The sequence below is a fragment of the Rhizobium sp. 22-785-1 genome (assembly GCF_053521965.1).
Genome location: NZ_JBNWDI010000003.1, coordinates 57079 through 114749, shown reverse-complemented (window position 1 = coordinate 114749; position 57671 = coordinate 57079). Strand labels below are relative to the sequence as shown.

46 protein-coding genes (2 of these 46 only partly in view) are annotated in these 57671 nt (G+C 57.2%); 27 read left to right on the top strand and 19 right to left on the bottom strand.

The window, feature by feature from the left end:
- Window positions 1–343 carry the start of a sensor histidine kinase gene (locus ACQZ5M_RS08185; RefSeq protein WP_449079433.1) on the bottom strand. 1766 nt of this gene lie to the left of the window's left edge, so the window shows 343 of its 2109 coding nt (coding positions 1–343); it begins with the start codon at window positions 341–343; the stop codon falls past the left edge of the window.
- Window positions 340–1086 (bottom strand): response regulator transcription factor, encoded by a 747-nt coding sequence (locus ACQZ5M_RS08180; protein WP_296084017.1) that lies wholly within the window; start codon window positions 1084–1086, stop codon window positions 340–342. The genes ACQZ5M_RS08185 and ACQZ5M_RS08180 overlap by 4 nt, the downstream gene beginning before the upstream one ends.
- 216 nt (window positions 1087–1302) lie before the next feature.
- On the opposite strand from ACQZ5M_RS08180, the gene ACQZ5M_RS08175 reads away from it, so the two are divergent.
- From ACQZ5M_RS08175 to ACQZ5M_RS08120, 12 genes are all read left to right on the top strand, one after another.
- Window positions 1303–2331: an ABC transporter substrate-binding protein gene (locus ACQZ5M_RS08175; RefSeq protein WP_449079432.1), complete on the top strand. Its 1029-nt coding sequence runs from the start codon at window positions 1303–1305 to the stop codon at window positions 2329–2331.
- Window positions 2332–2435: 104 nt separating this feature from the next.
- Entirely contained in the window at window positions 2436–3461 is a 1026-nt protein-coding gene (locus tag ACQZ5M_RS08170; RefSeq protein ID WP_296084012.1) for an ABC transporter substrate-binding protein, read from the top strand.
- Window positions 3462–3554: 93 nt separating this feature from the next.
- Complete coding sequence (locus ACQZ5M_RS08165; RefSeq protein WP_449079431.1) at window positions 3555–5786, top strand: ABC transporter permease; 2232 nt, start codon at window positions 3555–3557, stop codon at window positions 5784–5786.
- Window positions 5783–6844, top strand: coding sequence for an ABC transporter ATP-binding protein (locus tag ACQZ5M_RS08160; protein WP_449079430.1), 1062 nt, complete (start codon window positions 5783–5785; stop codon window positions 6842–6844). Before ACQZ5M_RS08165 ends, ACQZ5M_RS08160 begins: the two co-directional genes overlap by 4 nt.
- A 30-nt stretch (window positions 6845–6874) precedes the next feature.
- Window positions 6875–7684: an inositol monophosphatase family protein gene (locus ACQZ5M_RS08155; protein WP_296084006.1), complete on the top strand. Its 810-nt coding sequence runs from the start codon at window positions 6875–6877 to the stop codon at window positions 7682–7684.
- Window positions 7685–7886: 202 nt separating this feature from the next.
- Window positions 7887–8624: a FadR/GntR family transcriptional regulator gene (locus ACQZ5M_RS08150; RefSeq protein WP_296098451.1), complete on the top strand. Its 738-nt coding sequence runs from the start codon at window positions 7887–7889 to the stop codon at window positions 8622–8624.
- A gap of 64 nt (window positions 8625–8688) precedes the next feature.
- Window positions 8689–10200, top strand: coding sequence for an ABC transporter substrate-binding protein (locus ACQZ5M_RS08145; RefSeq protein ID WP_296098454.1), 1512 nt, complete (start codon window positions 8689–8691; stop codon window positions 10198–10200).
- A gap of 81 nt (window positions 10201–10281) precedes the next feature.
- The gene (locus ACQZ5M_RS08140; protein WP_296022085.1) at window positions 10282–11229 is read left to right on the top strand and encodes an ABC transporter permease; all 948 of its coding nucleotides are present in this window, start codon (window positions 10282–10284) and stop codon (window positions 11227–11229) included.
- Window positions 11226–12098, top strand: a complete 873-nt coding sequence (locus tag ACQZ5M_RS08135) for an ABC transporter permease (RefSeq protein ID WP_296098457.1) — start codon at window positions 11226–11228, stop codon at window positions 12096–12098. Before ACQZ5M_RS08140 ends, ACQZ5M_RS08135 begins: the two co-directional genes overlap by 4 nt.
- 22 nt (window positions 12099–12120) lie before the next feature.
- Window positions 12121–13905, top strand: a complete 1785-nt coding sequence (locus tag ACQZ5M_RS08130) for a gamma-glutamyltransferase family protein (RefSeq protein WP_296098461.1) — start codon at window positions 12121–12123, stop codon at window positions 13903–13905.
- Window positions 13906–13908: 3 nt separating this feature from the next.
- Entirely contained in the window at window positions 13909–15735 is a 1827-nt protein-coding gene (locus tag ACQZ5M_RS08125) for an ABC transporter ATP-binding protein (RefSeq protein ID WP_296098463.1), read from the top strand.
- Window positions 15736–15830: 95 nt separating this feature from the next.
- Window positions 15831–17063: a M24 family metallopeptidase gene (locus ACQZ5M_RS08120; protein ID WP_449079429.1), complete on the top strand. Its 1233-nt coding sequence runs from the start codon at window positions 15831–15833 to the stop codon at window positions 17061–17063.
- A gap of 44 nt (window positions 17064–17107) precedes the next feature.
- On the opposite strand, the gene ACQZ5M_RS08115 is transcribed toward ACQZ5M_RS08120, so the two are convergent.
- The 11 genes from ACQZ5M_RS08115 to ACQZ5M_RS08065 form a co-directional block, all read right to left on the bottom strand.
- Window positions 17108–18019 (bottom strand): ABC transporter permease, encoded by a 912-nt coding sequence (locus ACQZ5M_RS08115; RefSeq protein WP_296022096.1) that lies wholly within the window; start codon window positions 18017–18019, stop codon window positions 17108–17110.
- Window positions 18016–19101: an ABC transporter permease gene (locus tag ACQZ5M_RS08110; RefSeq protein ID WP_296106257.1), complete on the bottom strand. Its 1086-nt coding sequence runs from the start codon at window positions 19099–19101 to the stop codon at window positions 18016–18018. Before ACQZ5M_RS08110 ends, ACQZ5M_RS08115 begins: the two co-directional genes overlap by 4 nt.
- On the bottom strand, window positions 19098–20684 hold the full coding sequence (locus ACQZ5M_RS08105) for an ABC transporter ATP-binding protein (RefSeq protein WP_296106255.1): 1587 nt from the start codon (window positions 20682–20684) through the stop codon (window positions 19098–19100). Before ACQZ5M_RS08105 ends, ACQZ5M_RS08110 begins: the two co-directional genes overlap by 4 nt.
- Before the next feature lie 6 nt (window positions 20685–20690).
- Window positions 20691–21788 (bottom strand): BMP family ABC transporter substrate-binding protein, encoded by a 1098-nt coding sequence (locus ACQZ5M_RS08100; protein ID WP_449079602.1) that lies wholly within the window; start codon window positions 21786–21788, stop codon window positions 20691–20693.
- 32 nt (window positions 21789–21820) lie between these two features.
- Window positions 21821–23200, bottom strand: coding sequence for an amidohydrolase (locus tag ACQZ5M_RS08095; protein ID WP_449079428.1), 1380 nt, complete (start codon window positions 23198–23200; stop codon window positions 21821–21823).
- 5 nt (window positions 23201–23205) lie between these two features.
- Complete coding sequence (locus ACQZ5M_RS08090) at window positions 23206–23880, bottom strand: glutathione S-transferase family protein (protein ID WP_449079427.1); 675 nt, start codon at window positions 23878–23880, stop codon at window positions 23206–23208.
- Window positions 23877–24722: an aromatic ring-hydroxylating dioxygenase subunit alpha gene (locus ACQZ5M_RS08085; protein WP_449079426.1), complete on the bottom strand. Its 846-nt coding sequence runs from the start codon at window positions 24720–24722 to the stop codon at window positions 23877–23879. The genes ACQZ5M_RS08090 and ACQZ5M_RS08085 overlap by 4 nt, the downstream gene beginning before the upstream one ends.
- A complete protein-coding gene (locus tag ACQZ5M_RS08080; RefSeq protein WP_449079425.1) occupies window positions 24719–25372 on the bottom strand; it encodes a Rieske 2Fe-2S domain-containing protein in 654 nt (217 codons plus the stop codon). Before ACQZ5M_RS08080 ends, ACQZ5M_RS08085 begins: the two co-directional genes overlap by 4 nt.
- Before the next feature lie 174 nt (window positions 25373–25546).
- Window positions 25547–25855: an acylphosphatase gene (locus tag ACQZ5M_RS08075; RefSeq protein ID WP_449079424.1), complete on the bottom strand. Its 309-nt coding sequence runs from the start codon at window positions 25853–25855 to the stop codon at window positions 25547–25549.
- A gap of 263 nt (window positions 25856–26118) precedes the next feature.
- Window positions 26119–28395, bottom strand: coding sequence for an FdhF/YdeP family oxidoreductase (locus tag ACQZ5M_RS08070; protein ID WP_449079423.1), 2277 nt, complete (start codon window positions 28393–28395; stop codon window positions 26119–26121).
- Window positions 28396–28467: 72 nt separating this feature from the next.
- On the bottom strand, window positions 28468–29529 hold the full coding sequence (locus ACQZ5M_RS08065) for a catalase family protein (RefSeq protein WP_449079601.1): 1062 nt from the start codon (window positions 29527–29529) through the stop codon (window positions 28468–28470).
- A 189-nt stretch (window positions 29530–29718) separates the two neighbouring features.
- On the opposite strand from ACQZ5M_RS08065, the gene recQ reads away from it, so the two are divergent.
- Entirely contained in the window at window positions 29719–31578 is a 1860-nt protein-coding gene (gene recQ / locus ACQZ5M_RS08060) for a DNA helicase RecQ (protein WP_449079422.1), read from the top strand.
- Window positions 31579–31701: 123 nt separating this feature from the next.
- Complete coding sequence (locus ACQZ5M_RS08055; protein WP_296014106.1) at window positions 31702–32424, top strand: L,D-transpeptidase; 723 nt, start codon at window positions 31702–31704, stop codon at window positions 32422–32424.
- Window positions 32425–32431: 7 nt separating this feature from the next.
- On the opposite strand, the gene ACQZ5M_RS08050 is transcribed toward ACQZ5M_RS08055, so the two are convergent.
- A complete protein-coding gene (locus ACQZ5M_RS08050; RefSeq protein WP_296014108.1) occupies window positions 32432–33049 on the bottom strand; it encodes a hypothetical protein in 618 nt (205 codons plus the stop codon).
- Between the two features lie 170 nt (window positions 33050–33219).
- Between ACQZ5M_RS08050 and ACQZ5M_RS08045 the strand changes: the two genes are divergently transcribed.
- The 5 genes from ACQZ5M_RS08045 to ACQZ5M_RS08025 all read left to right on the top strand — a co-directional run bounded on the left by ACQZ5M_RS08045 (window position 33220) and on the right by ACQZ5M_RS08025 (window position 38475).
- Complete coding sequence (locus ACQZ5M_RS08045) at window positions 33220–34749, top strand: ABC transporter substrate-binding protein (RefSeq protein WP_296098486.1); 1530 nt, start codon at window positions 33220–33222, stop codon at window positions 34747–34749.
- A gap of 141 nt (window positions 34750–34890) precedes the next feature.
- The gene (locus tag ACQZ5M_RS08040; protein ID WP_296014110.1) at window positions 34891–35832 is read left to right on the top strand and encodes an ABC transporter permease; all 942 of its coding nucleotides are present in this window, start codon (window positions 34891–34893) and stop codon (window positions 35830–35832) included.
- A gap of 15 nt (window positions 35833–35847) precedes the next feature.
- Window positions 35848–36726: an ABC transporter permease gene (locus ACQZ5M_RS08035; RefSeq protein WP_296014111.1), complete on the top strand. Its 879-nt coding sequence runs from the start codon at window positions 35848–35850 to the stop codon at window positions 36724–36726.
- A 1-nt stretch (window position 36727) separates the two neighbouring features.
- Window positions 36728–37930, top strand: a complete 1203-nt coding sequence (locus ACQZ5M_RS08030; RefSeq protein ID WP_296098488.1) for an amidohydrolase/deacetylase family metallohydrolase — start codon at window positions 36728–36730, stop codon at window positions 37928–37930.
- Window positions 37931–37962: 32 nt separating this feature from the next.
- Entirely contained in the window at window positions 37963–38475 is a 513-nt protein-coding gene (locus ACQZ5M_RS08025) for a RidA family protein (protein WP_296014114.1), read from the top strand.
- A 15-nt stretch (window positions 38476–38490) separates the two neighbouring features.
- Here ACQZ5M_RS08025 and ACQZ5M_RS08020 read toward each other — a convergent pair whose 3' ends face one another.
- Window positions 38491–39309 carry an IclR family transcriptional regulator gene (locus tag ACQZ5M_RS08020; protein ID WP_296014115.1) on the bottom strand — a complete coding sequence of 273 codons (819 nt, stop codon included), beginning with the start codon at window positions 39307–39309 and terminating at the stop codon, window positions 38491–38493.
- 110 nt (window positions 39310–39419) lie between these two features.
- Here ACQZ5M_RS08020 and ACQZ5M_RS08015 point away from each other — a divergent pair, with 110 nt between their 5' ends.
- The 8 genes from ACQZ5M_RS08015 (at window position 39420) to ACQZ5M_RS07980 (ending at window position 51709) form a co-directional block, all read left to right on the top strand.
- Window positions 39420–40616, top strand: a complete 1197-nt coding sequence (locus ACQZ5M_RS08015; RefSeq protein ID WP_296014117.1) for an aminotransferase class V-fold PLP-dependent enzyme — start codon at window positions 39420–39422, stop codon at window positions 40614–40616.
- A gap of 69 nt (window positions 40617–40685) precedes the next feature.
- On the top strand, window positions 40686–42527 hold the full coding sequence (locus ACQZ5M_RS08010) for an ABC transporter ATP-binding protein (RefSeq protein WP_449079600.1): 1842 nt from the start codon (window positions 40686–40688) through the stop codon (window positions 42525–42527).
- A 94-nt stretch (window positions 42528–42621) separates the two neighbouring features.
- Window positions 42622–43026: a gamma-glutamylcyclotransferase family protein gene (locus ACQZ5M_RS08005; RefSeq protein WP_449079421.1), complete on the top strand. Its 405-nt coding sequence runs from the start codon at window positions 42622–42624 to the stop codon at window positions 43024–43026.
- A gap of 213 nt (window positions 43027–43239) precedes the next feature.
- On the top strand, window positions 43240–43497 hold the full coding sequence (locus ACQZ5M_RS08000) for a hypothetical protein (RefSeq protein WP_296014122.1): 258 nt from the start codon (window positions 43240–43242) through the stop codon (window positions 43495–43497).
- Between the two features lie 158 nt (window positions 43498–43655).
- Window positions 43656–44429 carry an exodeoxyribonuclease III gene (gene xth, locus ACQZ5M_RS07995; protein ID WP_449079420.1) on the top strand — a complete coding sequence of 258 codons (774 nt, stop codon included), beginning with the start codon at window positions 43656–43658 and terminating at the stop codon, window positions 44427–44429.
- Window positions 44430–44574: 145 nt separating this feature from the next.
- Complete coding sequence (locus ACQZ5M_RS07990) at window positions 44575–46542, top strand: putative bifunctional diguanylate cyclase/phosphodiesterase (RefSeq protein WP_449079419.1); 1968 nt, start codon at window positions 44575–44577, stop codon at window positions 46540–46542.
- 1100 nt (window positions 46543–47642) lie between these two features.
- On the top strand, window positions 47643–49931 hold the full coding sequence (locus tag ACQZ5M_RS07985) for a hypothetical protein (RefSeq protein ID WP_449079418.1): 2289 nt from the start codon (window positions 47643–47645) through the stop codon (window positions 49929–49931).
- A gap of 572 nt (window positions 49932–50503) precedes the next feature.
- Window positions 50504–51709: an endonuclease domain-containing protein gene (locus tag ACQZ5M_RS07980; RefSeq protein ID WP_449079417.1), complete on the top strand. Its 1206-nt coding sequence runs from the start codon at window positions 50504–50506 to the stop codon at window positions 51707–51709.
- A gap of 285 nt (window positions 51710–51994) precedes the next feature.
- Here ACQZ5M_RS07980 and ACQZ5M_RS07975 read toward each other — a convergent pair whose 3' ends face one another.
- From ACQZ5M_RS07975 to ACQZ5M_RS07960, 4 genes are all read right to left on the bottom strand, one after another.
- Entirely contained in the window at window positions 51995–52663 is a 669-nt protein-coding gene (locus ACQZ5M_RS07975; protein WP_449079416.1) for a type IV toxin-antitoxin system AbiEi family antitoxin domain-containing protein, read from the bottom strand.
- 509 nt (window positions 52664–53172) lie between these two features.
- Entirely contained in the window at window positions 53173–55002 is a 1830-nt protein-coding gene (locus tag ACQZ5M_RS07970; protein ID WP_449079415.1) for a TniQ family protein, read from the bottom strand.
- A 2-nt stretch (window positions 55003–55004) separates the two neighbouring features.
- The gene (locus ACQZ5M_RS07965) at window positions 55005–56087 is read right to left on the bottom strand and encodes an ATP-binding protein (protein WP_449079414.1); all 1083 of its coding nucleotides are present in this window, start codon (window positions 56085–56087) and stop codon (window positions 55005–55007) included.
- Window positions 56088–56098: 11 nt separating this feature from the next.
- A protein-coding gene (locus ACQZ5M_RS07960; protein WP_449079413.1) for a hypothetical protein crosses the window boundary here: on the bottom strand, window positions 56099–57671 show its 3' portion. The gene runs 617 nt beyond the window's last position; the window shows 1573 of its 2190 coding nt (coding positions 618–2190); its start codon lies beyond the right edge, outside the window; the stop codon is at window positions 56099–56101.

Genomic DNA, 57671 nt, shown 5'->3' with positions numbered 1-57671 from the left:
TTGGAAGCGCGACCTGGCTTTCTGCCTGCCTGTACTGCGCAATCGTTTGCAGCAGGCTGTCGACCTGCACCACGACGGCGCGGCTCTCGCTCGAAACGCGATAGGGAGACGTTGCGTTCATCAATAACGGCGCGCTGGACACCAGATCTGCTACCCGACGCGAGATCAAAGAGGCGCGCGCGAGGCTGGAAAATGCCTGCGAACTGTAGGTCGCCATTTCCGTCTTGGCTTTTTGCAGGCCGTAGATAGCCACTGCCGATAGTATAAAGACCGATGAACAGATGAAGATGATGGCGAAAGGCAGACGGAAAGCGATGGACCGAAGGAAAGGCCGGTTGATCACAATGATTGCCCGGCATTTTCGGTATGTAAAACATATCCCTTGCCCCTGCGGGTCTGGATGTGCTGAGGCAGGTCTGGGTTACGCTCGATCTTCCGGCGCAGACGCAGAACCAGCACATCGACATTGCGATCGATGAAGCGGTCGCTCTCTGCTCCCAGGCGATCGAGGATTTGCGACCGGCTGACGGGGCGGTTCGGTGTTTCCGCAAGAATTTCCAGGAGCGCGAACTCCGCGCTGGTCAGCGTCTTGCTGCGATCGGCCAAGCACATTGCCCGGCGTGCCGACAGATCCACCGCCCAATCTCCAAGTCGCAGCGAGTGAGGCTCATGTTCGCGCTCCGGCTCCTTTTCCACCTTTAGAGATGGCGCAACACGACGAAGAACCGCTTTGATGCGCGCCGTCAACTCGATAGGCTCGAAGGGCTTGACCACGTAGTCATCGGCCGCCGTTTCCAAACCGAGCACGCGTTCGGTGGCGCTTCCCGCAGCGGTGACCATGACAATTCCGACATTCAATCCCAATACATTTCGAATGCGTTGGGCAAAAGTCCTACCGGATATGCCGGGTAAGTTGTGGTCCAGGAGAACCAGATGCATCTGTTCCCGGCCAAGTGTTGCGGTAGCCTCTTCCGCGGAGTGAACGACGAGCGGAGACCAGCCTTCGGCCTCTACGAGATCAGAAATAAGCTCCGCCATATCCGGATCGTCCTCGACGATCAGTATCTTGATCCTCTGGTTTTGCACGGTGTAGTCCTCCCACCAGCGATCATAGGCAAGAGTGAAGGAATATTCAAAAGGTGGATGATGATCAGCGTTGTTACAATTGTAATATTCGTAATCATCTCCGCCCTTTCGCCCAACGCATTGAAAAATCGGTAACCATTCTCAGATTGCACAAGCGCTGGCTTCTGGCATCCTGACGCACAAGATTGGAACGGGGAGGTTCCAGGGAGGATTGTCTTGAAGAGACTGCTTGCTGCATTCAGCGCCGGGCTGACCTTATGGGGCTGTGGCGCCGCCATTGCGCAGGATGGCGAAAAGCTTAGCGTTCTCTGCGCGGCGGACGAGGCATGGTGCGCGGCTATGCAGCGTGCCTACGAGTTGAGAACTGGCGTACAGACGATCATGGTGCGCAAGAGCACGGGCGAAGTTCTAGACCAGATCAGGAGAGAGAAGGACGCGCCGACGATTGATGTCTGGTGGGGCGGTACGGGCGATACGCATCTGCAGGCGGCTTCCGAAAATCTACTGGAGGCCTATCTGTCTCCCCATGAAGCGGAGCTTCTTCCCTGGGCGCAGAACTTCTTTTCCATGTCGGGCGGGCAGGCGGCCGGTATCTATGCTGGCGCACTCGGCTTTGCCTACAATAGGAACCTTCTTGAGACAGAGGGGCTACCAGCCCCGACATGCTGGAAAGACCTGATCAGCGATGCCTACCGCGGAAAGATCATGACCGGCAATCCGAATTATTCGGGTACTGCCTTCACTACGCTCGCAACATTGGTCCAGCTTTTTGGCGAAGACGACGCCTTTCTTTACATGAAGGCGCTTGATCGCAATGTTGCGGAATATACGAAAGCCGGTTCCGCACCTGTGAAGGCTGCCGCCCGCGGGGAGGCCCTGATCGGCATATCTTTCATGCATGATGCGGTAACGCAGAAGGAGGCAGGAGCCCCGCTGGTCATCGTCGCCCCATGTGAAGGAACGGGGTACGAGATCGGTGCGGTCAGTATCGTTCGCGGGACAAAAAACAGGGATGAGGCGCGGCGCTTTGTGAATTTTGCACTGAGCCCGGCGGGTCAGGCGACGGGGGCGGCTGCGGGGCAAAACCAGGTTCCTTCCAATGCGAAGGCTGCCTTGCCGTCTGGTGCCCCTGACCTCTCGATCATGAAAATGGTCGATTATGACTTTGCGACGTTTGGCACACCGGAGGAAAGGGGCAGGCTCCTTCTGAGATTTGACACGGAAGTTCATCCGCCCAGCCAGTAACTAAGCAAGCTTCGAATTGAAAAAAGATCGGCAGCCGACCGGATGCCGAATGGCGAAGCTTTGCCCCCAAGATCAGAATTCAGACGCAAATTATGGAGGAAAACATGCGACTGACACTTATTTCCAGCCTGCTTCTGGCAGGAACCACCCTTATGGGCGCTCCTGCCCATGCCGCCGGCGATCTCAACGTCATCTGCGCTGCGGATGTGGTGATCTGCGAGCAGATGAAGAACGACTTCGAAAAGAGCCATGACATCAAGGTGAATATGGTGCGCATGTCGTCCGGCGAGGCCTATGCGAAAATCCGCGCCGAAGCCCGCAACCCGAAAACCGATGTCTGGTGGGCCGGTACCGGCGATCCCCATCTTCAGGCAGCGTCCGAAAACCTGACGCTCGAGTATAAATCGAAGATGCTTGACCAGTTGCAGGATTGGGCGAAGAACCAGGCGGAAAGCGCCGGCTACAAGACCGTTGGGGTTTATGCCGGCGCTCTCGGATGGGGCTACAACACCGACATCTTCAAGAAGAAGGGTTACAAGGAGCCCAAGTGCTGGGCGGATCTTCTGGCGCCTGAACTGAAGGGCGAAATTCAGATCGCCAACCCGAACTCATCGGGAACGGCCTATACGGCGCTTGCTTCGCTGGTACAAATCATGGGCGAAGATCAGGCCTTCGATTACCTGAAGAAGCTGAATGCGAATATCTCTCAGTACACCAAGTCTGGATCTGCCCCGGTGAAGGCCGCAGCGCGCGGCGAAACGGCGCTCGGCATCGTATTCATGCATGATGCAGTGGCGATGACGGCGGAAGGTTTTCCGGTAAAGTCGATCGCTCCTTGCGAAGGAACGGGCTATGAGATCGGATCCATGTCGATCGTCAAGGGTGCGCGTAATATGGACAACGCCAAGATCTGGTACGACTGGGCGCTTCAACCCGACGTTCAGTCGCGCATGAAAGACGCCAAGTCCTTCCAGCTTCCATCCAACAAGAATGCCGAGATTCCGAAGGAAGCGCCGCGCTTTGAGGATATCAAGCTGATCAACTATGACTTCAAGACATATGGCGATCCTGCAAAGCGCAAGCAGTTGCTCGAACGCTGGGACAAGGATGTCGGCGCAGTCGCCAACTGATCAATGGCTCCCCGCTGCCTCTATCTCCGCGCGCCGTAATGCCGGAGATAGAGGCAGCCCTTTTCTGACGCACTCAAATTTGTGAGGTTGACCATGACCCATGGCAATCGCCGGCTGGACTTTGTTCTGGCCTTGGGACTGGCCGCGCTGGTGCTCGTTCCCTGGTACCGTATCGACAGCGGCTTTTTTGGCCTCGGCTGGCTTGCGGAATTTCCGCTGTCGAAAACAGTCGCTCCGGGCATTCTCCAGATGGTTTCGGAAGGCCGGGTCTGGCTGTTCGGTATCCTCGTGTTTTTCCTCATGGGAGCCGTGGCTCGGACGATGTCAAATGCCGACAAGCGGGCAGGCATCCTGGTAACGGCGGGCAGTCTGGGCCTTGGCTTCCTCGTGCTCCAAGGACTTGCCATCGGGTTCTCAGGATGGGCATGGCAGGCGAGCGAAGGTATTTTCGGTCCTTTGTCTGATGGTCAGCCATCCATGGGCGCTGGCGCGGTGACGATGGCCTTCGTCTTCGTTCTCTTCATCTCGTTCGGACTTGCCGAACGCGGCTTCATGAAGGGCGATGCCTTTATCGTTTCGTGTATCTCCTTACTGATCTTCCTGGTCGGGGTCTTCGTCTTTTATCCTATCGGCAGCATGATGGTAGGCGCGCTGCAGGATTTCGATGGCTCTTTCAATCCAGATGGCTTCATTCGCAACATGCAGGATCCTGGCATCTGGAGTCTTGATTGCGCCATTGGTGCCGGACGATGTGGCGTTGCGTGGCGCACACTGTTTCTGGCGCTCATGACGGCCGCAGGCTCGACAATCCTCGGACTTGCCTTTGCGCTGGTCGCAACGAGAACGCGCTTTCCCTTCAAGAAGGGCCTGCGGCTGCTCACGGTGCTGCCGATTATCACGCCGCCCTTTGTGATCGGCCTTGCGCTCACGCTGCTTTTTGGCCGCGCCGGTGTCGTGACGGAATTCATGTCCAGCGTTTTCGGTGTCGAGCCCGGTCGCTGGCTCTATGGCCTGACAGGCATATGGATCGCGCAGGTTCTGTCCTTCACGCCCATTTCCTTTCTCGTTCTCATCGGCGTGGTGGAAGGGGTTAGCCCATCCATGGAAGAGGCATCCCAGACATTGCGCGCCGACCGTTGGCGCACCTTCTGGCGCGTTTCGCTGCCACTAATGAAGCCCGGTCTCGCAAACGCCTTTCTCATAGGCTTCATTGAAAGCATGGCCGACTTCGGTAACCCACTGGTGCTGGGCGGGAGCCACGGCGTTCTTTCGACCGAGATATTCTTCGCCGTCGTCGGCTCGCAGAACGATCCCTCAAGGGCAGCAGTGCTTGCCATTGTTCTCCTCTGCTTCACACTTTCCGCTTTCCTGGCTCAGCGTTTTTGGCTGGCTGGCAAGAACTTCGCCACGGTCACGGGTAAGGGCGATAGCGGGGCGCATATCGCATTGCCGAAATCGATGTCGATCGCCGTTCACGCCCTCGTGGTGCCGTGGATGATCTTCACTGTGGTCGTGTACGGCATGATCCTGATCGGTGGCTTCGTGAAGACCTGGGGCCTGGATAATACGCTAACGATCGAACATTACGTCCGCGCCTTCTCCGTCAGTATCAGCAACGGCTCCATTGCCTGGACCGGCGTTGCATGGAACTCTTTCTGGACGACACTTGAAATTGCTCTGATCGCAGCACCGCTTACCGCCGCCGTCGGTCTATTGACCGCCTACATCATTGTCAGGCAGAAATTTGCCGGGCGCAATCTCTTCGAATTTGCGCTGATGATGAGCTTTGCCATTCCCGGTACGGTTATCGGCGTCAGCTACATCATGGCGTTCAACCTGCCACCTTTGGAGATGACGGGCTCGGCCATCATCTTGATCATGTGTTTCGTATTCCGCAATATGCCGGTTGGCGTGCGTGGCGGCATCGCGGCCATGAGCCAGTTGGACAAGAGCCTTGATGAAGCCTCGCTGACACTACGGGCCAACAGCTTCCGCACGATCAGGCTGGTGGTTCTGCCGCTGCTTCGTCCGGCCATTCGAGCGGCACTTGTCTACTCCTTCGTGCGCGCCATCACATCCATCAGCGCCGTGATCTTCCTCGTTAGCGCCCAGTACAATATGGCGACATCTTATATCGTCGGGCTTGTCGAGAATGGTGAATATGGGGTGGCGATTGCCTATTCCTCCATGCTCATCGTCGTCATGATCGCCGTTATTGCCGGGTTCCAGCTCGCAGTAGGAGAACGACGTCTGCGCCGGGAAAATCGCGTTGCCGGCGTCTCGCAAACTCCATCCATATCCAATCCTCAGGAGAAAGCCGCATGATTACCGTTAAACCCGGTTCAGTCGTTTTCCAGAATGTTCGCAAGACCTTCGGCGCATTTACTGCCATACCGGATCTATCGCTCACGATCGAGCCGGGCACACTTGTCACACTTCTCGGCCCATCCGGTTGCGGCAAGACAACGACGCTTCGAATGCTGGCTGGGCTGGAACATCCGAACTCCGGTCGCATCCTGATCGGCGGCAAAGACGTCACCATGCTGCCCGCCAATGAGCGTGATGTCTCTATGGTGTTCCAGTCCTACGCGCTGTTCCCCCATATGAGCGCACTCGACAATGTGGCCTACGGTCTTCAGTCTTCAGGGTTGAAAAAGGCCGAGGCGCGGGACAAGGCGGAAGAAGGGTTGAGGCTTGTGGGGCTTGCCGGCATGGGTCACCGTCTCCCGGCTGAACTCTCCGGCGGCCAGCAGCAGCGTGTTGCAGTCGCGCGCGCTCTCGTGCTGGAACCGCAAGTGCTTCTTCTGGATGAACCTTTGTCGAACCTCGATGCCCGACTGCGCCGGCGCGTGCGCACCGACATTCGCGAATTGCAGCAACGCATCGGCTTTACCGCGGTCTACGTGACACACGACCAGGACGAGGCATTGGCTGTGTCGGATCGCATCATCGTCATGAAAGATGGCGCTGTTGCTCAGTCAGGTGCTCCGCGCGAACTTTACGAGGCCCCGGCATCGTCTTTCATTGCAGACTTTATGGGCGAGGCGAATGTCGTACCCTGCGAAGTCGTCTCGCAGACAGGCGATGACGCGGTCGTTCGCATTGGTCAGAGCGAGCACCGAATCAAAAGTAAAGAGCCGCGATCAGGCGCTGCGAAACTTGCCGTTCGTCCAGGATCGATCCGGATCGGCGCTCCGGGTGAGGGCGGGATGCCGGGGCGTGTCCTGCATACGGCCTATCTTGGCGGCCACGTCGAATATGAAGTCGAGACGGAAGTGGGCACACTTTTTATCGTCGATCACGACATGAACCAGACTGTGAATGAAGCCAGCGACGTCACACTGAGTTTTAAAAACCGTGGCATAGCGCTCATTGACGCGTGACACTTGCGGATTGAACCAAGGATATCGGAAATGACAGAACGGAATGACGACCTCGAACAGCGCTTTGCGCTTGCAAAGGAACTGGCGGTCGAGGCCGGGGCGATGGCGCTCGACTATTTCAATAAGCGCGACAGCCTTGTGATAGAGACGAAAAGAGACCTCCAGGACGTCGTCTCGATCGCAGATCGCAACGTCGAAACCATGCTGCGGGAGCGCGTTGCGGCAGCCTTCTCCGGCGACGGTTTCCTAGGTGAGGAGCACGGCTACGACGATGGCGTGTCTGGCTACACTTGGGTCGTGGACCCGATCGATGGCACCGCTCCTTTCGTTAACGGCATGCCGAGCTGGTGCGTGTCGATCGCCGTGGTTCGTAACGGTCAGCCGGTCATCGGTGTCATCCGTGTTCCATGCGCAGACGAAACCTACGCATCTTCTGAAGGGCGGGGTGCAAGCTTGAACGGCGTGCCTTTGACGCTCGATCCCTCCAGAACCATACAGAATGCTCTGACCGGGATCGGCTGCAACAACTACGTCACCCCGGAGCGAGTCGGTCGGATTATCTGCGACGTCATGGCCCGCGGCGGCAACTTCATCCGTAATGGATCAGGTGCGTTGATGCTGGCCTATGTGGCGGCAGGTCGCCTGGTGGGCTATTACGAGCCTCATATGCGCGCCTGGGACTGCATGGCGGGTTTTTGCCTGGTGAAAGAGGCTGGTGGGCAGTTCATGCCCTTTTCACTGGAAGGTGAGAAGCTCTTCGAAGGTCAACCGGTTCTTGCCGGAAATACATCATGTTATCATGAGCTTATGGAAGTTCATCGAACAGCTTTGGCAGCTTGATATTGCCTTAGCTCGGCGATCAACCTGACGTTCTTTATCCGCAGCGGCCAGCAACATAGCCGCTGCTTTTTCGTGTCTTCTAGCCGCAATCACCCTCTTCGCTGCTGTTGTCCTGCATAAATTTTCTACTTGGATAAAATTTAGGCTTGACGAAAGGACGTGTTCGTCATTCATTGAACCAATATTGAATTGGTACGAACCAATGAACGAAAAATCCAGCATCGTCGGACCCGAAAATGCCAATTTTGCGCTTGAGCGTTTACGCGAACTTATTGCCGTAAGTGCTTTTGGACGCGATGGAAAATTGCCGACGGAACGCACGCTCAGCGAGCGACTTGGCGCCGGTCGGAGAGAGATCCGGCGCGCTTTGGAGGTGCTTGAAGCTGAGGGCTTGATCTGGCGTCGCCAAGGAGCGGGAACCTTTCTTGGCCAAAAGCCCGATAGTTGGGGTGACCATGCAGCAAGCCTGGTGCCTGGCACCGACTTCATGGAGATCATGGAGGTTCGGCTTCGTATCGAACCGCAACTGGCGCAGCTCGCTGCCATGCGGGCCAAGCCCTCGGACATTCTCCGAATGCGAGAAACATGCGCGAAGATTTATGAACGCACCGACGCAGACTGGCGTGAGCTCTGGGACGGCTCGCTTCATCGTCTGATCGCTCAGAGCGCCGGCAACCAATTGTTTCTTTCGCTTTTCGACGTTGTGAACCGAGTCCGTCAGGACCCGTCCTGGCAGGCCGTCCGGGAACGGGCGCGGCGCGTCGACGACACACTCAAGGAATCGCGCGACCAGCACGCCGAAATCATCGATGCGATTGCGGCATGCGATCCGGCTAAAGCGGGCGAGGCTATGCGAAATCACCTTCTGACGCTCCAGGAACGTCTGATCCGCCAAACATCGATGGATCATCTCGATCATGGGGCAAAGGGAGAGACCTGAAAAACGACGAACATGGCAAGAACCGGAAAACCGGCTGCCTCAAACCGATCAGAGGAAGAACGACATGAGACAAATTGCAAAACTTTCGAGTGCTCTGCTGGCAGCGGCACTGATATCGTCTTCGGCCATTGCCGCTGAAATCCGCATCGGTTTGCAGGACGATGCCGATGTACTCGATCCCGCTCAGTCACGAACCTTCGTGGGGCGCCTCGTCTACACCAGCATGTGCGACAAGCTGGTGGATCTCGACAATAACCTCGCCGTGGTGCCTCAGCTCGCAACGAAATGGGCTTGGGGCGACAATGGCAGCACGCTGACGATGGATCTGCGTGAAGGCGTACTCTTCCATGACGGCACGCCGTTCAATGCAGAAGCTGCCGTCTATACAATCGAGCGCAACATGACGATGCCGGAATCGCGCCGCAAGAGCGAGTTGGCTTCCGTTGCCAAGGTCGAGGCGACAGGTCAATACCAAATCAAGTTCACGCTGAAGAAGCCGGATGCCAGCCTGCTCGCCCAGCTCTCTGATCGCGCGGGCATGATGATTTCTCCGAAAGCGGGCAAGGAGCTTGGTGCCAACTTCGGTTCGAAGCCGGTCTGCGCCGGTCCATTCAAGTTCGCCGAACGGATCCAGCAGGACCGGATCGTGCTGGAGAAGTTTGCAGACTACTGGAACAAGGACAACATCTTTCTAGACAAGGTGACGTTCCTGCCCATTCCGGACACCACCGTGCGTCTGGCAAACTTGCGCGCGGGCGATCTCGATATGGCGGAGCGCATTTCTGCTTCCGACGCCGCTTCCGTTAAGGAAGATCCGAAGCTCACATATGGCGAGGTCGTAGGCCCCGGCTATCTGGCGCTCTATGCCAACATTGCCAACGGTCAGCGTGCCGACAACCCTTTCGGAAAAGACAAGCGTCTACGCCAGGCGTTTTCGCTAGCTATCGATCGTGAGGCAATCAACCAGGTCGTCTTCGAAGGCACCGCGATGGCCGGTAATCAGCCGTGGCCGCCGACGAGCCCCTGGTACAATAAGGATGTTCCAGTACCGGCGCGCGATGTCGAGAAGGCCAAGGCCTTGATGAAGGAAGCCGGCTTCGAGCGCTACGAAATCGAACTGCAGCACGCCAACAACACCACACAGACGCAGATGATGCAGGTCATCCAGGCCATGGCGGCGGAAGCAGGCTTCGACGTGAAGCTAAAGGCAACGGAGTTCGCGACACTCCTTTCGGAGCAGACTGCGGGCAACTACGTCCTGTCGCGCTCTGACTGGTCGGGTCGGTCCGATCCCGATGGCAATATCCATCAGTTCATTACCTGTAAGGGCGGCATCAACGATACCAAATATTGCAATCCTGAGGTGGACAAGTTGCTGGACGAAGCCCGTGCTTCCACCGACAACGCAGTGCGCAAGCAGAAGTATGATGCTGCGACCAAGATCCTCAATGACGATCTTCCGATCATTTATCTCGGCCATCAGGCCTATCTCTATGCCACGTCGAAAGCGGTGACGGGCTTTACGCCATCGACGGACGGTATGATCCGTCTGGCCGGCGTGAAGAAAGGCTCTTAAGACCTTGATAACATAGGTTCAGGCGCCGAAACGCGGCGCCTGTTCCGTCTCCTGGCGTCCAGGCTTTCAGGGATTTCCACCATGCATATTTATATTGGTAAGCGGTTGTTGGTTGCGATACCGACACTGTTGATCATTTCGATTTTTGTGTTTTCGCTGCAGAAGCTTTTGCCAGGGGATCCCATCCTGGCGATGGCGGGGGAAGAGCGTGATCCTGCGGTCATCGAACTGCTGCGGGAGCGGTATCGGATGAACGACCCGGTCGTATACCAGTATTTCTATTGGCTCGGCTCGGTCGTCCAAGGCGATTTCGGCGTATCGCTCAGGACCAATCAGCCGGTTCTCGAGCTCATCGGGCAGAAGCTCCCAGTGACGATTCAGCTTGCGGTCATGTCCATGTTTTTCGCTTTGGTTATCGGCGTTCCGATCGGCATTCTCGCCGCGGTCAAGCAGAATAGCTGGATCGATTACGTGTCGAACATCGTCGCGCTCTCGGGTCTTTCCATTCCGAATTTCTGGCTCGGCATCATGCTCATTCTTCTGGTCTCGGTTCAACTGGGGTGGCTCCCGGCATCGGGATATGAATCGATCTTTGTCGATCCTGTGCGATCTCTCCAAACAATGATCATGCCGTCCTTCGTTCTCGGCAACGCCCTGGCTGCAACGCTGATGCGCCACACGCGTTCGGCAATGCTTTCGGTGATGAAATCAGACTATATCCGCACCGCCAGAGCTAAGGGCCTGTCCAGCTGGCAGGTCGTACTTAGCCATTCCTTCAGAAATGCGCTCCTGCCCATCATCACATTGTCGGCGCTGCTGTTCGGTGAGTTGCTCGCGGGGGCGGTTCTGACCGAGCAGATTTTCACCATTCCGGGCTTTGGAAAGCTCATCGTTGATGCCGTCTTCACCCGTGACTATGCGGTCGTGCAGGGCGTGGTTCTATGTACCGCTATCGGCTTCATCCTGATGAACCTTCTGGCAGACGTTGTCACGGTTCTCCTCAATCCACGCATGAGGGCTGCGATATGAGCGCGACCGTTCAAACTGTTGCACCTGTCACCCAGCGGTCTCAAAGTCGCGCCTGGAGGAAGATGAAGCGCAATAAAAGCGCCATCGCCGGTCTTATGATTATCGTGTTCTTCGGACTTGTGGCGCTTCTTGCACCGCTTCTGCCGATCGCCGATCCCTATGCCACGAGCTGGAGCGCCATCCGCAAGGCGCCGTCTGCGGCGCACTGGCTTGGCACAGACGATATCGGTCGCGACATATTTTCACGCATGATCTGGGGCGCGCAGGCGTCGTTAATGGCAGGCGTCATCTCCGTTTTCATAGCGGTGATTACGGGTGTGCCGCTTGGTCTCATCTCCGGCTATTTCGGCGGATGGCTGGATCAGATCATCTCGCGCATCACCGAAGCCTTTCTCGCTATGCCGTTTCTGATAATGGCGATCGCGCTGGCTGCGTTCCTCGGCCCAAGCCTCACCAATGCTATGATTGCAATCGGTCTTTCAGCCATGCCGATCTTCATCCGGCTGACGCGCGCGCAGGTGCTGGCGGTCAAGACGGAGGACTACATCGAAGGTGCTCGCTCTATCGGGCTTGGTCACCACGATATCATGCTGCGCTACATCTTGCCGAACATCGTGCCGCCCATCATCGTCCAGGCAACATTGACGGTGGCCACCGCGATCATCGCCGAGGCCAGCCTTTCTTTTCTCGGACTTGGCCAGCAGGCGCCCGCTGCAAGCTGGGGCTCGATGCTCAATGTCGCGAAAAACTACCTCTCTCAGGCACCCTGGATGGCCATGTGGCCGGGGGCTGCCATCTTCCTCGTGGTGATCGGTTTCAATCTGCTAGGCGATGGCCTGCGGGATGCGCTCGATCCGCGTGAACACTGACATTCCCGAAGGACCTTTTCCCATGACCGCATTTACAACCCGCCCTGAAATCCTCGGTACGTTCGGTGTCGTGACCTCGACTCACTGGATCGCCTCATCGGTCGGTATGAGCATTCTCGAAAAGGGCGGTAACGCCTTCGATGCAGCTGTTGCCACGGGCTTCGTGCTTCAGGTTCTCGAGCCGCATCTGAACGGTCCAGGTGGCGATATGCCTGCCGTGATCTATTCGAAGAAAAAGGACAAGGTCGAGGTCATCTGCGCGCAGGGCCCGGCACCTGCTGGCGCAACCATCGAGCACTACAAGTGCGAGGGCATCGATATCATCCCTGGCGATGGCCTGCTGGCAACCGTCATTCCCGGAGCCTTTGACGGCTGGATGCTGATGCTGCGCGATTATGGCACGATGAGTGTTCGCGAGGTGCTGGAGCCTGCCATCCACTATCTGGAAAACGGTCATCCGCTTCTGTCGCGTGTCTCTGCCTCAATTGCAGGTCTGGCGCATTTCTTCCAAACTGAATGGCCAACGTCTTATGAGACATGGGTGCCTGGAGGCGCCGTGCCGCTGCCGCTCTCGAGCTTCAAGAACCCAGTGCTTGCCGAAACCTGGAAGCGGATCGTCAAGGAGTCGGAAGCCAAAGGTGACCGTGAAGCCGGTATCGAGGCGGCGCGCGATGCCTTCTATCGTGGCTTTGTTGCCGAGAAGATTGGTGATTACCTGGCTGACGCCGAGGTGATGGATGCGAGCGGATCGAGACACAAGGGAGTTTTGACTGCTGATGACATGGCAGGCTATCAGGCAACGATCGATGCGCCGACGACCTATGACTACCACGGCTGGACGATTGCCAAGACCGGCCCTTGGGGGCAGGGCCCGGTGCTGTTGCAATCGCTGGCGCTGTTGAAGGGTTTCGATATTGGCAAGATGGATCCGACTGGTCCGGATTTCGTCCACACCGTCGTTGAGGCGATGAAACTCGCTTATGCCGACCGTGAGGTTTACTACGGAGACCCGGAATTCGCGCAGGTGCCGGTGCAGACCTTGCTGTCGGACGCTTACAATGATGAGCGCCGAAAGCTCATTTCGGACAAGGCATCGATGGATTTGCGTCCCGGACTCGTGCCGGGATTTGAGAACCAGCGCGATCTGACGCTTTCGATGCTCAACTCCATGCAGGGGATCGGTGCGGTCTATGAACCGACCATGTCGCATCTGACAGAAAAGCGTGGTGATACGGTTCATATCGATGTCATCGACCGTGAGGGCAACATGGTCTCGGTTACCCCGTCCGGCGGCTGGCTGCAAAGCTCGCCTATCGTGCCAGGCCTCGGTTTCTGCCTGAATTCCCGCGCGCAGATGTTCTGGCTGAAGCCGGGTCTTCCAACATCACTGGCCCCCGGCAAGCGCCCCCGCACGACGTTGACGCCGTCGCTTGCACTCTTCGAGGGCCGCCCGACGCTCGCATTCGGAACGCCCGGTGGCGACCAGCAGGACCAGTGGCAGCTTTCCTTCTTCCTTCGTTACGCCCATTTCGGTTTGAACCTGCAGGAAGCGATCGATCTGCCGCTCTTCCACACATCGCACTTCCCGGGGTCTTTCTATCCGCGCACTCGCCAGCCGGGCAACGTGATGATCGAGACCAGCGTCGGCGAAGACGCGCTGCGCGAATTGCGCAGCCGCGGCCATGACGTGACGCCTGCCGAGCCTTGGACCGTCGGTCGTCTGACGGCAGCACGACGCGATCAGGATGGGCTGCTTCGTGCAGCAGCAACACCGCGCCTGATGCAGGCCTATGCTGTGGGGAGATGAGCCATGACGACCAAACGGCAAACCTCCAACGAAACAGTTCTGCGTGTCAAAAACCTGACGACTTCTTTCAAGGTCGATGACGAATGGAAGACCGTGGTTCGCGGTCTCTCTTTTGAGGTGAAGGCCGGAGAAACGGTCGCCATTGTCGGAGAAAGCGGTTCGGGCAAAAGTGTCACGTCGCTTTCGCTGATGCGGCTCCTTGATCCTTTGGTCAGCCGGATCAAAGGCGAGGTCGAACTGAGCGGCAAATCGATTTTGTCGCTCTCCGAAAAAGAGATGCGCCATGTGCGCGGCAACGATGTCGCTATGATCTTTCAGGAGCCGATGACGTCGCTCAATCCCGTCTTCACGGTGGGGCGTCAAATCTCTGAGGTATTGATCCGACACAAGGCGATGAGCAAAGCGGAGGCCAGGGCCGAAACCGTCAGGCTTCTGGAAAAGGTGCGCATCCCAAATGCGGCCAATCGTTTCGATGAGTATCCGCATCAGTTTTCCGGCGGCATGCGTCAGCGCGTCATGATCGCGATGGCGCTGGCTTCAAAGCCGAAGCTTCTGATCGCGGACGAACCGACGACCGCATTGGACGTTACCATCCAGGGGCAGATTCTCGACCTGATCAAGACCTTGCAGGAAGAAGACGGCATGGCGGTCCTCTTCATCACTCACGATATGGGTGTCGTCGCCGAAATTGCAGACCGTACCATTGTGATGTTCCGTGGCGACCAGGTCGAAACCGGTGATACAGCGGATATCTTTCATCGGGGCAAACATCCTTACACACGTGCGCTTCTAGCGGCAGTGCCAAAACTTGGCTCTATGGACGGGCATGGCCGCCCCTTGCGCTTTCCCAAGGTCGATATGCAAACGGGAGAGGTGGGCGAGAGCGTCGAGGTAGCGGACACCGTAGACGGTGGCCTGACGCCAGTTCTCTCCGTGAAAAACCTGGTGACCCGTTTTCAAATTCGCTCAGGCCTGTTCGGTCGGGTGACGGGCGCGGTTCATGCAGTGGAGAACATCAGCTTCGATCTGTTTCAGGGCGAGACCCTGTCGCTGGTGGGTGAGTCCGGCTGCGGCAAGTCCACCACGGGGCGTTCCATCACCCGGCTGGTAGAGCCCGAGGCGGGCAAGGTTTCGCTCGACGGTTATGACGTCCTAAGTCTAGATCCAACCGGACTTCGATCGCTTCGCAGAAGCGTGCAAATGATCTTTCAAGACCCATTCTCCAGCCTTAATCCACGCATGAGCGTCGGTTCTGCTGTGGCGGAGCCGATGATAAAGCATCGCATTGCCTCGCCGTCCGAGGCACGCCGTAAAGCTGCGGAATTGCTGGAGAGAGTGGGATTGTCGCCGGCAATGATGGAGCGCTACCCGCATGAATTTTCAGGTGGTCAACGCCAGCGCGTTGCCATTGCACGCGCACTGGCACTCAATCCAAAAGTAATCGTTGCCGACGAAAGCGTTTCGGCTCTCGATGTGTCCATCAAGGCGCAAGTTTGCAATCTGTTGATGGATTTGCAGGAGCAGTTTAAGATTGCCTTCCTCTTCATCAGTCATGACATGGCGGTGGTCGAGCGCGTCAGCCACCGGGTTGCTGTGATGTATCTCGGCGAGATCGTCGAAATCGGACCGCGCTCCGACATTTTCGCCAATCCGCAGCATCCATATACCAAGAAGCTGATGGCCGCCGTGCCTGTACCCGATCCGGCTCGTCGCGGTATCAGGCGTGGCGCCGGTACCGATGAACTCAAGAGCCCGGTTCGTCCTGTCGGATATGTGCCGCCGCCGCGTGAATATCGCGAAGTGTCGCCCGGACATCTGGTCTTGGCTTGAGCCATAGCTGGCCTGGCTCGCAAAAGGGATTCCGGCTGGTGATTTTCCTCAGCCTCGGGTAAGTCCGATGCGGGGCTTTGCGTGGGAGACGAACCGTGAGCGATTTGGACAGGAAGCGTGCCGAGCGGCTCATGCGAGAGGCCGATCTCGATGCCTTGGTTCTGTTCCAGCCGGAGGCATTCCAGTATGCGATCGGTGCTCCCGCAGGCGTTGCCACCATGTGGGGCAGGGCCGGTGCCGCCATTGCACTCGTGCCGGAAAATGCTCAGCGACCGCTTGCAGCCATCGTCAGCGACCATGCGGCTCCGATGGTTAGGCAGAGGGCGCCAGAGATCGAAATCCGCACGCATCGCATCTGGATCGACGTGGTTGATATGTCAGGCGTCAAGGCGATCTGCGATATCGACGAGGCATATAGACGGGCTGGTATAGCGGGAAAGCGACCTGAGACTTTTGACCGTGCGACGTGCTTCAATCTCCTCTCAGACCTCTTGAGGGACCACGGCCTCACAAATGCGAAGATCGGCATCGATCTCGAGTTCATGCCCGCGGCGGATTTCGAGGCGTTGAAACGCTCCATTCCTGCCGTTCACTGGGTCGATGGTTCCTTGGTGCTGCGACGGTTGCGTGTCGTCAAAACAACAAGAGAAATTGAAAGACTGACGCGGGCCGCGATTGCGGCAGAAGCTGGGTTGAAGCGCATGATGGAGGCTGTTTCTCTAAACGCCTCCGTGCCCACTCTGTCTGCTGCCTGGAAAGCGGGTGCGCAGGAATCTGCCAAGGCGGGCGGTTTTTCGCTAAGTGGCCATTGGGATTATATCTCCGTTGGAGCAGACCTTTCGGACGGTGCGGCTAAAGTCACGCCCGGAGCGCTGATCAAGGCCGATGTCGGCACGTTGGTTGATGGTTACTCATCCGATGGTGCGCGCACGATGACCTACGGTCCGGCACCGTCTATGGCGCAAGATATTTTCCAGGCGCTTGAGACTGCCTTTCATGCAGGGCTGGAACAGATCAGGCCCGGCAACACGTTCGGCGCGGTGCATGATGCCATGCTCCAGTCCATGCGGCGCGATGGGTTCGGGGAGTATTACCGCGGACACTTCGGCCACTCGGTTGGCGGCGGCGTCGGCATTGAGGAATGGCCGTTCTTCTCGGCAGGCAGCCTGGAAATCATCGAGGCTGATATGGTCGTTGCGCTTGAAGCGCCTTTCTATGGGCAGAACTTCGGGGCACTGATGATCGAGGACCAGTTTCTGGTGACGCCCAACGGCACGCAATGCATGAACAGCTTGCCACGACATCTTCTTGATCTTGCGAAGGTTTGAATCTGACCGGAATTCGGTCAGACGCATCCTATTGTCTATCTGTCTTATCGCTCGAAGGGCTCTCCGAGAGAGGCGACGCCATTAAGTTTCAACAGCCGCCTGTTGGCCGAGATGATGCCAAGTACGATGATGGTGACAAGGTAGGGCAGGCTGGAGAGGAGCTGCGAGGGCAGTTCCACGCCTGTTGCCTGGGCGGCAAGGCTCATCAGCGAGACGGCACCAAACAGACATGCGCCGAGAAAGATGCGGCCTGTCAACCAAGTGCCGAAGACGACAAGTGCGATTGCGATCCAGCCACGTCCGGCAATCATGCCATCGGCCCAAAGCGGCGTGTAGACGACGGAGGCATAGGCGCCGGCAAAGCCAGCCAGCAAGCCGCCGAACGCGATAGCTGCTACACGCACGCCGATGACAGAATAGCCAATCGCGTGTGCAGCCTTGGGGTTTTCACCGACAGCCCGAATGACAAGCCCCGTCTTGCTGAAGGTGAAGCCAGCCCAGATGGCGAGCGTTAGGAGAAGCGAGAGCCAGACCACGATATCCTGCACGAAAAGACCGCCGATGCCGGGAAGATCGGAGAGGCCAGGAATGGCAATTTTCGGCAGCCCCCTGACGGTCAAGCTCTCGTAGGTCTTGCCGAAGAGAGCCGAGAGGCCCTGGCCCAGAATACCGATGGCAAGGCCGGTTGCGACTTGATTGGCGCGAAAACCGAGCGCAACAAGCGCGAAGACGAGGGAGAGGAGGACACTGATAAAGCCGGCTGCGAGGAAGGCCAGCACATGACCGCCACCATGATAGACGACGATAAAGGCGATGACCGCACCGAGTGCCATCAGTCCTTCCACTCCGAGATTAAGGACGCCGGCGCGTTCGACGACCAACTCGCCCAATGCTGCGAGCAGGAAGGGTGTCGCTGCTGCCAGCATGCCGGAGAGGATGAAGTCTATGGCGTTCATACCGGCCTCCGATCTGCGGGTTTTGGCCATTCCAGGCGGTAGCGCACGAAGGCGACTGCGATGAGATAGGTGACCAGCAGGCTGCCTTGAAACACTCTCACCGCCGCAATCGGCAGTTCAGCCGAAACCATGGCATTGTCACCACCGATGTAGATTACTGCCATTACCAGCGACGACAGAATAATGCCGATAGGATGCAATCCGCCGAGATACGCAACAATGATGGCGGCATAGCCGTAGCCGGTGGAAATCGACCGCTGCAATTGCCCGATTGGCCCGGCCACTTCCGCCGCGCCCGCGAGACCAGCAGCAAAGCCGCCGATCAGAAGCGAAAGCCAGATGGCGCGGCCCTGGCTGAAACCGGCATACTCTGCTGCACGGGGAGCAAGGCCGCCCACTTGCAACTTGTAGCCCAGAAAGCTTTTCTGCATGAAGATGTATGCCGCGAGCGACAGAACGATCGTGAGCGGGAAGGACCAGTTGACGCGTGTACCCTCGATCAGGATCGGGACCATGGCGTCATACTGAAACATCACCGATTGCGGGAAGTTGAAGCCGTTAGGGTCTTTCCATGGACCAAGCAGGAGATAGTTGAGCACCTGCGCCGCAACGAGGCTCAGCATCAAGGAGACGAGGATTTCGTTGGCGTTCAGTCGCACACGCCAAAAGGCTGTGATCGCGGCCCAGAGCGCGCCGCCTATGGCACCGGAAAGCAACATGGCGGGCCAGATCCAGCCTCCGGTCGCTTCCGGATAATAGATCGGAATGGCCGATGCGAAGATCGCCCCGAGGATGAATTGCCCCTCGGCGCCGATATTGAACACCTTGGCGCGAAAGCCGATGGCAAGTCCCTGTGCGATCAGTAGCAGCGGCCCCATTTTCAAAAGCACCTCGGAAAAGGAGGCCCATGACAGGAATGGCTCAAGCAGCATGGCGTAGAAGACGGCTGCAGGACTTTTGCCCATGGCGGCGTAAAGCGCAAGATTGATCAGTGTCGCGATGGCAAGCGCTACGAGTGGCGCAATGATCGTCGCGGTCAAAGACGCACGCTCTCGGCGCATAAGGTGAGGGAAGGCCTTCATGCGGACAGCTTTCCGGCAGAGGAGATTTCGGTGGATGCAACGGTATCTGCGCCGATCATATAGCGTCCTACATCTTCGACCCGGGTCTCGGAGGTGGTGAGCGAGGGGCTGAGCGTTCCGGCATTCAACACCTGAATACGGTCGCAGATTTCGAAAAGTTCTTCGATTTCCTCGGAAATGACCAGGATCGCCATGCCGGCATTACGCAAGGCAATCAGCTTTTGGCGGATAGCCATGGCGGCGCCGATATCGACACCCCAGGTGGGTTGAGCGACGAAGAGGAGTCTTGGTCCGAGCATGATCTCGCGGCCGACGATGAACTTTTGCAGGTTGCCGCCGGATAGCGCGCCGGCCTCCGCCTCGGGCCCCGGTGTGCGCACATCAAAATCGCGAATGCAGGCCTCGGCGAAGGCTTTTGCGCCAGCCTGATCTATAAGACCGGACTTGAGCAAGCCGAGTGGATGAGCGGTCAGAAGCGCGTTGAGGGTAAGCGACAGTTCCGGCACGGCACCGCGGCCGAGGCGATCTTCCGGCACGAAGGCGAAGCCTAGTGTGCGGCGGGCCGCGGAATCAAGACGTCCGACATCCACTCCCATCATGAAGATGCGATCTTTTGCCTCGCGCCCAAGCCGGGTTTCTCCGGAAATGATGGCAGATAGTTCTGCCTGACCATTGCCGGAAATCCCTGCGATGCCGACGATTTCTCCCGATTTTACTTCGAGGGTCACACGCTTCAACGGCACAGCGAACGGGTCGACAGGCGTATGGTCGAGACCGATCAACTCGAGACGCTTCTCGCCGGTTTCGGCGACGGTCGCGGTTTTGATTTCCGGCATGTCACGACCGATCATCATGCGGGCGAGATCATGCGCGTCATGCTCGCGCGGGTCGACATGGCCGGTGACTTTGCCGCCGCGCAGAATGGTGGCGCGGTCGCAGATGGCGCGGATTTCCTCAAGCTTATGAGAAATAAAGAGGATGGAGACGCCGCGCTCGCGCAGACGCTTCAGTGTATCGAAAAGTTTTTCGACCGCTTGCGGCGGCAGCACCGACGTTGGCTCGTCAAGGATAATGAGCTTCGGGTCCGTCATCAGGCAACGGATGATCTCCACACGCTGCCGCTCGCCGACCGAAAGCGCATGCACATGGGCAAGCGGATCGACATCGAGGCCGAAATCACGTCCGAGTGACCGCACCCGCGCGATGAGGTCGCTCTTCCTTCCGGGGACGACGAGTGAGATGTTTTCGACAACCGTCAGCGTCTCGAATAGTGAGAAATGCTGGAAGACCATGCCGATGCCCTGGCGGCGAGCCTCGGCGGGTGAGGCGAGCCGGATCGGCTCGCCGCGCCATGTTACTGTGCCCTCGTCCGGCGTTTCCACACCATATATCAGCTTCATCAGCGTGGATTTGCCAGCGCCGTTTTCGCCGAGAATGGCGTGGATCGAATGCTCCGCCACGTCCAGATCGACCGCCTGATTGGCGCGGATCTGGCCGTAGCTTTTAGACAGGCCGCGCAGCGACAGCAGTGGAGCTTTCGCTTGATCGCCAGGGCCCGACGCGGTGAGGGCGATTTCAGGCATGTCCGATTACTTCGGCAGCGGCGTCTTGACGCCCTTGACGTGCCAGTCCATGGCAACGATCTCCGCATCTGTCAGCGTCTTGCCAGCTGCCACACCTTCTTTGCCGTCGGCCTTCGTGATCGGGCCAGTGAAGGGCGAGAAGCTTCCATCTGCAATCTTCGCTTCAGTTGCCTTGATCTTCGTCACCATGTCTGCCGGTACGTTGGCATTCCAGTCGACGACTTCGACGACTTTATCAGCCATGCCGAGGAAGGCGTTGGCACCTTTGAACTTTCCGGCAAGATGAGCATCGACGGATGCCTTGAAGAAGGGCGACCAATCGGTCGCGACGCAGCCGAGATAGGTCTTCGGCGCGTAGCTCTTCATCGACGAGTTAAGATTAAACGCGTAGACACCGGCCTCCTCGCAGGCCGAGATCACGGAAGGCGTATCCTGTGCGTTAGAGAAGATCACATCGCAACCTTGCGAGATCAGCGCCTTGGCCGCTTCCTGTTCCTTTGCAGGGTCGAACCAGGAGTTCACCCAGACTACGGAAACCTCGATATCGGGCTTGACCGCTTGTGCGCCGAGGGTGAAGGCGTTGATGGAAGTGATAAGTTCCGGAATGGCGAAAGCCGAAACTGAACCGAGCTTGCCTGACTTCGTCAGTGCGGCAGCTGCCATTCCCATCAGATATGTGCCCTGGAAATATTTCGCCGCGAAGGGCGAGAAGTTTGGCGCGACCTGGAAGCCGGATGCATGCAGGACGGTTACGTCCTTATTGCGGCGAGCGATTTGTAGTGCGCCGTTCTGATAGCCGAAGGAGCCAGCGATCAGGAACTTGTTTCCGTCGGCTACGGTCTTGTTCATGATGCGGTCTGCATCGGGGCCTTCGGCGATATTCTCCAGAATAGTCACCTTCACCTTGTCTCCGTAGGCCGCCTTGATCGGCTCGAGGCCGGCGGCCAATGCATGGCCCCAACCCACATCGCCGATTGGCGAAGGAACGAGGAGCGCAATGCCGAGCGGCTTGTCTGCCGCAAATGTGGCGCGCGCGCCGATCGCGCTGGCAAGACCTGAAAGTGCGACGCCTTTTAGGAGCGTGCGGCGGTTAAGCGAGTTGATCATGGTGGGTTCCCCTTGTTGATTGTGTCGTTTCAAAAATCGATTGTCGCCAACGCCGCTTCTGCGTCGGCAAAGAGTTTTCCCTCGTCCAGTCCGGGAAACTCGCCTTTTGCCCAAACGACACGTCCATTGATCATGGTCATGTCCGTCGGCATGCCGATGCCGGCCTTGGCAATCAGGCTCAGAGGATCGTGGCGGGTGCCGACATAATCCATGCGGCGGGTGTCGATGGCGAAAAGATCGGCGGCCATGCCGGGCGCAAGACGACCGATGTCGGTGCGACCGAGGAGCTGAGCGCCGCCTGTCGTCGCATAGCCAAGGAAATCGGCCGGTGCCGGCACAGGGTGAGCGCGCGTCGAAGCGGCGAGGCATTGCAACATATAAGCGGAATGGATGCAGTGCATGAGGTTGGAATTGTCGTTCGAGGCAGCGCCATCGCAGCCGAGGCCAACAGGTACTCCCAACGCGCTCATAGCCGGAATGTCGGTGACCTCCGCGCCGACGAGGTACACGGGCTCAGGGCAATGGGCGACGCCTGTGCCGGATGCTGCCATGGTGCGTAATTCGTCATGGCTCAGTTCCCAGCAATGAGCGTAGAAGGTGTCCGGTCCGGCAAACCCCATCTCGTGCAGATAATCGACCGTGCGAAGGCCGTGGCGTGCTCGGATCACTTCGCTCTCGCCTTCACCGACATGGGTGTGCAGTCTCACGCCTTTGTCCCGCGCAAGGCGAACCGATTCCACGAAAGTTTCGCGGTAGCCGTTGACCGGTTGGCAGGGTGCAACCACGACTTGGCGCATGCTGAAGGGTGCGGCGTCGTGATATGTGTCGATTAACCGGGCGCAGTCGGCGATGAATTCGTCCGTCGTCTCCCGCATCTCATCGGGAATCGTGGAGCCTTCGGATTTCGGTAGCGAATTGCCTCCGCGACCGGCGTGGAAGCGCATTCCGAACAGATCAGCCGCGTCGAATTGCCGGTCGATCAGCCTTTTGCCGGCATGGCGCGGGAAATTGTACTGATGATCGAAAGCCGTCGTGCAGCCATGCTTGATCATCTCGGCCATGGCTGTAACCGACGAATGATAGAAGCAGTCCTCGGTCAGCCGCGCGAAGATCGGGTAGATTCGATCAAGCCATTCGATGACCGAGAGTTTCGTCCAGTCGAGTTCGGCACGATTTCGCACGAAGCACTGAAAGAAGTGGTGGTGCGTGTTGACTAGGCCAGGATAGACGAACCATCCAGTGGCATCGGTGATCTCGGTGTCTTCAAGAAGGACACCGTGCGCAAGGTTCTCGCCGATGGCCTTGACCGCCGGACCTTCGGACAAGAGATCGACATTGCGGCGAACGGTCATGCCATTACCGTCGTTGACAATCACCGCAGCGCAATTTTTCAGCAAATGCCCAGCCATGCTCGTCACGCCTCTGCCGTTTCGGTCACCGCTGGCATCTCATGCGGATCAGGTTTCAACTCGTGCAGGCGATGGATGCCGGGCATCTCGATGAAGCCGTCCAATGATCTGATGGCGCGCATCCACAGGCGAATGGAGGGATAGGCATCGAGAGATACGCCGCCATCGGGGGCGAGTGCCACATAAGGGAAACAGGCGATATCGGCGATCGTGGGTGAGTTGCCGACCACAAATGCCTCGCCCTTCAGCCGTTGCTCGAAGAGGGCCGCTTCCAGCTCCCTGAGTGCGATGACGCCGCTTGAACGCAAGGCATCTATATCGCCCGGACGATGCAGCATTTCATGCAAGCGCGCTCCGCCAAGACTTGCGGTGAGGCGAGCGGAGAAGGAAAGCCATTGCTGGATGCGGGCAGCTATCGTGGGCTCGCTGCTGCCGAGCCATGCGGGTGCCGCCTTGCCTGCCATGTAGACGAGGATGGCGCAGGATTCGGTTAGAACGAGGTCGCCGTCGACGAGGATCGGAATCGAGCCTGCCGGGTTCAGCGCCAGCAATTCAGGACTGCGATGTTCTGCACCCGGATGAAAATCGACCGCACGAAGCGTCAGCTTGATGCCAGTGAGTGCGGCCATGAGGCGCGCTTTGTAGCAACTCGGCGAGAGAATATAGTCGTAAAGGATCATTGGGCTACCAGCTGTGCGCCATAGGTAAAGTCGTGGCGCTTCAGCCAGCGGCGGTAAGCGACGGAGGTAAGATCGGCGCGGGTGGGGATTTCCATGCCGGGATCGAGAGGTAGGCGGCGTGGAATCTGGTTTTCGAGAATCGAGCGGTCTTGCAGAAAGATCATTTGCTGGAAATGGATGAGATCGGTCATCGGCGTCTCATCGTCATAGAGCGCCATCCACGGCCACACGTCACAGAGCTCCTCCGTCAAAGGTTGAACGAACAGCGTGATCACGTCCCATTCACTAGGCTTCGGTGGGCAGGTCTTGTAGAGCACCGAGCACGTTGGTGCCGGCACCCGGTACATATATTCCGTCGTGATGCCACCACTGGCTGATTTTGCCGCCTGCGGCTGGTAGAATTTCACCTGCGTTGCCCAGACTTCGTCAGCATCCTCTCGGATTTCTACCTTGTAATTCTCCACCTCCGTATGAGGCTCCGAACCCAGAACGTCGGTGTGAACGAAAGGGAAATGCGCGATATCAAGGAAATTCTCGACAGCGCGCAATGGCGAACAGCGCACGCGCACGACGCCGACATCGACCAGTCGACGGCCAGGCTGTTCTGCCTCGGGAATGTCGAAAAGTGGTTTTTCGGGTGTGCCGAGAGAGGACCAGACATGCCCGTACCGCTCCGTCACAGGAAGAGCGCGCCCGTCAGCGGTCATGACCGACGCCTTGCCGTCGGCGGTGTAGCAGACGCGGATTGCCTCCCCCATTAACAGGGTTTCCTGCCCCTCAGGCTGAAGCCTGCTGATCAGGCCGACGGGATACCATTGATCGATCATCGCGGAATGGCTCATGCGGTCTCTCCCTGGTGTTCGAGGGCCTCGGCATGGCGACGGATTGCCTCCAAAGCATGTGATGCGGCAACTTTCTGAACCAGCGTCGCGCCGCTCTCGATCAGCAGATGAACGAGGATCGTACCGTCTTCACCAGATGGCGCCAGCAACAGGCGAGCCTTTGTTCCATCGACCGCCCACTCGATAGCGTCGCCTACCGGAATGCTGCCAATGCATGCGGCGAGTGTGTGCGGCTTTGCGGAAACTGTTATGCTTCGCAGTCCCGTCATGCCGTCATGTGCGGGCACGTTACCGCGTTCGTCGCTGGCCGACACCCAAATCACTCCATCGCGTTCGCCCGTTTGATATGTCGTGACACGGATGGCGTCGGGCGGCGCGAGGCTGGGGTGCGCGGGGATGGCAAGGCATTGACCGGTCTTGCCGTAGCGCCAGCCATGGTAGATGCACGACAGCGCCTCGCCGCGAACGAAGCCATGGGAAAGCCGCATTCCGCGATGTGGACAGCGATCGGCAACCGCTGAAACCTTACCGCCCTGCGATCGCCAAATGGCCAATGCAGCTGTGGCGATACGTGCAGGAATGACGGATGCCTCCGGCAAATCCGTCGATAGCGCGACGGGCGTCCAGGCCGGGAAGATATCCTGAGGCATTTCAAACTTCCGAATGATTTTAGAGGCTTAGCCTCAGAGTATAGGTGGTGACAGCGCACAGGATCGTACGGCATCTTCGACACGTTTGCATAAAATTTTCGCACGCGCAACTATGACTGATATTTACGCAAAGGCTATTTTGCAGCAGCCGTACAGTTTTCCATCAACGGCTGTTCAGACGCTTTCGTTTACAGCTTCCACGCGCTGAATATCGTCTACCCAGACGCTGATCGGACCCAGAGAGCATCCCATTTCCATGGCGTCGATTAGTTCGAGCGGCCCGGTGAGTATAAGGTCAATGCGTGTCTGATCAGCATGATGGATTGTCTGTCTCAGGCCCAGCTTAGCGGCGTGGCGGTTAATCCAGGGCAGAAAGCTTGCCGTGTCCAGACTGCCAAGAATTATCATCCGCTCACTGCGAATGGCTGAGCCTGCGTCCACCGGATTTTCCGGGGCAGGGAACTCATGATGAGATGTAGCCATGATCAAGTTGGTCCGTGATGCATTCGAACGGGCAGTGAGCGCTGTTCTCCCAAGATCGGCGCCTGCGCGCAAGTGCGAAGTTGCTCGCTCTCATCTTGTGCTATGTATGACATTCTGGACTGGTTCGATACACGCCGTGCGCAATCATGCAGCGTGTGGAAGCCGACCTGTTTTTGCCTGCGGGCAATTGGAGTAGCGCTTGGCGAAGACCGCCTGTCCCTATGCGGTCTTGCGTTATTCGGAGCCTGCGAGCGCAAGAAGTCTCAAATTCTTATGCGCACTGGCACGGCCTTCGACGCAGGCGTTTTGGAAAGCTCGTCATGGTGATCGATAGCAACAAGAACGTTAGCTTCAGGATAATAGGCACCAATCGTTCCTTTCGGAAGATTGTGTTCCCTGACCTTAAGCCCTGCAAGTTCACGGTCCACGCCGTCGTCAAAATCGCTGACAAGGGTGACAACTTGCCCTTCGGACAGCCCGGCTGACTGTATGTCCTCCCGGCACATCAAGAGCACGTCTCGGGTACCTTCGATACCGCGGAAGCGATCCGAATAGCCGTAGATCGTTGTGTTGAACTGGTCGTTCGACCGCATGGTGATGAGCCGATAGCGACCATCGGCATCATCGAAGGCCAATGCATTCAACTGCTTTGGTGTCGTAAAGACCGCCTTTTTCTCTTCGGTTTTCCAGATGCGGTTATGTGCTGCGTTGCCGCGATAGAAGCCTCCTGGCTCGAACATGCGTTCATTGTAGGCGCGGAACTCTTCTGGGTAGGTCGCTTCGATGAGATCCCGGACGAGGCCGTAGTCGCCCGTCCATTCATCCCATTTGAGTTTCGGATTGGGGGCGACCGCCGCCTTTGCAATCCCTGTCACGATGGCCAGTTCGCTTTTTAGATGTTTCGAGGCGGGCGTTCTTTTGCCAACTGAGCCGGAGATATGCGAGAAGCTGTCTTCGGTGGTCACAGACTGCGCACCAGAGGCCTGCTCGTCGCGCTCAAGACGTGAGAGGCACGGCAGAATATAGGCTTTCCCGCCGGGGAACAGATGACTGCGATTGAGCTTGGTGGACACGACGACCGTCAAATCCTGGCTTGCCCATGCCGCTTCCATCGCTTTCTGGTCCGGGACTGCGCGAACCAGATTTCCCCCAAGTGAAATGGTCGCTTTGATCTTCCCAGCCATCATGCCTTTGACCGCATCCACGATCGTCGTGCCGTCTTCGGTTGGCGGATCGAAGTCGAACAGGGTTTTCAGCTTGTCCATCGGAATAAGCTTGGTTTTCTCTGCTATTCCGACTGTACGTTGTCCCTGGACGTTGGAGTGGCCGCGGACCGGGCAGCATCCTGCGCCCTCTCTACCAATATTTCCCCGCAACAGAAGCAGGTTCACGATCATCGCGATGTTCAGAGCGCCTTGGGAGTGCTGGGTCAAGCCCATTCCGTAGACGCCGATCACGCGTTCGGCGGCGATGTAAAGTTCACCCGCGCCGCGCAAGGCTGCCTCTGTCAGTCCGCTCTCCCGCTCGATTGCCGACCATGCTGTGTCTCGAACGAGATCGATGAAGCTTTCCAGTCCGACGGTATGTTCCTCGATGAAGGTGATATCGAGGATGCGTGGAGTTCCAGCGCGGAGTGCTGCGTCATCCGCTTCGACAACGACTTTGCAGAGACCCAGGATCGCGGCAATATCTCCTCCCGCTCTGACCTGAAGATATTCGTCCGAAATCTGCGTTTCGTGACCCGTCAGCATGTCCACCGGGCTTTGCGGGTTCACGAAGGAAACAAGCCCCTGTTCGACGACGGGATTGAACGTCACAATCTTGGCGCCCCGCTTCTTTGCTTCCTGTAGGGGATGAAGGAAGCGCGGACTATTGGATCCAGGATTTTGGCCGAAGAAGAAAAAAGCGTCGGCTTGGTCGAGGTCATCCCAGACAATCGTGCCGACGGGCGAACCGATGACCTTATTCAGGCCGACGGACGTCGTTTCATGGCACATATTCGAGCTTTGAGGCAAGTTGTTGTTTCCATACGTCCTGGCAAGGAGGGCGTACAGGTAAGATGCCTCAAGTCCCGCATGTCCGGAGGAGTAGAAAACGACGCTTTCATGCGGAAGCGATTTCAAAGTCTGACCAATGTCATTGAATGCTTCCTCCCAGGACACCTCCACATAACGGTCGCTTCTGCTGTCGTAACGCAATGGATGCGTCAGTCGCCCAGTCTGCTCAAGGTCATAGTCTTTCCAATCTCGAAGGGTGTTGACCGTGTGATCGGTCCAGAAGTCTGGTGTGCAGCGGGCACTGGTCAAATCCGATATTGTTGCCTTTGCACCGTTTTCGCAAAACTCGAATGGGTGATAATTGACCGGTTTCGGCCAGGCGCAGGATACGCACATGACGCCACCCGGCTTGTTTTGCCGGGCCAGTTCTTCAAGCACCATTGGGGATGGTTTGTCGTCGCCCAGGATGCGCGCAATCGACTTGACTGATCCCCAACCACCGGAGGGACCTTCAGACTCGGGATTTGGGATCGTATCGGTCATGGCGTTCTTCCAATCATGCGACAGAAAGGCGCTCTGTGAAGAGCACCTTATGGAGGCTAGCTGACACGCTTATCATGCTGGCTCGTGAAACGGGCAGCCATTGAACTTCGCGCGAAACTCCGCGGAGTGGCGGTACGTTTGTTTGCGAGCGCGGTTGATGTTGCCCAGTGGTTGGTGATCCGCAAGACCCGTCCAGATGCTGAAGCGCATCTCCTCGTCGACCTTTTTCACGTTGCTATCGCTCCAGCTGTCCTGTGGGCGCGCGGTGATGGTCGCAACCGTGAAGAAAGGCGCTTCTTCCTCCTTCCACTCGACAGTTGGATCTTCTACCGGCTGCTTTTCGATGTCGCGACAGAGCTGGACCTGAAACTCCCAAGTCGCGTGGGTGTTCTGCATTTCCGCCTGAACCGTTTCTCGAATGGCATCCTCACGAACGCTTGCGTCGATTTCGGTTCCGGTTCTTTTGGTCAGGTCCGCTGAGACTGGCTTAAGGCGGAATTTGGCGACATAATCGCCATAGCGGAAGGGCGTAACGCTGAAATAGGTTTCGCCAAGCGGATCGAGGTTCGGTGCGCCACCGAGCGACTGGACAGTGGGGCTGGAAATACCTACAGCCTCAAGGCCCTTGTTGACGGTTTGAAGGACACTGGACATAACAACTTTGGTGCCCTCCATCCTGTCAGTTGTCTTGGCCAAAAGTTTTAGACTGGAGAGAAACTTCTTTGAGTCGGGCGCTTGGAAGACGGGCCCATTCACCATCACAAAATCCTGGGTAGAACCCTCGGCATCAGGTAGGCGCGGCCCCTGCACATCCAGGACCTTTATTGCCAGTCCGCGAGGAAGCGATACTGCGTCTGGAAGAATATCTCCCGCATTGGTGGACAGGCGCATATAAACCTTGTGGGTGCCGGCTGTCGCAAAAAGACCTTGTCCTAGCTCCGGCGGCAAGTCCGGCTTGATCGTCATCTCGGCTTCGATGATTCCGTGCGATTTGGCGTGTACGGACCTCACCGCGTGGCCGTAGTCTTCGGCGGTTTTCTCAAGGATAACGTCGAACTGGTCAATCAGTCCGGAAACGGTTTCCGCCTCATCGTCTCGAATGCTTTCCAGATCTGCGCGATAGCGGATTGGCATGGGTGTCAAAATAGCGCTCCTCGTAAAAATGAGGAACGCCGGGGGCTGAGTGAAGGTTCCCGCCATTCTGGCAGTCTCAATCGATATGGATTTCTTTTCGCAGGTATCGTTCTGGAATGGCCTCAGGCTTTTGATCGCGAAAATTTCTGACCTATGGCATAGAGTGATTTTAGCGTAATGAGCGATTCCATGCCGCCATCTCAGAGTCCGACCAGCCGCCTTTTTGTCGATGAAGCCCGCGAAGCACCACTCTCGCTACTGAAACGCGTCTATGGCTACGCGTCTTTTCGTGGGCGCCAGCACGAGGTCGTCGACCAAGTCATGGCCGGCGGCGACGCTGTGGTCCTGTTTCCGACAGGTGCGGGCAAATCGCTATGCTTCCAGGTTCCGGCGCTGTGCAGGGAGGGGCTCGGCATTGTGGTGTCGCCCCTGATCGCACTGATGCGCGATCAGGTAGAAGCGCTGAAGCAACTCGGGGTTCGTGCCGCGGCTCTCAATTCGTCCCTTTCGCGCGAAGAGTTCATGGACGTGCGCAATGCGGTGAACAACCGGGAACTGGATCTTCTGTACGTTACACCCGAGCGCATCGTAACGCCGGGTTTCAAGGAATTCATCGGTCGCACGCAAATAGCGCTTTTTGCGATTGACGAAGCACATTGCGTTTCGCAGTGGGGCCATGATTTCAGGCCTGAATATCGTGAGCTTGGTCGCCTCGCAGAAGAGTATCCTGGCGTTCCACGCATGGCGCTGACGGCGACGGCCGATCCTCATACCCGCGATGACATTATAGAACGGTTGCAGCTTCAAGATGCCGCGGTTTTCAGCACCTCCTTCGATCGCCCCAACATCGCCTATGAAATTGTCGAGCGTGACCAGCCGAAACAGCAATTGCTGCGCTTTCTCTCGCGCCATAAAGGATCGAGCGGTATCGTCTACTGTCTCTCCCGCGCCAAGGTGGAGGAAACGGCGGAGTGGCTGAACACGCAGGGCATAAGAGCGCTTGCCTACCATGCAGGCATGGAGCGAGAGATGCGCGACCGCCATCAGGACGCGTTCCTGAAAGAAGAAGACCTTTGCCTCGTGGCGACGGTCGCGTTCGGCATGGGCATCGACAAGCCGAATGTGCGCTATGTGGCGCATCTTGATCTGCCGGGATCGGTGGAGGCCTACTACCAAGAGACGGGGCGCGCTGGGCGCGACGGACTACCGTCCGACGTCTGGATGGCCTATGGCATGGCCGATGTCATCCAACGCGGTCGAATGATCGACGAGGGCAATTCAAGCCCAGAGATCAAGCGCGTCGAGCGCGCCAAACTCAATGCGCTGCTCGGCATTTGCGAAACGGCCGGCTGCCGCAGGCAGGCGATCCTCAAGCATTTCGGCGAATCTCACGGCGGCAGTTGCGGCAATTGCGATACCTGCCTGAAACCAGTTGAAACCTGGGACGGGACGGAAGCCGCGATCAAGGCGATGGCGGCGATCTATCGCACGGGGGAACGCTTCGGTACCGGTCACCTCGTCGATGTTCTGCTTGGCAATGAGAATGACAAGACGATCCGCTTCGGTCACGTCGATATGCCAGTCTTCGGCGCCGGCAAGGATCTTCCGGCAAAGACCTGGCAATCGGTCTACCGCCAGTTGCTGGCGGCGGGGCTGATCAGCGTTGATCATACCGCCTACGGCGCTTTGAAGCTTGAGCCCGACTCTCGCGCCGTCTTCAAGAAGGAACGCCAGGTCCGCTTTCGCAAGGACCGACCGACGACCGGCAAAGCGGCTCGGTCATCTTCGGCGAGTTCTGCAAATGCAAAGTCTGGATTGGAAGGCGCCGATCTCGAACTCTTCCAGGCATTGCGAGCGGTGCGCATGGAAATCTCCAAGGAGCTGGGGGTTCCGCCCTACGTGGTTTTCCCCGACACGACGCTGGTCGCTCTCGCGACGGAACGGCCGTCGGACGAGGACGAGATGCTGGATATTTCCGGCGTCGGGCCTTCCAAGCTAGAGCGCTTCGGCGAGGCATTTCTTGCGGTGATCCAAGCTCACTCACGATGACCGTGACACTTTTGGCGCAGCGTTTGTTCTATATGAGTGTGATGCCATGGATGTGATCCTCCACCGCTTGCCACATGGTGTTCCATCGGCAAGAAGGAGGCGCAATTTCTATGGATCTCCCACATGACACTTCTTCAGCGCGTATCCCGTCGCGGCTTCATCTTTGGAGCGCTTTCCGCAACAGCCGCTCTCGCAGGCTGCCAGACCAACTCTACGCCGGCCGTGGTGCCGCAAGCAGCTCGGCGGCCCATCGTACCGCCAGATGAGGCGGAGTTGCAGCAGCGCTATGCGGCGTTGGAGGATGGCGGGCACATGCTTCCCGCGATCCCTTACCAGCAGATCGATCCAAAATATTACCGTCAGCGTGTGTTGGATCCGACAGGCGAAAAGCCCGGTACCGTGGTCGTCGATACGCCAAACCGCTTCCTCTACGTGGTCGAACCCGGCGGCACGGCTATGCGCTATGGTGTGGGCCTCGGCCGTGACGGTTTTGCCTGGGAAGGTGAGGGGATCGTTCATTGGCGCCAGGCGTGGCCACGCTGGAAGGTTCCGGCCGAAATGGTTGCTCGCCAGCCCAAACTGGCACGATTCTCGGTCGAAAATGGAGGCATGGATCCCGGCATCAAGAACCCGCTTGGTGCGCGCGCGCTTTACATCTTTAAGGATGGCAAGGACACGCTTTACCGCCTCCACGGTTCGCCAGAATGGCAGTCGATCGGCAAAGCGACGTCATCTGGTTGTGTTCGACTGGTCAACCAGGACGTGATCGATCTATACCAGCGCGTACCCTACCACGCCCGTATTGTCGTCCATCAGGCGCCGCTTGTCGCCCGCGTCTCAGCGTAACTTTGCGTTATCTGAGAAGGCCATCGCGGTCGAACTCTTCCCACCCGGAGAGTTCGGCTGAGTTACGTTTCGCCGGGCGAGCCAACTTCGCCTTTTTGAGCGAGCGCGTCAGCTTGGCTTGATGCGCCGCACGCCTCCTGTTCTCCGCCTTCGCGGCAATATCGTGTTCTCGCCATTCGTCGATGACGCCGCTGTTGAGAAGTTCTTCGACAACCTTCGGTTCGAAGACGTGAAAGGTGATCCGTTTCGCCCGGCCACGCAGTCTCACTGTTCTGATCCCGCCGCTTGGTAAGCGACCATCCTCGAGCCACCGACGACGCTCCGTCGTGGAGATTGTAAGGATATCTTCGATCTCGCGCGGTAAAACGGGCAGGCTGTCCATGGTTTCCAGCAGTTTGGAGATTTTGGCGCTTGCTGCCTTAAAGTCGTTTTCGTCGTCTTCCGGCACCGACAGTGTCAGAACCACGCCTGCAATATCCAAATCCTTGCGAACCGCCAAAGGCAATTTGGCCCGCAACTCCATCAAGATACCCTTGGCGCGAACCGACGACCCTAGCGTTGCTGCGGGCTGCAGCGTCCACGACTCTCTCAGGTGCGGTACGCAGGTGGATTTCTTCTTCGCCATGGAGGCTTAGATGGGGCCGGCGCTCGCCGTGGTCAACATGTGCGTCCGCTCTTTATCAGCTTTCTCGTTTCTCAGCAGCAACAACCAGATTGACAGCCTCTCCCTTTCGGTTATTCTCTTATAAAAGCTTATATAACATAATAACGGAACAATGAAGCTGGGAGTATGATATGAAACTGAAGCTCGCATTTCTTCTCGCCACCGCGTTAATCGTTAGCCCATCGGTTCTCTTCGCGCAGGATCGCGGCGGGGTGATCAATGTCGCAACGATTGGTGAGCCGCCAACACTTGACCCCATGGCCTCCACCGCCGATCTCGTCGGCATCGTCACGCAGCATATCTTCGAAACGCTCTACACCTTCGACAAGGAGTGGAAGACAGCACCGCTTCTGGCGGAAAGCCTTCCTGAAATCAGCGCGGACGGTAAAACCTACACGATCAAGCTGCGCTCCGGCATCAAGTTCCACGACGGTTCCGATATGGCGTCGGACGATGTCGTTGCCTCTCTCAATCGTTGGGTTAAGGTTGCCTCTCGCGGCAAGCAGGCTGCGTCGTTCATTGACAAGATCGAAGCGACTGATCCCTCGACCGTGACGATCACATTGAAGCAGCCTTACGCGCCACTCGTTTCGCTTCTCGCCTTCAACAATTCGGCCGCCATTATTCTTCCAGCTGAAAAGCAGGAAGAGCCTATGAAGGAGTTCATCGGTACTGGCCCTTACATGCTGAAAGAGCGCAAGGCGGATCAATATATCCAGCTCATTCGCTTCGATGGCTACAAGTCACGCGACGGCGAAGGCAATGGTTATGGCGGCGCGCGGCATCAATATCTCGATGAGATCCGCTTCGTTCCGGTGCCGGACGCCAATACTCGCGTCGAGGCAGCGGTCTCCGGGCAATATGACTATATCGATTCCATTCCGGTGGAGTCCTTCGACAAAATCAAATCCTCCTCCGCCACTGAACCCTTGGTACTGAAGCCCTTCGGCTATCCTGTCTTCGTCTTCAACACGGCCGAAGGCTTGGCGAAGGATGTTGCCATGCGCAAGGCGATCCGCCAGGCACTCAGCATGGAAGATATGCTGGCTGCAGCCTTCGGCAGCACGGACTTCTACGCGCTTGACGGCGATATCTACCCGAAGAACTTTATCTGGAATACGGATGCGGGTGTTGAGGGCAACTACAATATTGCCGATCCGGAAGGCGCTGCCACAGCCGCCAAGGCTGCCGGTTACGACGGCGAAAAGCCGATCCGCATTCTCACCAGCCGCCAGTATGAGTTCCACTACAAGATGGCGCAGGTCGCTGCCGAATATCTCAAGCTTGCAGGCTTCAAGGTGGACATGCAGGTGGTGGACTGGGCAACGCTGACCCAGCGCCGTGCCGACAAGGCGCTTTGGGATATCTACATTACCCATAGCCCATTCCTTCCCGAACCCGCTTTGATCGGTTCTCTTGCTCCGACATCGCCCGGCTGGTGGGACACGCCTCTGCGCAAGCAGACGGTTGAGGCTTTCTCGGCGGAATCCGATCCGCAGAAGCGCATCGCTCTTTGGGCCGATGTGCAGAAAGCCATGTATGAGGAAATTCCCTACATGAAGATCGGCGACTTCAATGCGGTCGCCGCCAAGTCAAAGAAGATCGAAGGTATTGAAGCGGCACCTTGGCCTTACTTCTGGAACGCTTCCATCAAGAAGTAGTGGTTCGACTGATCGGCATCGCGCCAGTGATCGCCTCGTGTTCTGTGGAACGCGTAGAGAGCTGGCGCGATACCGAAGCGCATTTCATCACAGCGTGTCCGAGCAGACTCCTTTACCCTGCGACAAGGGAAAACGAAGCCCATGATCCGATATATCCTCCAGCGCCTCATCGGCATGATCGTCGTGATGTTTCTCGTCGTCACGATCGTCTTCATCATTGTGCGCGTCACACCGGGCGATCCCGCAGCCGTCATGCTTGGACCGGATGCGTCTGCGCAAGACATCGCGGACTTGAGAACCAGGCTAGGGCTCGATCAGTCGCTGGCGGTGCAATATTTCTACTACCTAGGCCAAATGCTGAAGGGCGATCTTGGTCAGTCGATCTTCCTCAACATGCCTGTAACCGCGGCATTGTTCGATCGCGCTGAGCCGACTTTCTTTCTCACGCTGTTTTCGCTGCTGATTGCCAGTGTCATTGCCTTGCCGATCGGCATTTATGCCGCCTATCGCCGGGGCTCTTTCATCGATCAGGCCGCAACGACGGTTGCGATGCTGGCGGCCAGCATCCCAAGCTTTTGGCTTGGCCTCATTCTCATGCAGTTCTTTGCTGTGCGGCTGAACCTCTTTCCGGTTTCCGGCTACGGCGGCCCGGGCTCGAGCTTCATTGACCGCATGTATCATTTGACGCTGCCGGCTTTCGCGCTTGGACTAGTGTCTTCGGCTCTGATCCTGCGTTTCACCCGCGCGTCGATGCTCGATGTTCTGGGTGACGATTATATTCGAACCGCCCGGGCGAAGGGTGTCGTCGAACGCCGCGTCGTCATGAAGCATGCGCTGAAGAACGCACTCATCCCCATACTCACCGTCATTGGTTTGACGGCGGCGGTGCTGATCTCGGGCGCCGTTGTGACGGAGACCGTCTTCGGTCTTCCGGGTGTGGGTAGCCTCGTTGTCTCGGCGGTTCTGAGGCGCGACTATCCCGTCATTCAGGGCGCGCTTCTCGTCATTGCAGCACTTTATGTCCTCATCAATTTCGCGATCGACATGCTCTACCTGCTGATCGATCCGCGTGTGCGCTACTAAAGGGGGCGGGAACCGATGACGGATATTGCCACGACCACTCCAACGCCTGCAGCGAGCGAAGGCACGAAGTTTCTGAAACGCTTTCTGAAACGCAAGACGGTGGCCTTTGGCCTGTTCGTGCTTGTCATCTTCGTACTTCTGGCCGCGCTCGCGCCCTGGATTGCACCTTACTCGCCATCTAAGCTGTCCATCGTCAATCGCCTCAAGCCGCCCAGCGAAACCTTCTGGTTCGGCACGGATGAGTTTGGCCGCGACGTCTTCTCACGCACCATCTACGCGGGCCGTTTGTCGCTGCTCGTTGGTGCTTCCGTTGTGACGTTGTCGGCGATCATCGGTGTGACGCTCGGGCTGCTCGCCGGCTTCTTCAAGCGGCTGGACACACCGATTGCCCGGCTGATCGATGCGATGATGGCTTTCCCGGACATTCTTCTTGCCATTGCGCTTGTCGCAGCATTGGGGCCATCGCTCACCACCGTGATCATCGCCTTGTCGATTGTCTATTCGCCGCGTCTTGCCCGTATCGTGCGCGCCTCTACGCTCGTCATCAGGGAGCTTCCCTATGTCGAGGCCGCTCAGGCGCTGGGCATCTCCACCTTTCACATCATGACGCGGCATGTGCTGCGCAATCTATTGTCGCCAATCTTGGTGCAGGCCTCGTTCCTGTTTGCCAGCGCCATGCTGGCGGAAGCGGGCCTGTCTTTTCTCGGGCTGGGTGTCAGCCCGGAAATTCCGACCTGGGGCACGATGATTGCCGCTGGCCGCCAATATATCGGGCAAGCCGACTGGATGACCTACTTCCCCGGCTTTGCCATCATTCTCTCCGTCCTTTCGCTGCAAATGGTCGGCGACGGGTTGCGGGACATGCTCGATCCAAGACTACGAAGGGATTTGTAATATGACCGGTCAACACGCAAAGCCGCTGCTGATCAAGAACGTCAAGCCCATGGCTTTTGGCGCAGGTGATAAAGATGTCGCCACCGATATTCTGGTGAACGGCGAGGGCAAGATTGCCGCTATTGGACCGGCGCTTGCGTCTGACGATGCGACCGTGATCGACGGCAAAGGTGCTTGGATTTCGCCAGGTTGGGTCGATCTTCATGTTCACATCTGGCACGGCGGAACCGATATCTCGATCCGGCCTTCCGAGTGTGGTGCTGAGCGCGGCGTGACGACGTTGGTGGATGCGGGTTCGGCGGGTGAAGCCAATTTCCATGGTTTCAGGGAGTACATCATCGAGCCGTCGAGAGAACGCATTAAGGCGTTCCTCAATCTCGGTTCGATCGGGCTTGTGGCCTGCAACCGCGTAGCAGAACTGCGCGATATCAGGGACATCGATCTCGACCGCATTCTCGAATGCTACGCCGAAAACAGCGAGCATATCGTCGGCCTCAAGGTTCGCGCCAGCCATGTCATCACCGGTTCCTGGGGCGTGACACCGGTCAAGCTTGGCAAGAAGATCGCGAAGATCCTCAAGGTGCCGATGATGGTTCATGTCGGCGAACCACCAGCACTCTATGATGAGGTGCTGGAAATCTTAGGCCCCGGCGATGTCGTAACCCACTGCTTCAATGGCAAATCCGGCTCCTCGATCATGGAGGACGAGGATTTGTTCAATCTGGCGGAGCGTTGCGCATCCGAAGGTGTGAGGCTCGATATAGGCCATGGGGGAGCATCATTCTCCTTCAAGGTGGCGGAAGCGGCGATTGCGCGCGGGCTTCTGCCGCACTCGATCTCGACCGACCTGCACGGCCACTCGATGAACTTCCCGGTCTGGGATCTGGCCACCACCATGTCCAAGCTGCTGTCGGTCGGAATGCCCTTCGACAAGGTGGTGAACGCCGTGACCCATGCGCCGGCTGAGGTCATCAAGCTCGATATGCAGAACCGGCTTTCCGTTGGCGCGCGCGCCGATTTCACCATTTTCGATCTCGTCGATTCCGATCTGGAAGCAACCGACTCCAATGGCGATGTCTCGGTGCTGAAGCAGCTCTTCGAGCCACGCTACGCGGTCATCGGCGGAGAGGCCGTTGCTGCTAGCCGTTACATACCCCGCGCGCGCAAGCTTGTGCGGCACAGCCACGGCTACTCGTACCGATAGGATGGCGGATTGCCGCTGGAATGAATGAAAAGATGACAGGAGTTCGCGTGACACAGTCCCCGATCAAGATCGAAGCCAAGGCGCAGACGCCGCGCGATCGGCTTTCCGCGCTCGGCATAGACCTGCCGCCCGCACCGCCGCCCATCGCAAACTTTGTGACCCATGTCGTTGAAGGCAACATGCTTTATCTGTCCGGGCAAGGCCCACGAGAAGCAAATGGTTTCATGCATACCGGCAAGGTTGGCGTGGATGTCTCGGTCGAGCAGGCCTATGAGGATGCGAGGTTGACGGGCATCAATCTACTGGCGGTGATGAACGAGGCGCTGGGCGATCTTTCCCGCGTCAAACGGGTGGTGAAGCTTCTTGGCATGGTCAATGCCTCACCCGACTTCAAGGATCATCCGCAGGTCATCAACGGCTGCTCTGACCTGTTCAATGCTGTCTTCGGCGAAGCGGGACGCCATGCCCGCTCTGCCGTCGGCTTCGGTTCGCTTCCGGGAAACATCACCGTTGAGATCGAAGCGATCATCGCGTTGCAGGATTGACCGGCAAGGAGACGATTAGTGGTTGCGCCATCCCATCAACTGTTCGATCCGTGCGGCCGACGCCTTGACCCGGTCTGCATAGCCGGTCTTGTCGGCCACGATTTTCTGTTCGGGAAGGACGATGGAAATCGTCGCAACGCAGTCTCCGCGACTGTCGACGATCGGCGAGGCGATGCAGGCAACCGAGTAATCGGATTCGCCTGCCTGGATCGACAGGCGTTCCTCAAAGGCCTTGCGCGCCGCGTCCGAAAGGCTCTTGGCATCGATTGTGGCGCGTCCGGTCGGCGATATGCGCGCGCCACGTTTGAAGAGGTCGATGCGTTGCTCTTCCGGCATGTGGCCCACCAGAAGGCGCCCAGAGGCCGTCCAGTTCAGCGGCACGCGCGTTCCAACGCGCGACGCCACCTGGAAATGGCTTGGGCCATCGGCCATGGCGAGAACGAGCATATGCTCGTCGTCGCGCCCGCACACCTGGACGGTTTCGCCGGCAGCTCGGCAGAGATCGTGCATCTCATGCATGGCGACACTCATGAAATCCAGCGAGCGCGCATAGGCGAGGCCGTAATGATAGAGGCGGGCGCCAAGCCAGATGCTGCCGTCGTCGTTACGAGCAAGCATGTTCTTGTCCACGAGGTCATCAATGATGGCATAAATCGTGGAAAGCGGCGCCTTCACTGCCTTGGCGATGGCGTAGGCACCCGCCGGGGCGCCGGTTTCATACAGATAATCGATGACCTGAATGGCGCGGTCGATGCCGCTGACGCGCGAGCGGCGCACCTTTCCGACGTCCTCGGACGAGGAAAGCTCGGAGGCTTCAGCAGATGAAGACGTCATATCCAATTCACGCTCCCGCGGATCAAAGAACCTATTGCGTTATTATGGCATAGGCTCTCACGGGGCAATAGAAATCACGGCCAGACAGGCCGACAGACTGGAGAAAGAGAATGTCAGACGATATCCGCACGAAGATCGGACTTCGCCCCGTCATCAATGTTTCAGGCACGATGACGAGCCTCGGTGCGTCCATTGTGGTTCCGGAAGCGATAGAGGCCATGGCGGCGATCCTGCCGCAATTCGTGGAGATCAACGACCTTCAACGCAAGGCAAGCACCATCATTGCGCGTTTAACGGGCGGCGAAGCTGGTTTCGTTACGGCGTCCTGCTCCGCCGGCATCAGCCTTGCCGTAGCTGCCACAATCACTGGTCCTGACCTTCTGGCGATCGAAAAACTGCCGGACACCTCGTCGCCGAAGAACGAGGTTCTGGTGCAGATGGGGCATGTCGTCAGCTATGGCGCGCCGGTCGATCAGTCGATCCGGCTTGCAGGCGGCAAGGTTGTGATGATCGGCCAGGCGACCTCCACGCATCGCTATCACATGGAAAATGCCATCACCGATCGGACAGCGGCTGCCGTTTATGTCGTGTCGCATCATGTGGTGGATTACGGCTTGCTCAATCTTAAGGAATTCGTCGAGATCGCGCATGCCAAGGGCGTGCCGGTCATTGTTGATGCCGCATCCGAATACGACCTGCGGATATTCCTGGAACAGGGCGCCGATATCGCGCTCTATTCCGGCCACAAGTTCCTTGGTGGCCCGACCTCCGGCATCGTGGCCGGCAAGAAAGAACTCGTGCGCAACGCCTTCCTTCAGAATATGGGGATCGGTCGGGGCATGAAGGTTGGCAAGGAAAGCATCTTCGGCGTCATGGCGGCTTTGGAGGCTTGGGAAAAGCGGGACCACGCCGGCATTCGCGACCGGGAGACCGGCTATCTGAACCTCTGGAAGGAAACGCTTGCCAACCGCCCCGGCATCACCGCCTTGATCGAGCCGGACCCGACCAACAATCCGCTCGATCGTATGCGCGTGATCGTCTCGCCGCAGGAAGCCCACATCACCGCGTGGGATCTTGCCGCACGTCTTCGCAGTGGCCCGACACCGATCATCGTGCGCGACCATGAGGTCGAGCATCATTACTTCTACCTGGACCCCTGCAATCTCCACCCCGGCCAGGAACGCATTGTCGCAGCCCGGCTTGCTGAGGAACTGGATACTGCACGCGCTTCAAACGAGGTGATCGCCACGCCGTTCGAGGACTTGAGCCGCCATCGTTTCGATGGCGCCTTGCGCTGGCCCGACTGAGCCTTTCGATCGGCGAGGGCGGTAACGCCCTGCCGCTTCCACGAAGTCTGATGAGGAATGACGATGATGATGTCCAGCACCTTGAACAAGACCGTAACCGAGCCGGCGACCGGCCCGGTTCTGGCGGTGGAAAAGCTCAGAACCTCCTTCCTTGTCGATGGCGCCTGGAAACCGGTAGTGCGTGACATTTCCTTTACGGTGATGCCCGGCGAGACGGTTGCCATCGTCGGTGAAAGCGGCTCCGGCAAGTCGGTCACATCGCTCTCCATCATGCGACTGTTGCAGCCGGATATGAGCAGGATAGAGGGTAAGGTCTTGCTCGGCGGGCGCGATCTTCTTGCTCTCTCGGAGCAAGAGATGCGCAAGGTGCGCGGCAACGATGTTGCGATGATCTTTCAGGAACCGATGACGAGCCTCAATCCGTTGCTCACCATCGGTGATCAGATCTCCGAGGCGTTGCTTTCGCACTTGCCGATGAGCGAGGCGAATGCGCGTGCCGAGACCATCCGTATTCTGGAGAAAGTGCGCATTCCGTCTGCGGCGTCTCGCTTCGACGAATATCCCCACCGCTTTTCCGGCGGCATGCGCCAGCGCGTGATGATTGCCATGGCACTGGCAACCAAACCCGCTCTCTTGATCGCCGACGAACCAACCACTGCACTCGACGTTACCATTCAGGGCCAGATCCTTGATCTCATCAAGATGTTGCAGGAGGAGGAGGGGACATCCGTTCTCTTCATTACCCACGACATGGGAGTCGTTGCCGAAATCGCGGACCGCACTGTGGTCATGTTCCGTGGGGAGCAGGTTGAGACTGGCGCGACGGCAGATATCTTCCACCGCGGACAGCATCCCTACACCCGCGCTCTTCTGTCTGCCGTCCCGGTTTTAGGCTCCATGCAAGCACACCAGAAACCTCTACGCTTTCCGATGGTGGATGTAGGGACGGGTAAGTCGGATGTGCCTGTAGAGGTGAAGGACACCGTTGTTGAAGGTCGTCCCGTGTTGGAAGTTCGCAATCTGACCAAGCGCTTCGACATTCATTCCGGCCTTTTCGGTTCGTTGACCGGACGCGTACACGCGGTAGAGAATGTATCCTTCGATCTTCAGGCGGGTGAAACGCTCTCGCTCGTGGGCGAATCCGGATGCGGCAAGTCGACGACAGGACGCGCAATTATGCGCCTGATCGAGCCGGATAGTGGCTCTGTAATCGTAGAGGGGCGCGATGTACTGGCGCTGGACAAAAGAGAGATGCGCGAGATGCGAAAATCCGTCCAGATGATTTTCCAGGATCCGTTTGCCTCGCTCAATCCGCGCATGACCGTCGGTGCGGCAATTGCCGAGCCGTTCCTTGAGCACAAGATGGGAAATGCGAAAGAGGCGAAGGTCGTCGTCGCGGACATGCTGACGAAGGTCGGCCTCACACCGGACATGGCGGGACGCTACCCGCACGAGTTTTCCGGCGGGCAGAGGCAGCGCGTATGTATCGCGCGCGCATTGGCCCTGAAGCCGAAGGTCATCGTGGCCGATGAAAGCGTGTCGGCGCTGGATGTATCGGTCAAAGCGCAGGTCATCAATCTAATGCTTGACCTTCAGCAAAGCCTCGGATTGTCGTTCCTGTTCATCTCCCACGACATGGCTGTTGTAGAGCGCGTTAGTCATCGGGTAGCGGTCATGTATCTCGGCGAGATTGTCGAGATCGGGCCGCGCGCTGCCGTTTTCGGTAACCCGCAGCACTCCTATACGAAGCGCCTCATGGCTGCGGTGCCGGTTCCCGACCCGGAGCGTCGCCGGGTGAAGGGCGCGGCTGTCGTCGAGGAACTGAAGAGCCCCATACGCCCGGTAGAGTACAAGGTTATGCCTGCGCGGTTTCGTGAAGTCTCGAAGGGTCATCTCGTAGCTGAGAATTGACATTGATCGCTCAACGCCTTTGGTTGTGCGCAATCCAACCGGAACGACTTCTCCAAATGCTGCGTTCGTACCTGCGCCATTGTAGGAGTTCGCATTGGACGTATTTATTTATGGGACTTTAAAACGAGGCTTTGCTCTCCACGATAAGGGTCTGTCCGGCGCTCGCTACATTGGCGATGTGCAAACGCTGAAGCCCTATCCACTTTACATTGCTGCCGATTTTTTCGGCCCGATGATGCTGGATCGACCGGGGCAGGGGCTTCGCGTTCGCGGCGAATTGTTCGAGATCGATGACGAGAGGCTTGGTGTACTCGACGCCTTGGAAAACGTTGGCACGGAAGGAAGCTTTCGGTCAGCTCTTGACGTCACGCCGGTCGATGGCGGGATGGTCGTGTCCGCCATCGGTTTCTTCAAGGGTGATAACTGGCTGAACCCGATTCATTCGGGATACCTCGCGGATTACCAAGATCGCCGCTTCGTTCCCCCGTGGGAGAGATAAAGGCACACCGGCTTGCGGCTCAAACGATGAGCGGCGAGCTTCCGGCGTAGCCTTTAGGAAGATCCGACGCGCAGCAACAGATCAGAGAAAGATCAACGATTGTGCCGGCAGGTCATGGCAACCTGCATCTTGAGCGAGTTGGCAGAGCAGAACCTTTTGCGCGGAACAACTCTCGTTCTACCGGGTTAGCTTTCGCAACTTGGGAGTTTGGTGATGAACGACAAATCCAATCAGAACAACAAAAACGACACGCAGACATGGTCGGCAGATCATGGCGGTGGCGTATCGCCGCCAACGTCGACTGGGACAGTCGACGAGGAGCAGGTCCACGAGCCATCCAATGACTGGCCTGCTGCAGAGGGTGTTGAGCACGATCCTGTTGAACCCGTGCCGTCCCCCGTTGACGAATTCGAGCCGCCTCAGAACAATGGACGCCGGACATTTCAAAATGGCGATACGGACCGCAGTTGAGGTGCGGGCTCTCATTAAATGAGCCTGTGTAGAGCGCCCGAATATGCGGTGGATCGCAAAATTTGAAATGACAAGGCCGAGCGTCTGACGCTCGGTCTTTCTGCGCCGCCGGTGCTAAAGGCTCGTACGGCGTTGCACGGTATGGACGAGGTCAAAACTTGAAAATTGCGACCTACAACGTCAATGGTGTGAACGGGCGGCTGGCGAACCTTATCCATTGGCTTGATGAGGCGTCGCCGGACATTGTCTGTCTTCAAGAGTTGAAAGCCCCGCAGAACAAGTTTCCGATCAAGGCGATAGAGGCGGCCGGCTATGGTGCCGTTTGGCTGGGGCAGAAATCCTGGAATGGTGTAGCAATCCTGGCCAAAGGCCAGCAGCCGCATCTCACGAGACGGACGTTGCCAGGCGATAGCAAGGACGATCAAAGCCGCTACATGGAGGCGATCGCCGATGGGATGTTGATCGGCTGTCTCTATGCTCCTAATGGCAATCCCTATCCCGGTCCAAGATTCAATTACAAGCTCAGATGGCTCAAGCGGTTGCGGGCTTACGCTGAAGAGCTTCTCGAGCTCAACGTCTCTTCGATCCTCGTCGGCGATTACAACGTCATGCCGACCGAACTCGATGTCTACAAACCGGAGCGATGGAAGAACGATGCGCTCTTTCGCATCGAGGTGCGAAACGCCTTAAAGGCGATCGTTGACCAAGGATGGACTGACGCTCTGAGATATCTTCATCCTGACGAGCGCGTCTTCACATTCTGGGATTATTTCAGGAACGCTTTTAGCCGAGATGCTGGTCTCAGAATTGATCACTTCCTTCTTAGCCCGGAGGCTGCTTGCCGCCTCGTCGCCGCCGAAGTCGACAAGCATGTGAGAGGGTGGGATCGCAGCAGTGACCATGCACCGGTATGGATCGAGTTGGAAGATTAGTCCGTTAAGTAGCCGTTCTGGCAGAGTGGATGACGCTGGCTATGCCGCACGCGCGGTATGACCGTTCCCACTCTCGAATGTTTACACTTCCGTAGGTTGTGGCGAATAACATTAGGCAATTCTCATTTTAGGATATTGCCGCTCCATGACTTCGGTAACTTTCGATGCCAGTGTGAAGAGAGATCAGCTGGTCACTCTACGCAAAATGGTTGCGCTATCGATACCGATCAACATCGTGCTGGGACTTTGTGCCTTGGTAGTGGCTACCTATTATGGCAACGGTAGAGAGGGCGCGATCTGGTTTGTCCTGTCAACGGTGGCGAACGCTGCAAGGCTGGTTGCCTGCAAGTTTCCGTTGCCGACGATGCCAAGCGGAGGCTCCGCCGGTGACCTCGAGGCCTCATACAAAACGACCCAAAACTATCTGCGCCTGCATATCGTTCTCGCATTGGCATCGGGCCTTGTGTGGGCGTGGGTTCCAGTGCTTTGCGACTGGTACACATCTCCTCAGACATTGTTCTACGCGCTGATCGTGTGCGGTCTCACTGCTGGGGCAGTGACCTACGGGTACTCGTTCGCCAATGTGCCCACCGCATTTATCACGCCGCCACTGGTCACCAGCGCATATTGGCTTGAACAGTCGGGCGGCCTCGACAAACTGCTGATCTCAATCACTGTCGGCCTTTACCTTTTTGCTCTCATTCGTGGGGCCAGAGTGAACGAGAGACTGTTCTGCAATGACAGCAGGAAGAGAAATGAAGCGATTGCTCTTTCTGGTCAGTTGGAGAAGACCACAAATCAGGCCCTGATGCTGGCGCGAAACGCCTCTGAACTTATGGGGATAGACAAGCTGACCGGGCTGCTCAACCGGCACGGCTTTTCGGATCGAGCAGAGCCCATATTTGCCCTGCAGGCAGACAATGTCATGTTCATGCTGGACCTCGACGGGTTCAAGTCGATCAACGACGCTTTCGGGCATCAGGCTGGCGACCGGGTTCTCATGGAAGCCGCCAAACGGATAGAGGAAGTTATCGGCCAGCACGGATTTGCAGCGCGTCTTGGTGGTGATGAATTTGCCATTGTCTTTACGCAGCCCTGTGCCGATTCCAGCTTCCGGTTTCTGGCAAAGACTTTGATCAGCGCAGTCTCGCGCCCTTATTTGGGGATCGAGCCTCTGACGCTTGGCGTCAGCATCGGTGTTTACCATGGCTCAGGCGCGGCCTTGGACGATGCCTTAATGTGCTCGGATATTGCCTTGTATGCGGCCAAGAAAGACGGTCGCAATCAATTCAGGATTTTCGATGCCGATCTGCGCGATGAAATCGAAAGGCGCCGCGATATTGAAATCGGTCTGATAGAAGCTCTTGCCCAGCAGAACCTCGAGGTTTGGTACCAGCCGATTGTTCGCAGCGATACGCAGCAGATTGAAAGCCTTGAGGCTTTGCTGCGTTGGCATCATCCTCGACTGGGATGGATTTCGCCACCCAAGATCGTATCTGCTGCCTCGTCGATTGGACGCTCGGGTGAACTTTTAAAATATATATTCAAGGATGTTGCAACCACCCTCAGTGCGCTAGGCGAGAGCGACATCATGATCGCTATCAACATTTCTCCTCGAGAGCTTGCGCGCAACGATGTCGAGGCCCTGATCACGGAGTGCTTCAGTGCTGACGGGATTGCACTGAGCAGGATCGAACTGGAAATCACCGAGGACGCGACCATCGATCAGGAAAATGTCAAATTGCGTCTAAACTCTCTGTCGGAGAAGAATGTCAGGTTGGCGATCGATGACTTCGGGACCGGATACTCTTCCTTGGCGACCCTGCAGCAATTGCAGATCACCCGGCTGAAAATCGACAAATCATTCGTCACGGGAACGCGCGCTGGCTCTACAAACAGTTCACTGATCGAGGCGATGGTAAAGTTTTCAGACGCGCTCGGCTTTGAAGTGGTCGCCGAGGGTGTCGAAACGAAAGAAGATCTCCATATGGTCAAAAGCCTCGGATGTGCTTTCGCGCAGGGCTATTACTTCTCCAAGGCAATACCACGACGCGAGGTATTGGCCATGATTGAGCAACGCAATCAGTCGGGTTCGAAGATTTCAGGAAACTGACACTCACGCGGTGAGAACACTTTCCAAGCCAATTCGTGGATCGTTGACTGCTGAAAGCACCAGTCTCGTCTGATGGGAGGTAGGCAAAGCTCCGTGGACTTAAGTTACCTAAATTCCTTTAGCATAGGCGATGAAAAGCCCTCCCCAAATCTGCCCAGCATGAAGTCTGCTTTCTTTAGAATTCAGGCGGCGAAAAACTCGCACTGTTGCGAATGCACTTTAACAGTGTCCTTGGCTCAAGAGCTAAGTGTCTGTTATCTATCGCGCTCGTACCCAGAGCTTTTCCGCTCAAGTGAGGGTGATTGCCGACTGTTGGAGTCCCCGCGGATACGGGAGGAAATGATCAATGATGCAACGCGCTGCGCGTTAACAGCGACCTCGACCCAAACGCCGAACTGTGGCAACCAACCTGTAAGTCGATCAAACGTTTTGTTCTGCTAAAGAACTATCATTCCAGGAGGTCTACAGGAACGCCTTGGCCCTGAGCGCAAGCATAGGCGCTACGCCACCTGCAACGACGTGGTCTTGCGACGAGATCGGCAAGGTTCAATTCGCCGGCCAATTGCTCAGTTACTCGTAAAGGTCACCGAGAAATTGGTTTGCGTGATCATCGTCCACCCATGGCTCATCTCCTCCGCGATCCAAAGTGTGATTGGACCTATTTCCAAGCCCAGGCTCGGACAATCAACGCCGCAAGCTAGCAGCGGGGAACGACAATGGTATAAATGGCGATGATGATCATGTTCGGGCTCTAGACGTCGACGGCAGACACCGCGGACCAGCGACCGACGACGCGGGAAGGTCGGAAATGTATGCGTAATATCCAGAACAAGCTCTAGGTTTGTCCGGAGACACGTGCGACTCTCGACGGCTTTGGGTCCAAAGCGGTCATCCTGGATCGAATGCGGTGAGACGGCTCTGCGCCTTCATTTCGGGTTTTCGGCAAGCTCCTCGAAGGGCAGGCTCATGGAGAGATCGCTGACAATACTTGGGATCACAAAGCATTTTATTGTGGCTTACTCTACCGGAGCAGTTGGTCGAAGTTGTACGGTTCATTATGTTCAATTCAATGTTGATTCTTTGCGAGATTGGAACGCCTGGTGATCGAAGGGAAGACAGAACTCAGTAAGGACGTTGTTGCCCTCGTCCACCACGTTGAGCTTAATGAAAGTGGGTGGCTGGGGACTGCCACCAAGCGAGCGGTGGGTTTCCTATGTTGGTTGATCGGCGAGCCAGTTTCGGCAGCGATGCTGGTCGATACTCAATCGGCAGTTGGCTTGAAGAATCTCTCCGAAGGAGAAGCACAAGCGATTCTACAAGTGTTGTGTGACGACGGTTCAGTCGTTGTCACTGCCGACGGGAAGTACAGACTTACTGAGGCGGAGCGCCTGCGTGTCGATAGCGAGGTTCATAACGCTGAAGACGTCGAATCTAAGGTGTCTACGAAAGTAATCGAGGCCGTTAAAATCGTGCACGATTTAACGCTACCGGAAGAAAGCGCCAAAGATGCTTGGAGCAAGTTTCGCTCAGGGTTTATAGTTCCTTTTATCACCGAGTTCGGCGCAAAATCTTATGAATTGATACTTGGGCAATCATCAACTGGAAGTAACGGTCCATTTCTGTTAGACTTTCTTGCGAAATATCCTGACGATCACAAGCCGGTCTTAGAAACTATGGTGTTGGCGCTTCTAGATCGGAACGACCTGTATTGCCGAAAGTACATACTTCACCTCCTTAACAACTATTTCTTCCAGTCAGCGCTGACCATCCCTAAGGCGATCTCAGATAAAGCCTTCAACAGCGATGGCAAGTCGAAGAATATAAAGATCGTCCTCGACACCAACTTCCTTTTCTCGCTTTTGAAGCTCCACACGAACCCGTCGAACGAGGCGGTTGGACTATTGCTGGATCTAATCTCCAAGTTGCCAAGCCAACTCTCCGTGCGGATGTACGTCCTGCCAACGACGATCACGGAGTTTCAGCGGTCGCTGACCTACTACGAGGGTGTGGCGTCCACAATCAGGCCAACCCAGGCAATCGTTGCCGCTAGCCGCCGTTCTCTCATTTCGGGGGTCGTTGAAGCTTTCCTTATCCGGGCCGCCGAGGCAGACTTTAAGCTCAGCGCTAAAGACTACTTTGCTCCCTACTACGACGACATCAGGACAATCTTGGGGGCTCATAATGTCAACATTCTGCATGGCGAGGATGACCACTACGCCACGGATCAACCGACCATTGACGATGCCGTCGACCAGAAGGCTTTTTATGCAGCGAAAGCGAGGGCGGGTCGCCGGGAGAAGAGTTATGAGACAATCTGGCACGATATGGTTCTGTGGCACTACGTAGATGATAGGCGCCCGGACATAGTTGATAGCATTTTCGATGCGCAGTGGGTCGGCGTCACGATTGACTATTCCCTGCTCGCTTTCGACATCCATAAGCGACACGGCAAGGGACTGCCCGTAATTGTGCACCCCGCTTCGCTAATCCAGGCGCTGCAAACAATCATACCGACCGATGAGGACGTGGAGAAGACGATCCTTGCGCTAATGCAGCTACCATTCCTGTTCGATCACTTTGATGTCGAGGAGGAGAAGGCAACTCAACGTATCCTATCCACGCTTTCGCGTTTTGAACACGTCGATGAACTTGGCGAAGAAACGGTGATCGCGATCTTGGGTAACAGGGCGCTGAGAGCGAAGTTCCATAAGCCCCATGATCAAAACGATGAAGTCAACTTGATCAGGGAGGAGTTGGTGACACACTTGGCCGAGCATAAGCGCATTTCGGAGGGGGTGGCTAAGGCGCTTGAGATCGAGCAAAGGGAACGGGCCAGCGAACATAAAGAACAGTCACAAAGGCTTGCTGAGATTGAAACAGAGAAGTTGATCGCGATTTCTAAGGCCTCAGCAGCGCTGACAGCGAAGGAGGTCTCAGAGGCGCAGTTTGCGGAGCGCGAACGAAAGCTTCAGGGTCTTGTCGATCAAAGTAAGAATGACGCTCAAGACAGTGCGGCGCTCGTTCAGAAAATCCTGTTCGGGATCGCGATGGCTGGTTTGGGTGTGCTGCTCTCGGTCTCCGGCTACTTAGTATGGCACTTCGCTGCCTTGATCGCAGAAGCGTTCGGCTGGCTCGCTCCTTTGGCGGTGTTCTGCACCGTGAGCGCAACTCTTCTGCTTCTCTTCAGGCATCTTATAGGCAAGCTCAAACACATCGAGGATCGCTGGTACGTAAGGGCGTTCTCGATGGCGGCCAAAGCCTCATGGGCACTGTATGCGTTTCTTCTACTCACCATCGGCGAAGCAGTCGTAACTGCTTATTCCGACGGCGGGTTTAAGGTGCCTGCCGACGGTAAGCCCACAGTGTCCACACCCGCTCGCGCCGAGTAACAGCCCTCAACAGTGCCACCAGTTTGGCATTGTGGGAGCGGCTCCATTGCCGCGTACACCTACTTCAACACTCCGGCAATTAGAATTGAGCTAGCCGATTTGTTTGCTGTACATTAGGGCTTATATTGAACGAGCCAAACATGAACTGGGCTCCGCAGAGCGACGCTGGAGTGCTTAACGGATGGCCGCAGCGTGTCGGCGGCTATTCCACTTGCGGTCCTGAAAGCTGCCATTCCGCTCTCGGCCCATTCCAGCCGCCAAACTCGAAGTAGTTTATGTTTCCTATTGGCGCGATTCGGAAGTCGGGATTTGGCCGAAGCTGCCTTCGCAAGCGTGCGGCAAGCTCGGCAGGGGGATGCTTATCAGCGCTTGCACTAATCTTTGTCGGCGATGGCTCCCCCTGAGCTCGATCACTTCTAGGGTGCATAGTCCTTGAGAGCATCATTGAGCTGGCGAATTTGGTGAGGCCGGTGCTGTCGTAACGAATAGGGACCTCCAGAAAGAACCATGAACGGATCTCGCCATCCCTCACAAGTAAAGGTAGAACTCTCCGCGGATTTCCGGGAGGCGACATGGACAACGCGCATAAGCAAGCGATCATCATTCGGGGCGCGATTACTGCCGTGCTGGTCTTCGCGGGATTTGCATTTCCGCTAGTCTGGATCGCCGCCGCGTTTTTCGCGTACGCCACTTTCCAGGCTTTCCCGTATCCCGAGCCTGAAACGCCCGAAAGCATGTACCGAACCCGGCAGTCGACAGTGACCGCCGATGATCCCGAATGGCGCGAATATTTCTTGGCGGCCTGTGAATCGCCTGCAGAGACTGCTTTCCTCGAAGTGATGATCAAGGGCTACGATCTTAAACCCGAGAAAGGCATTCTTGTCGGCGGGGAGATCGAGCTAGACATGCAAACAGAATACAAGCCTTACCGGCTCGATTTCCTCGTGAACAAATGGCTTGTCGTTGAGATCGATGGCGCAGAGTGGCATTCTTCTCCAGAGGCCGTTGAGCGCGATGGAATTAGGGACGAATTCTTCAGATCCAAGGGCTTTGCCGTCCTGCGTATTCCGGCCAAGGTCGTCTTTCAAAAACCAACCGAAGCCGTGAATAGAGTAAGGGCGGCCATCGACAATGGCAGGCCAGCACAGAAGGTGGCCGCGAAGGCAGCGCCGATCTCGGTCGCCAAGACCTTTGCCAATTCGATGAGCGCGTTCGAGAAGTTCATGGACGATGTCGATGCTCACGTCACCAGGAAAAAAGCCATTCAGGAGGCCTTAGGGCCATCAAGACAGACCTTCGATACCGAGAAGATTGTGATCAACTCCGGATTGGAAAATGCCAGGAAGGCGATAGCCCTTGAAGATGAGCTATCTGCGAATCCGAATCTCCGCACGCATTATGAAAAGTATGACGCCGAATTCGAAGCGCTCTTGGAAGGCACGCGTTCTAAATATGACGGCGGTCAGCGCGCGACGATAACAATCTCACCGATATCGTGGCCGAAGGCGCATCCGGATCCCGACTTGAACGAGACGATCATGGATATGCACTTCAAGCTGAATGACGACCGAACTCGCTACTTTAACGGGGTTAGACAGGAGATTTTGGAAGATCCACGCTTATCTCCTCATGTGCGAAGCCACCTGGAAACCCTCGGCTGCCACTCTTTATGGAAGGAGATATCAACGAAAGAGGAGTCGTCTTCGCTTGAAGCGTTTCTGAAAGAAATTGAGGACGAGGGCGGGCGCGGCGCTCAAAAAAATCCGCCTCGAAGCTGATGGAGCAGTTGGGAATTCTTGTGAGGCCGGTGCGGATATTTTCGTAGTCAGGAAAGGTCCGGCGGGCATAGAGGTAGAATGATTCCCCACGCGCCACTACCTGTGAGGATCGCTTCCAACACCATCAGACATCTGCCGCGCTGGATCGAATGATTCAACGCGTTTCGAAATTTTCCGGTCAGAATCCGCCTCCGCTAACGAATGCTTGTGGAAGGCCAGCATTTTCTGTCGATCTGATATGAGGGTCCTCGATGGAGGACATGAGCCCCACCGTCTTATGATCGCTCAGAACACGAGCCGAGCGTTGAAGCCTCGCTCAAAAGTAAGCAAAAAATCGCCATACGCTTGAAGTGTGGTCGATCGCGTTTCCAACGCGGCGGCGAGATCTCCCAGTCTGCACGTATCCCTCGACACCTTTTCGAAATACGCCGCAAAGCAGTCGAAAAGGTTTTCGTCCGTCACGCGCTCATGCGTACCCTTTAACGTGGGATTTTTGAAAGAGTATCTCCACAGGTCGAAAAGGGTTCTCTCTGGCGACGTTACTCGAATATCGACCTCTAGATGCCGGTAAGTATCTACGCCGATCTCGCAGTCTTCCAGCCGCGACCACCGCACGACGTCCAACGGGAGATCCCCGTCGGAGAAGATTGGAGCGGCGCGCCGGCTCGGCGGCAAGCCGATATGCTCATAACTCGGATCGCGCACGACTAGGTCATGCACGGCTGCTGCAGTAAATAGAAAGAACACCGCATTGGGACAGCGCTTGGACATGGCGCCCAGCTTGTCGAACAGGGGCGCATCTTCCCCACCGGTCGCACGATAGACGCCGCGGAGCGGCGAGGTTAGTATTCCAGCTTCCATTAGACGACCCGTCGCCGTTCTGGAGTACCCTAGTTGCTCCAGTTCCTTTGCCGAATACAATTTCTCGCTGGAAAGTTGGAGGTTCTTAGTCATCTGTCCAATTGTGTTCCACGTCGGCTTCTCCGATTTTCGGTGTAGGAAGGGCAAAGCGACCCCGACCTGCCTGTCCCACAGATGCGTCCTGCGGTTAGAGATTTATAAGATCGCTCGTTGCAAGGATCACTACGGCGTCGCTGCAACGCCCCGTTTGAGCGACGCCGTCCCAGTACCAATCCCAATCGACGAGGCGAGGTGCGGTGGGAACCTTTGCAGCGGTCAGTAAATTTGCCGACAGGCTCGCGCTCGTGCTCTTCGGTGTCCAAACGATCAATGCGTATGGCTCTAATGAAAACGCGCCCAGAGCGGACTTGAAGACCTGGTCACACATGAGCGACGGCCGGAGTTACGCCGCCGCCGAAATATTTGCTCCAGGTGTGAGATCAGCTCCTACACCTTTTCATCGAACGTAGCTCTTCGGCACGGCTCACAGGCACATGGATTTTTTTTTAACACTCACGTTGTCGAGTAGCGGAAACCCGACCTCCTTAGCCGAACCTGTTGCGTCAGGAAGACACTTGGGCTTGTCCGGCCAACGCGCGCTCGATGTCTTGTTTTCTATAGAACACGGGTACCCCGCCATCTGTAGCGATGGATGGACATACCGTTGCGTCTTCCAAGCATTTGATCAAAGTTCCACGCTGAAGTCCCTTCTCGGCGGCGCACTCGTTCAAGGAAATGTACTCGCCACGGAAGACCTCAAGCGCGGCCCGGCTGATGACCGGATAAGTCTTGGAGAAGCCAGGCAGGTCGACGATCGAAACCGGAAGCTTGCGCTCGCGCATAAGTGTGTTGGCAAGCGCAACAGAGATAATTAACTCGTGCGCGACTTCCTCGTAGTGGAGAACGGTTGCGTCGTATCGCGCTTGGGTCTTTCCTCGAACTTCCAAGTACGAGACTTTAATTCCGAAAAAATGCCGCCCAAATCCAGCGACGCTCTTGAGCGCGCCGCCGGCGAGAAGCTGGATAACTTCGTTAGGAGATGTGAGAGCCAGCCGAGCGGCGTCTCGAATCGTGACAAAGTCGTCTCCTCCGGCGGCAACAGATTTGGTCAGCCGGTCGAAAAGCTGCTCAGCGTCTCCTACGCTGTAAAGCTCTCCTCGATCGACTGTGGATCGAGTGCGTAGCGCGAAGTCACAGCTTGGGTCGAAGATGCATGTATCGGTGAAGTCTGAAAGTCCCATCCTCCGCACTAGCGCGACATGACCGATTAAATGCGCCTCGTGTTCGAACTCGTCTCGAAGCACGTCTTTCCCGAAAGCGATATCGGCGTCTCCTTTGAAGCGATGAGAGGTATCCAACAGATCAGCGCGGCTCAGCATCGCCCGCACCGTTGGCCTAGGAATTTTGTAGTGCCGAGAAATTGTCGAGATAGTGTGGATGCGCCGCTCGCAGGGGGCCCCTAGAAAGATGTCCTCTGGCCCTAGTGGCAGGTGTTCCTGGGCAATTCCGCGCAACAGTCCCGTCAGCTTGGGGTAGGCGTCAACGTTCCTGTCTAAAAGTTGGTAGAGATTGCCAAACAATGAAGACCTGGGATGCCAGGCGGCCGTCGCCCAGTACCGCTTCGCAGAGTCGGTAAGGTGATTGCGAAGAGCCTCTTCGCCTTGCGCAATCAAGTGGAAGCCATCCTGTCGGAGACGTGCTCTCGTTTCCGGCGCTTGCTGAGATACGCTCAAGATCTCACAGCCATGCTCAAGATGACAACCGACATGCTCACAGAGGTCAAGTGCAGCTTGGAAAGTGAGTTCGTCGAGCAAAGGTACTCTAATAGAGCCTCCGCCTAGCCGATCGGAGAAGTACAGATCCGATGCCTTTAATTCGACGGCCTCGCACCGTGACGCATGATAATCTACAACTGCCCAGCGCGACGACACGCACCTCACGAAGTCGTTGGAGGCTCGGCCAAAATCCTCGGTAACCGCGAGACGGACGCCATGCACAGCGCAGGCGTCAATATTTGCCAGCGCCCACGGCAGGCGCGCAAACGGCCTCTCGAGGTCGCTGCCCGTATTTACCGTCATGTCGTGCACGAGGCAGAGCGGGCAATAGTGATGTGGTCCGGAGCGAAAAGAACCCGCCTTGAACTCGTGGCCGTTCACGCTTACGCGCGTTCGACTAATTCTCCGAAGCTTCGCGTGGTCCAGTCTTGCAGCCGAGATGCCAAGATCGGCTGCAAGGTTACGTCCGTCGGACTGCGTGTCGCTGGAAATCTGGGACCAATTCGTACCGAGGTGCTTCAGGAGCGAGCGCATGTCGCCCGCTCCATTCACTGCCGCCGTGCGGGAAAGAAAGCTCTGAAGAGTTTCGATGGCGTGAAATTCTACGCGCTTGAGCATTCTCAAGCCTCCCTGGCTGCGCTGGTTGCCTTTGCGACCCTGTCGGCCCGTGCCTGCTTCGCGGCCAGATCAGCGAGGGCTGTGGACGGCGAAAGAGATCGCCAGTCTGCGGACAGGAAGATGTTGTGCTCCGGCTGGCTACCGGTTGCCAAAGCGTAGCAGGCGGCGAAATGCTCGCCGGTCACTTCGCTCAATCCATTTCGCATTGCGATCTGGCAAGCCGCGCGCGTCATCTGGATGATGGTGCCAAACCCGCCGTCGGAAGCCTTGATGAGCTTGTGGACGAAGTCGTTCGTGAAGAGAGCGTCATTGACCTGGAGTCCCGCATGGCCCCGGATGATGCCAATGCCGATAACTTTTACCCGCTCCAGGTCTGCGGGAAAGGTAACCTGCTCCAAGGACACGATCAGGCTCCGGTTTCTGAGCTGAGTCTCATGCTCCATGAACTTCGCAAGGACCGGCATGCCGGCGATGATCAGATGCAGCGGCCAGTTTTCGATTTGCAGAAGGCTCTTGAGGGTGTCGGCGACATTGACGATGTCGGCCTTCTTGTTGGCGCGAAGGACGTGCTGCATTTCATCGATGTAGAGAAACATCACCTGTCGCTCCCTTAGCGTACGCTTGGCGAGTTCGAAGAGTTCGTTTTCGGTGTAGCGCGAGGCGTCCGAAAGCGGGTATCCAGTTGCCTCGATGATTTTGCGGCCGAGAAGCTTCATGGATGTCGGCTTCGGGGCCTCGAAGTGGATCAGGGGACGGATCTCGTTCCCACGCTCGTCGAAATACGGCTTAAGTTCCGGACGGCTTAACAGCGTGTATTTCAACGCCGTCGTCTTGCCTGAGCCGCTCTCGCCGAGCACGAAAAGGGCTCGACGTTTGCCGACCTCGCCGGAAAATGCAGCCGCGGCGTTTTCGATGATCTCCGTCGTGGCGGCGTTGACGCGTACGTGCTGCTCGGACTCGATGTACATGCTGTTGAGCTTGCCGAACGCCTCTGCCCTGATGCGGGCGGCTGGGTCGAGTGCCGCTGCTAGGCGAGCTGCGGCCGAGGTAGCAACGTTCGAATTGTAGTTGGCTTCGTTGGTCATAGGTGCGTTCCTCAAATCTTGATGTCGGAAGTGGTGCGGATCGGTGCGGGCGCGGCCGGGATAACGGCGGCTCCAGGTGCTGAATCTGCGTGCGCGTCTTTGACGGCGTAGAACAGGTCGTCGTCCAGGCCGGAGATGCCGACCATCAGAGGATCATCGGCAAGGACGAGGCGTGCGAGCTGTGGATCTTGCTCACCCACGTCGTCGATGAACGAAACATTGTCGAAATACGCAGTCTGAGCCTTGAGCAAAGCAGCTTCGTCGATAGGTGCCGTCGCAATCCCCGCACGTGCCGACGCTGCCTCACCGGAAAGCCGCAGGCGGTTGACGGCGCCTAGCATGGATGCGAGGCCGGGTTCCGCGTTTCGACCATTCTCCACCGCGACCGCACGTGCCGCGGCCGTCCATTCCCAGATCGAGACGTCCTCCGGGACGCGGATCGTCGCCGGCACGGTGATCCATCCGTCGCCGTTCCACGCCGACACGGCGTCCAGACTGAAGCGGTCGACCTTGATCAGGACGGAGCTCTTCGAAGCGAGGCGGAACTGCTGAAGTTGCTTCGACTGGTAGGTGATGCCGAACATCGTGACGCCCATCTCCGTGATGTCGCGATAGGTACGGGTACCGAAGACCGCTCTCCGGACGCTCCTGGGCGGGGGCGGCAGCACACCGAACTTGGCGGACAGTCTCATCCATCGCGTATGCGGCGTCTCGCCAGTCGCCGAGTGGGGCTGATGGTGGTAGATGTCCACGACCGCCTGGACGAGAAGAAGATTGAGCTGATCGATCGACAGCGTCACACGATCCTCCGACCGGTAGTCGCCGCGTTCAAAGATGTCGCTGAATGTCCTTCCTTCGAACCATGCTAGAAGCTGGCCACCGAACGTCCGGAAGACGGCTTCGATGGAACCACGAAGCCAAGGTACACCCGCTGGTGGATGCATATACTGCACGTCGAGAGCAGAGAACACGGCACGCACGGCGTTTGACGCAAGAGCTCCTCCGTTGTCGGCTACGGCCGTTTCCATCAGGCAATGGTATGGCCACGAGCTCTCCGCGCCGGCAAGCTTCGCCAACGGCGACTTGTCGGTCACCACCATCTCGACGGCGTCGATCATCGTCTTTTCGGTCGCCGCGGCCGGAGTGAATCTCATTGCCACGATGCACTTGGTGGCGACGTCGATCCCTACGATAACCTTCAAGCGCACGCGCTTGATCGCGGCCAGCTCGTCTTTGGTCAGATGGTCCAGAAGCTTGGCCCAGGATAACCATGCGATCAGGTCCACGGTCAATTCGTCGAACTCGACCACCTCGCCGGGACGTTCGACTTCGTGATTTCCGTACGCGATGCGATAGAGGTTTGCCGCGGCCTCCTTTCCTTCGCGGGCGGCGGCAAGCCAAAATGCGTTCAATGCTTTTACAAGCTTGAGAAACTGCTTGTAGGAAGGGATTGAATGCAGCCGGATGTTCTGCGCGTCGCGTTCGGTATTAAGCTCTACGAGATGGGCAACCAGCGCCCTATGCACGTCCGTCACAAAAGGCTTCTTCGGATTTGCGTATTCGCGCGCAAATTGGCTCCAGATC

Coding starts and splice junctions, on each gene's coding strand:
- ACQZ5M_RS07980 (WP_449079417.1), top strand. CDS start 50,504: ATGGACAACGCGCATAAGCAAGCGATCATCATTCGGGGCGCGATTACT.
- ACQZ5M_RS08030 (WP_296098488.1), top strand. CDS start 36,728: ATGACCGGTCAACACGCAAAGCCGCTGCTGATCAAGAACGTCAAGCCC.
- ACQZ5M_RS08155 (WP_296084006.1), top strand. CDS start 6,875: ATGACAGAACGGAATGACGACCTCGAACAGCGCTTTGCGCTTGCAAAG.
- ACQZ5M_RS08085 (WP_449079426.1), bottom strand. CDS start 24,722: ATGAGCCATTCCGCGATGATCGATCAATGGTATCCCGTCGGCCTGATC.
- ACQZ5M_RS08095 (WP_449079428.1), bottom strand. CDS start 23,200: ATGGCTGGGCATTTGCTGAAAAATTGCGCTGCGGTGATTGTCAACGAC.
- ACQZ5M_RS08145 (WP_296098454.1), top strand. CDS start 8,689: ATGAGACAAATTGCAAAACTTTCGAGTGCTCTGCTGGCAGCGGCACTG.
- ACQZ5M_RS08055 (WP_296014106.1), top strand. CDS start 31,702: ATGACACTTCTTCAGCGCGTATCCCGTCGCGGCTTCATCTTTGGAGCG.
- ACQZ5M_RS08135 (WP_296098457.1), top strand. CDS start 11,226: ATGAGCGCGACCGTTCAAACTGTTGCACCTGTCACCCAGCGGTCTCAA.
- ACQZ5M_RS08150 (WP_296098451.1), top strand. CDS start 7,887: ATGAACGAAAAATCCAGCATCGTCGGACCCGAAAATGCCAATTTTGCG.
- ACQZ5M_RS08115 (WP_296022096.1), bottom strand. CDS start 18,019: ATGAACGCCATAGACTTCATCCTCTCCGGCATGCTGGCAGCAGCGACA.
- ACQZ5M_RS08090 (WP_449079427.1), bottom strand. CDS start 23,880: ATGATCCTTTACGACTATATTCTCTCGCCGAGTTGCTACAAAGCGCGC.
- ACQZ5M_RS08000 (WP_296014122.1), top strand. CDS start 43,240: ATGAACGACAAATCCAATCAGAACAACAAAAACGACACGCAGACATGG.
- ACQZ5M_RS08045 (WP_296098486.1), top strand. CDS start 33,220: ATGAAACTGAAGCTCGCATTTCTTCTCGCCACCGCGTTAATCGTTAGC.
- ACQZ5M_RS08010 (WP_449079600.1), top strand. CDS start 40,686: ATGTCCAGCACCTTGAACAAGACCGTAACCGAGCCGGCGACCGGCCCG.
- ACQZ5M_RS08125 (WP_296098463.1), top strand. CDS start 13,909: ATGACGACCAAACGGCAAACCTCCAACGAAACAGTTCTGCGTGTCAAA.
- ACQZ5M_RS08105 (WP_296106255.1), bottom strand. CDS start 20,684: ATGCCTGAAATCGCCCTCACCGCGTCGGGCCCTGGCGATCAAGCGAAA.
- ACQZ5M_RS08070 (WP_449079423.1), bottom strand. CDS start 28,395: ATGACCGATACGATCCCAAATCCCGAGTCTGAAGGTCCCTCCGGTGGT.
- ACQZ5M_RS07990 (WP_449079419.1), top strand. CDS start 44,575: ATGACTTCGGTAACTTTCGATGCCAGTGTGAAGAGAGATCAGCTGGTC.
- ACQZ5M_RS08035 (WP_296014111.1), top strand. CDS start 35,848: ATGACGGATATTGCCACGACCACTCCAACGCCTGCAGCGAGCGAAGGC.
- ACQZ5M_RS07970 (WP_449079415.1), bottom strand. CDS start 55,002: ATGCTCAAGCGCGTAGAATTTCACGCCATCGAAACTCTTCAGAGCTTT.
- ACQZ5M_RS08110 (WP_296106257.1), bottom strand. CDS start 19,101: ATGAAGGCCTTCCCTCACCTTATGCGCCGAGAGCGTGCGTCTTTGACC.
- ACQZ5M_RS08040 (WP_296014110.1), top strand. CDS start 34,891: ATGATCCGATATATCCTCCAGCGCCTCATCGGCATGATCGTCGTGATG.
- ACQZ5M_RS08020 (WP_296014115.1), bottom strand. CDS start 39,309: ATGACGTCTTCATCTGCTGAAGCCTCCGAGCTTTCCTCGTCCGAGGAC.
- ACQZ5M_RS07965 (WP_449079414.1), bottom strand. CDS start 56,087: ATGACCAACGAAGCCAACTACAATTCGAACGTTGCTACCTCGGCCGCA.
- ACQZ5M_RS08025 (WP_296014114.1), top strand. CDS start 37,963: ATGACAGGAGTTCGCGTGACACAGTCCCCGATCAAGATCGAAGCCAAG.
- ACQZ5M_RS08065 (WP_449079601.1), bottom strand. CDS start 29,529: ATGCCAATCCGCTATCGCGCAGATCTGGAAAGCATTCGAGACGATGAG.
- ACQZ5M_RS08130 (WP_296098461.1), top strand. CDS start 12,121: ATGACCGCATTTACAACCCGCCCTGAAATCCTCGGTACGTTCGGTGTC.
- ACQZ5M_RS08050 (WP_296014108.1), bottom strand. CDS start 33,049: ATGGCGAAGAAGAAATCCACCTGCGTACCGCACCTGAGAGAGTCGTGG.
- ACQZ5M_RS08080 (WP_449079425.1), bottom strand. CDS start 25,372: ATGCCTCAGGATATCTTCCCGGCCTGGACGCCCGTCGCGCTATCGACG.
- ACQZ5M_RS08015 (WP_296014117.1), top strand. CDS start 39,420: ATGTCAGACGATATCCGCACGAAGATCGGACTTCGCCCCGTCATCAAT.
- ACQZ5M_RS08160 (WP_449079430.1), top strand. CDS start 5,783: ATGATTACCGTTAAACCCGGTTCAGTCGTTTTCCAGAATGTTCGCAAG.
- ACQZ5M_RS08170 (WP_296084012.1), top strand. CDS start 2,436: ATGCGACTGACACTTATTTCCAGCCTGCTTCTGGCAGGAACCACCCTT.
- ACQZ5M_RS07975 (WP_449079416.1), bottom strand. CDS start 52,663: ATGACTAAGAACCTCCAACTTTCCAGCGAGAAATTGTATTCGGCAAAG.
- recQ (WP_449079422.1), top strand. CDS start 29,719: ATGCCGCCATCTCAGAGTCCGACCAGCCGCCTTTTTGTCGATGAAGCC.
- ACQZ5M_RS08140 (WP_296022085.1), top strand. CDS start 10,282: ATGCATATTTATATTGGTAAGCGGTTGTTGGTTGCGATACCGACACTG.
- ACQZ5M_RS08165 (WP_449079431.1), top strand. CDS start 3,555: ATGACCCATGGCAATCGCCGGCTGGACTTTGTTCTGGCCTTGGGACTG.
- ACQZ5M_RS08075 (WP_449079424.1), bottom strand. CDS start 25,855: ATGGCTACATCTCATCATGAGTTCCCTGCCCCGGAAAATCCGGTGGAC.